The sequence below is a fragment of the Paenibacillus sp. FSL K6-0108 genome (assembly GCF_045040695.1).
GTDB lineage: Bacteria > Bacillota > Bacilli > Paenibacillales > Paenibacillaceae > Paenibacillus > Paenibacillus pabuli_B.
In genome coordinates this window covers 1,787,811-1,845,481 of sequence record NZ_CP150288.1, presented here as the reverse complement: position 1 = coordinate 1,845,481, position 57,671 = coordinate 1,787,811, and the positions used below count along the sequence as shown (strand labels likewise).

55 protein-coding genes and 1 riboswitch (1 of these 56 only partly in view) are annotated in these 57,671 nt (G+C 47.9%); of the genes, 14 read left to right on the top strand and 41 right to left on the bottom strand.

All coding sequences use genetic code 11. The features are described 5' to 3' along the window. The 4 genes from MHB49_RS08370 to MHB49_RS08355 form a co-directional block, all read right to left on the bottom strand. Positions 1–1,238: the 5' portion of an ammonium transporter gene (locus tag MHB49_RS08370; RefSeq protein WP_405155767.1), read on the bottom strand. Its footprint begins 52 nt before the window's first position; the window shows 1,238 of its 1,290 coding nt (coding positions 1–1,238); the start codon lies at positions 1,236–1,238; its stop codon lies beyond the left edge, outside the window. After that, entirely contained in the window at positions 1,235–1,654 is a 420-nt protein-coding gene (locus MHB49_RS08365; RefSeq protein WP_405155766.1) for a hypothetical protein, read from the bottom strand. The genes MHB49_RS08370 and MHB49_RS08365 overlap by 4 nt, the downstream gene beginning before the upstream one ends. A 220-nt stretch (positions 1,655–1,874) precedes the next feature. Beyond that, positions 1,875–2,378: a GNAT family N-acetyltransferase gene (locus MHB49_RS08360; protein WP_405155765.1), complete on the bottom strand. Its 504-nt coding sequence runs from the start codon at positions 2,376–2,378 to the stop codon at positions 1,875–1,877. A 171-nt stretch (positions 2,379–2,549) separates the two neighbouring features. After that, positions 2,550–3,713 carry a peptidoglycan DD-metalloendopeptidase family protein gene (locus MHB49_RS08355; RefSeq protein ID WP_405155764.1) on the bottom strand — a complete coding sequence of 388 codons (1,164 nt, stop codon included), beginning with the start codon at positions 3,711–3,713 and terminating at the stop codon, positions 2,550–2,552. A 215-nt stretch (positions 3,714–3,928) separates the two neighbouring features. Here MHB49_RS08355 and MHB49_RS08350 point away from each other — a divergent pair, with 215 nt between their 5' ends. From MHB49_RS08350 to thrS, 4 genes are all read left to right on the top strand, one after another. Further along, complete coding sequence (locus MHB49_RS08350) at positions 3,929–4,696, top strand: response regulator transcription factor (RefSeq protein WP_405155763.1); 768 nt, start codon at positions 3,929–3,931, stop codon at positions 4,694–4,696. Continuing rightward, the gene (locus tag MHB49_RS08345; protein ID WP_405155762.1) at positions 4,693–6,453 is read left to right on the top strand and encodes a sensor histidine kinase; all 1,761 of its coding nucleotides are present in this window, start codon (positions 4,693–4,695) and stop codon (positions 6,451–6,453) included. The genes MHB49_RS08350 and MHB49_RS08345 overlap by 4 nt, the downstream gene beginning before the upstream one ends. Before the next feature lie 105 nt (positions 6,454–6,558). Continuing rightward, positions 6,559–6,687 carry a hypothetical protein gene (locus MHB49_RS08340; protein ID WP_339850174.1) on the top strand — a complete coding sequence of 43 codons (129 nt, stop codon included), beginning with the start codon at positions 6,559–6,561 and terminating at the stop codon, positions 6,685–6,687. 244 nt (positions 6,688–6,931) lie between these two features. After that, positions 6,932–8,908: a threonine--tRNA ligase gene (gene thrS / locus MHB49_RS08335; RefSeq protein WP_405155761.1), complete on the top strand. Its 1,977-nt coding sequence runs from the start codon at positions 6,932–6,934 to the stop codon at positions 8,906–8,908. A 128-nt stretch (positions 8,909–9,036) separates the two neighbouring features. Here thrS and MHB49_RS08330 read toward each other — a convergent pair whose 3' ends face one another. Next, positions 9,037–9,900 carry an SDR family oxidoreductase gene (locus MHB49_RS08330; protein ID WP_405155760.1) on the bottom strand — a complete coding sequence of 288 codons (864 nt, stop codon included), beginning with the start codon at positions 9,898–9,900 and terminating at the stop codon, positions 9,037–9,039. 128 nt (positions 9,901–10,028) lie between these two features. On the opposite strand from MHB49_RS08330, the gene MHB49_RS08325 reads away from it, so the two are divergent. Both MHB49_RS08325 and MHB49_RS08320 read left to right on the top strand, forming a co-directional pair. Next, positions 10,029–10,574 carry a hypothetical protein gene (locus tag MHB49_RS08325; RefSeq protein WP_405155759.1) on the top strand — a complete coding sequence of 182 codons (546 nt, stop codon included), beginning with the start codon at positions 10,029–10,031 and terminating at the stop codon, positions 10,572–10,574. A gap of 78 nt (positions 10,575–10,652) precedes the next feature. Continuing rightward, complete coding sequence (locus tag MHB49_RS08320) at positions 10,653–11,384, top strand: MBL fold metallo-hydrolase (RefSeq protein WP_405155758.1); 732 nt, start codon at positions 10,653–10,655, stop codon at positions 11,382–11,384. A gap of 99 nt (positions 11,385–11,483) precedes the next feature. Here the strand turns inward: MHB49_RS08320 and MHB49_RS08315 are convergent, their stop codons facing one another. Then, entirely contained in the window at positions 11,484–12,698 is a 1,215-nt protein-coding gene (locus MHB49_RS08315; RefSeq protein ID WP_405155757.1) for a PQQ-dependent sugar dehydrogenase, read from the bottom strand. Positions 12,699–12,946: 248 nt separating this feature from the next. Between MHB49_RS08315 and MHB49_RS08310 the strand changes: the two genes are divergently transcribed. After that, on the top strand, positions 12,947–14,038 hold the full coding sequence (locus MHB49_RS08310) for a M24 family metallopeptidase (protein WP_405155756.1): 1,092 nt from the start codon (positions 12,947–12,949) through the stop codon (positions 14,036–14,038). A gap of 104 nt (positions 14,039–14,142) precedes the next feature. On the opposite strand, the gene MHB49_RS08305 is transcribed toward MHB49_RS08310, so the two are convergent. Both MHB49_RS08305 and MHB49_RS08300 read right to left on the bottom strand, forming a co-directional pair. After that, a complete protein-coding gene (locus MHB49_RS08305) occupies positions 14,143–14,826 on the bottom strand; it encodes a queuosine precursor transporter (RefSeq protein ID WP_090998920.1) in 684 nt (227 codons plus the stop codon). A gap of 259 nt (positions 14,827–15,085) precedes the next feature. Continuing rightward, positions 15,086–16,483: an L-cystine transporter gene (locus tag MHB49_RS08300; RefSeq protein ID WP_310852273.1), complete on the bottom strand. Its 1,398-nt coding sequence runs from the start codon at positions 16,481–16,483 to the stop codon at positions 15,086–15,088. A gap of 334 nt (positions 16,484–16,817) precedes the next feature. Here MHB49_RS08300 and MHB49_RS08295 point away from each other — a divergent pair, with 334 nt between their 5' ends. Further along, positions 16,818–18,518, top strand: coding sequence for a methyl-accepting chemotaxis protein (locus MHB49_RS08295; protein ID WP_405155755.1), 1,701 nt, complete (start codon positions 16,818–16,820; stop codon positions 18,516–18,518). Between the two features lie 128 nt (positions 18,519–18,646). Here the strand turns inward: MHB49_RS08295 and MHB49_RS08290 are convergent, their stop codons facing one another. The 11 genes from MHB49_RS08290 to cobD form a co-directional block, all read right to left on the bottom strand. Beyond that, positions 18,647–20,236 carry a cobyric acid synthase gene (locus tag MHB49_RS08290; protein ID WP_405155754.1) on the bottom strand — a complete coding sequence of 530 codons (1,590 nt, stop codon included), beginning with the start codon at positions 20,234–20,236 and terminating at the stop codon, positions 18,647–18,649. A 24-nt stretch (positions 20,237–20,260) separates the two neighbouring features. Further along, a complete protein-coding gene (gene cobS / locus MHB49_RS08285) occupies positions 20,261–21,151 on the bottom strand; it encodes an adenosylcobinamide-GDP ribazoletransferase (protein WP_405155753.1) in 891 nt (296 codons plus the stop codon). After that, on the bottom strand, positions 21,148–21,708 hold the full coding sequence (gene cobU / locus MHB49_RS08280; RefSeq protein ID WP_247901372.1) for a bifunctional adenosylcobinamide kinase/adenosylcobinamide-phosphate guanylyltransferase: 561 nt from the start codon (positions 21,706–21,708) through the stop codon (positions 21,148–21,150). Before cobU ends, cobS begins: the two co-directional genes overlap by 4 nt. Continuing rightward, on the bottom strand, positions 21,705–22,835 hold the full coding sequence (cobT, locus tag MHB49_RS08275) for a nicotinate-nucleotide--dimethylbenzimidazole phosphoribosyltransferase (protein ID WP_405155752.1): 1,131 nt from the start codon (positions 22,833–22,835) through the stop codon (positions 21,705–21,707). The genes cobU and cobT overlap by 4 nt, the downstream gene beginning before the upstream one ends. A 50-nt stretch (positions 22,836–22,885) precedes the next feature. Further along, positions 22,886–23,704: an ABC transporter ATP-binding protein gene (locus tag MHB49_RS08270; protein WP_405155751.1), complete on the bottom strand. Its 819-nt coding sequence runs from the start codon at positions 23,702–23,704 to the stop codon at positions 22,886–22,888. After that, complete coding sequence (locus MHB49_RS08265; protein ID WP_405155750.1) at positions 23,701–24,747, bottom strand: FecCD family ABC transporter permease; 1,047 nt, start codon at positions 24,745–24,747, stop codon at positions 23,701–23,703. The genes MHB49_RS08270 and MHB49_RS08265 overlap by 4 nt, the downstream gene beginning before the upstream one ends. Continuing rightward, a complete protein-coding gene (locus MHB49_RS08260; protein ID WP_405155749.1) occupies positions 24,744–25,748 on the bottom strand; it encodes an ABC transporter substrate-binding protein in 1,005 nt (334 codons plus the stop codon). Before MHB49_RS08260 ends, MHB49_RS08265 begins: the two co-directional genes overlap by 4 nt. A gap of 434 nt (positions 25,749–26,182) precedes the next feature. Further along, positions 26,183–26,331, bottom strand: a riboswitch (cobalamin riboswitch). 154 nt (positions 26,332–26,485) lie between these two features. Continuing rightward, positions 26,486–27,136: a histidine phosphatase family protein gene (locus MHB49_RS08255; RefSeq protein WP_405155748.1), complete on the bottom strand. Its 651-nt coding sequence runs from the start codon at positions 27,134–27,136 to the stop codon at positions 26,486–26,488. Next, complete coding sequence (gene cbiB / locus MHB49_RS08250; protein ID WP_405157080.1) at positions 27,127–28,107, bottom strand: adenosylcobinamide-phosphate synthase CbiB; 981 nt, start codon at positions 28,105–28,107, stop codon at positions 27,127–27,129. Before cbiB ends, MHB49_RS08255 begins: the two co-directional genes overlap by 10 nt. A gap of 44 nt (positions 28,108–28,151) precedes the next feature. Further along, the gene (locus MHB49_RS08245) at positions 28,152–28,979 is read right to left on the bottom strand and encodes an adenosylcobinamide amidohydrolase (protein ID WP_405155747.1); all 828 of its coding nucleotides are present in this window, start codon (positions 28,977–28,979) and stop codon (positions 28,152–28,154) included. Next, on the bottom strand, positions 28,960–30,108 hold the full coding sequence (cobD, locus tag MHB49_RS08240; protein ID WP_405155746.1) for a threonine-phosphate decarboxylase CobD: 1,149 nt from the start codon (positions 30,106–30,108) through the stop codon (positions 28,960–28,962). Before cobD ends, MHB49_RS08245 begins: the two co-directional genes overlap by 20 nt. 211 nt (positions 30,109–30,319) lie before the next feature. Here cobD and MHB49_RS08235 point away from each other — a divergent pair, with 211 nt between their 5' ends. Together MHB49_RS08235 and MHB49_RS08230 are read left to right on the top strand one after the other, a co-directional pair. After that, entirely contained in the window at positions 30,320–31,321 is a 1,002-nt protein-coding gene (locus MHB49_RS08235; RefSeq protein ID WP_405155745.1) for a lipoate--protein ligase, read from the top strand. A 282-nt stretch (positions 31,322–31,603) separates the two neighbouring features. Beyond that, the gene (locus MHB49_RS08230; protein ID WP_062326857.1) at positions 31,604–32,407 is read left to right on the top strand and encodes a Cof-type HAD-IIB family hydrolase; all 804 of its coding nucleotides are present in this window, start codon (positions 31,604–31,606) and stop codon (positions 32,405–32,407) included. Between the two features lie 270 nt (positions 32,408–32,677). Here the strand turns inward: MHB49_RS08230 and MHB49_RS08225 are convergent, their stop codons facing one another. Further along, entirely contained in the window at positions 32,678–32,839 is a 162-nt protein-coding gene (locus MHB49_RS08225) for a hypothetical protein (protein WP_405155744.1), read from the bottom strand. A gap of 20 nt (positions 32,840–32,859) precedes the next feature. Further along, the gene (locus MHB49_RS08220; protein WP_405155743.1) at positions 32,860–33,288 is read right to left on the bottom strand and encodes a MerR family transcriptional regulator; all 429 of its coding nucleotides are present in this window, start codon (positions 33,286–33,288) and stop codon (positions 32,860–32,862) included. Between the two features lie 169 nt (positions 33,289–33,457). Here MHB49_RS08220 and MHB49_RS08215 point away from each other — a divergent pair, with 169 nt between their 5' ends. Further along, on the top strand, positions 33,458–34,579 hold the full coding sequence (locus MHB49_RS08215; protein ID WP_405155742.1) for an NADH-dependent flavin oxidoreductase: 1,122 nt from the start codon (positions 33,458–33,460) through the stop codon (positions 34,577–34,579). Positions 34,580–34,861: 282 nt separating this feature from the next. Next, a complete protein-coding gene (locus MHB49_RS08210; protein WP_405155741.1) occupies positions 34,862–35,512 on the top strand; it encodes an FMN-dependent NADH-azoreductase in 651 nt (216 codons plus the stop codon). A gap of 387 nt (positions 35,513–35,899) precedes the next feature. Here the strand turns inward: MHB49_RS08210 and MHB49_RS08205 are convergent, their stop codons facing one another. Next, positions 35,900–36,838 carry a DMT family transporter gene (locus tag MHB49_RS08205; protein ID WP_405155740.1) on the bottom strand — a complete coding sequence of 313 codons (939 nt, stop codon included), beginning with the start codon at positions 36,836–36,838 and terminating at the stop codon, positions 35,900–35,902. 93 nt (positions 36,839–36,931) lie between these two features. Between MHB49_RS08205 and MHB49_RS08200 the strand changes: the two genes are divergently transcribed. Further along, a complete protein-coding gene (locus MHB49_RS08200; protein WP_405155739.1) occupies positions 36,932–38,380 on the top strand; it encodes a PLP-dependent aminotransferase family protein in 1,449 nt (482 codons plus the stop codon). A gap of 461 nt (positions 38,381–38,841) precedes the next feature. On the opposite strand, the gene MHB49_RS08195 is transcribed toward MHB49_RS08200, so the two are convergent. The 16 genes from MHB49_RS08195 to cysT form a co-directional block, all read right to left on the bottom strand. Further along, entirely contained in the window at positions 38,842–39,468 is a 627-nt protein-coding gene (locus MHB49_RS08195; RefSeq protein ID WP_405155738.1) for an ABC-2 transporter permease, read from the bottom strand. Beyond that, a complete protein-coding gene (locus MHB49_RS08190; protein ID WP_405155737.1) occupies positions 39,461–40,330 on the bottom strand; it encodes an ABC transporter ATP-binding protein in 870 nt (289 codons plus the stop codon). The genes MHB49_RS08195 and MHB49_RS08190 overlap by 8 nt, the downstream gene beginning before the upstream one ends. After that, complete coding sequence (locus MHB49_RS08185; RefSeq protein ID WP_405157079.1) at positions 40,327–40,707, bottom strand: GntR family transcriptional regulator; 381 nt, start codon at positions 40,705–40,707, stop codon at positions 40,327–40,329. Before MHB49_RS08185 ends, MHB49_RS08190 begins: the two co-directional genes overlap by 4 nt. 219 nt (positions 40,708–40,926) lie before the next feature. Beyond that, positions 40,927–41,508 carry an ATP-dependent Clp endopeptidase proteolytic subunit ClpP gene (clpP, locus tag MHB49_RS08180; protein ID WP_062326868.1) on the bottom strand — a complete coding sequence of 194 codons (582 nt, stop codon included), beginning with the start codon at positions 41,506–41,508 and terminating at the stop codon, positions 40,927–40,929. A gap of 18 nt (positions 41,509–41,526) precedes the next feature. Then, on the bottom strand, positions 41,527–42,393 hold the full coding sequence (locus MHB49_RS08175; RefSeq protein ID WP_405155736.1) for an RNA polymerase sigma factor: 867 nt from the start codon (positions 42,391–42,393) through the stop codon (positions 41,527–41,529). A 162-nt stretch (positions 42,394–42,555) separates the two neighbouring features. Beyond that, the gene (locus tag MHB49_RS08170; RefSeq protein ID WP_405155735.1) at positions 42,556–43,344 is read right to left on the bottom strand and encodes an MBL fold metallo-hydrolase; all 789 of its coding nucleotides are present in this window, start codon (positions 43,342–43,344) and stop codon (positions 42,556–42,558) included. A gap of 208 nt (positions 43,345–43,552) precedes the next feature. Further along, complete coding sequence (locus MHB49_RS08165; RefSeq protein WP_247901356.1) at positions 43,553–43,999, bottom strand: hypothetical protein; 447 nt, start codon at positions 43,997–43,999, stop codon at positions 43,553–43,555. A gap of 62 nt (positions 44,000–44,061) precedes the next feature. Next, the gene (locus tag MHB49_RS08160; protein WP_247901355.1) at positions 44,062–44,997 is read right to left on the bottom strand and encodes an ABC transporter ATP-binding protein; all 936 of its coding nucleotides are present in this window, start codon (positions 44,995–44,997) and stop codon (positions 44,062–44,064) included. Continuing rightward, positions 44,994–46,019: an ABC transporter ATP-binding protein gene (locus MHB49_RS08155; protein ID WP_405155734.1), complete on the bottom strand. Its 1,026-nt coding sequence runs from the start codon at positions 46,017–46,019 to the stop codon at positions 44,994–44,996. The genes MHB49_RS08160 and MHB49_RS08155 overlap by 4 nt, the downstream gene beginning before the upstream one ends. Positions 46,020–46,124: 105 nt before the next feature. Beyond that, positions 46,125–46,970: an ABC transporter permease gene (locus tag MHB49_RS08150; protein WP_113051907.1), complete on the bottom strand. Its 846-nt coding sequence runs from the start codon at positions 46,968–46,970 to the stop codon at positions 46,125–46,127. A 7-nt stretch (positions 46,971–46,977) separates the two neighbouring features. Beyond that, complete coding sequence (locus MHB49_RS08145; protein ID WP_062326882.1) at positions 46,978–47,928, bottom strand: ABC transporter permease; 951 nt, start codon at positions 47,926–47,928, stop codon at positions 46,978–46,980. 273 nt (positions 47,929–48,201) lie between these two features. Further along, entirely contained in the window at positions 48,202–49,809 is a 1,608-nt protein-coding gene (locus tag MHB49_RS08140; RefSeq protein ID WP_405155733.1) for an ABC transporter substrate-binding protein, read from the bottom strand. Between the two features lie 223 nt (positions 49,810–50,032). Then, positions 50,033–51,097 (bottom strand): sulfate ABC transporter substrate-binding protein, encoded by a 1,065-nt coding sequence (locus MHB49_RS08135; protein ID WP_405155732.1) that lies wholly within the window; start codon positions 51,095–51,097, stop codon positions 50,033–50,035. 54 nt (positions 51,098–51,151) lie between these two features. Further along, a complete protein-coding gene (locus MHB49_RS08130; RefSeq protein WP_405155731.1) occupies positions 51,152–52,216 on the bottom strand; it encodes a sulfate/molybdate ABC transporter ATP-binding protein in 1,065 nt (354 codons plus the stop codon). 1 nt (position 52,217) lies between these two features. Beyond that, positions 52,218–53,015 (bottom strand): sulfate ABC transporter permease subunit, encoded by a 798-nt coding sequence (locus MHB49_RS08125; RefSeq protein WP_405155730.1) that lies wholly within the window; start codon positions 53,013–53,015, stop codon positions 52,218–52,220. Beyond that, a complete protein-coding gene (gene cysT, locus MHB49_RS08120) occupies positions 53,012–53,827 on the bottom strand; it encodes a sulfate ABC transporter permease subunit CysT (RefSeq protein ID WP_247901350.1) in 816 nt (271 codons plus the stop codon). Before cysT ends, MHB49_RS08125 begins: the two co-directional genes overlap by 4 nt. A 495-nt stretch (positions 53,828–54,322) precedes the next feature. On the opposite strand from cysT, the gene MHB49_RS08115 reads away from it, so the two are divergent. Then, positions 54,323–54,724 (top strand): secondary thiamine-phosphate synthase enzyme YjbQ, encoded by a 402-nt coding sequence (locus MHB49_RS08115; protein ID WP_247901349.1) that lies wholly within the window; start codon positions 54,323–54,325, stop codon positions 54,722–54,724. 187 nt (positions 54,725–54,911) lie between these two features. Here MHB49_RS08115 and MHB49_RS08110 read toward each other — a convergent pair whose 3' ends face one another. The 3 genes from MHB49_RS08110 to MHB49_RS08100 all read right to left on the bottom strand — a co-directional run bounded on the left by MHB49_RS08110 (position 54,912) and on the right by MHB49_RS08100 (position 57,669). After that, a complete protein-coding gene (locus MHB49_RS08110; protein WP_063564400.1) occupies positions 54,912–55,514 on the bottom strand; it encodes a TetR/AcrR family transcriptional regulator in 603 nt (200 codons plus the stop codon). A gap of 5 nt (positions 55,515–55,519) precedes the next feature. Further along, positions 55,520–56,152, bottom strand: coding sequence for a YigZ family protein (locus MHB49_RS08105; protein ID WP_247901348.1), 633 nt, complete (start codon positions 56,150–56,152; stop codon positions 55,520–55,522). A gap of 161 nt (positions 56,153–56,313) precedes the next feature. Next, positions 56,314–57,669 carry a glucose-6-phosphate isomerase gene (locus tag MHB49_RS08100; protein ID WP_405155729.1) on the bottom strand — a complete coding sequence of 452 codons (1,356 nt, stop codon included), beginning with the start codon at positions 57,667–57,669 and terminating at the stop codon, positions 56,314–56,316. Positions 57,670–57,671 lie beyond the last annotated feature (2 nt).

The following is a 57,671-nucleotide window of genomic DNA, read 5'->3' as shown; positions in this document are numbered from 1 at the left end:
CCATCCAGGAATTCATGCGACTGGTGTGCAGCCATTACACCATGATAACTAATATCCAGGCCGAGCTCTTCCTCTTCTTCCGTGGAACGGACAGGAACAATCTTGCTAATCAGCTTCAGACCGATCCAGGTCATGACAAATCCCCAAACGACTAGAGCCGTGAGGCCGAGCGCCTGGACACCCAGCAGCCTCCAGCCGCCTCCCATGAACAAGCCACCATCGGTTGCAAACAGTCCCACGGCAATGGTTCCCCACATGCCGGATACTGCATGAACAGGGAACGCACCCACCGGATCATCGATCTGCCTGCGGTCCAGCCAATTCGTTGCAACCATCATGAGCAATCCGGATACCGCCCCGATGAATATCGCAGCCATATCACCAACAAAGGCACACCCCGCCGTAATACCAACCAAACCGGCAAGAGAGCCATTAATGACAGATGGTGCATCCGAACGGTTGAACCGGAACAAGGTGTAGAGCAGTGTAACCGCACCGCCTGAAGCAGCAGATAACATCGTAACGATAGCTATGTGACCGATCCTTACATCAGTCGCACTGAGTGTACTTCCTGCATTGAAGCCAAACCAGCCGAACCACAGCAGAAACGCACCTACAGATGCCAGCGGCAGATTGCTCGGAAGCGCAATGGCACTCACGCCAAGCGGCGTGTACTTGCCTTTACGCGGCCCAATAATGATCGCTGCGGCCAGTGCAGAGAAACCGCCCAACGCGTGAATGACAGCTGAACCGGCAAAATCCTGCATTCCCAGCTTGCTGAGCCAGCCGCCGCCCCACGCCCAGTGTCCACCAATCGGATAAATAATCGCCGTCATCAAGATGATGTACAGCAGATAGGCGCGAAAGTTAATTCGCTCGGCTACGGCACCCGATACGATGGAAATGACAGCAATGGTAAACGCGGCCTGAAAGAGCCAGAATGTTTCCAGTGATACCGGTACATCCAGGTGGGACAGGTCACCATTCAGGAAAAATCCGGTTATGCCTACCAAACCTCCGGCATCCGATCCATACATCAAGCCGAATCCGATGGCATAGAAAATCAATGTTCCAATCGTAATGTCAGCGAAAACCTTCATAATAATATTCACACTATTTTTATAACGTACAAATCCAGCCTCCAGCAGGGCGAATCCGCCCTCCATCAATAAAATCATGGCTGCACTCAGTACAACCCAGACCGTATCGATACCGGAGCTTAACGTCTCCAAAGTCATGCTTGAACATCCTCCGTTTCCCTAAGCTGCCTGATCTCCCGAATGGTTTCGGGCGTAAGTTCAATCTCGTCCCGCTCGATACTGTCCGGATGCTTGATTCGTTCGGCAATGCGATCCAATTCTCGTATCCGCCGCCGAATCTGCTCCATTTTGCGAAAACGTTCCTTCACCTGAACCATATATTCCACCGCTTGGTGATGGGATGCGGGTCGCCCTGCGAACCATTTGCGTACAGTCGACATTGATTGATATGCGACTTCTTCCGCACGTTTTTTTTGTTCGAATTGTTCAATTTTATGTTTGAGCGTTTCGATCTCATTTTCTTTTTTGACCTTGAGCTGTTGGATAAGGTACAATAAATCGGACGATGATATTTGCAATGCTGTATGATGATACAACTCGTCAATTACTAACATACCATGTCAGGACTCCTCACATATCAAGTTACTTGTTATCGATTATAGAGTCCAGCACTACTTAGCGTCAATCCTTTTTTGGCGATGGCATGATTGGATATGATCGGTTTAGAAAAAGCGACTTCATTCTCATGTTCATCACTTCAGCGTTATGTAAGCAAAAATAACCTCCAATCCACGCATTGTGGATCCGGAGGTTTTCATTTATTTTGAAACATGCTTATATTTTCTTGCCCAAAATCGCCAAATCCCGGTTGACGCCATCCAGTACAGCTACTTCAGGGTAATATCCCCACTGTTCAAAGCCATGCTTGCGCAGCAGCCCCAGACTCGGTTCATTATGTCCAAACACAAAGCCCAGAATCGTCTTGATTCCAAGTGCAGGACAAGCGGCAAAAATGGTATTCAGCAAACGTCCGCCAGCCCCAATTCCCCGGCACTGCTGATCCACATACACACTGACTTCCACCGTTCCATTGTACGCAGGACGTCCATAAAAGGAACTGAGACTCGCCCAGGCTACAACCTGTCCCTCATGCCTCATGACCCAGAGGGGGCGGTGATCCGGTGAATGTTCCTCAAACCACGGAATACGTTGTTCGACGGTCACCGGCTCCAAGTCCGCCGTCACCATTCGGCTCTCAATCGTGGAATTATAGATTTCCACAATTCTTGGCAAGTCCTCACGGGACGCATACTCAATCTGCACACTATCCAGCTCCATGTTTACTCCTCCATCATCCAGATCGAATCTATCTTATGACGGTATTATAACTGAGGTCAGAAGCCCGCGTCATCCCCCAAACGCTCTGATGGAATAAATGCTGACCTGGTGGCCCGAACCGACCTATCCTGTGCGCAGCCTGGTTTCGCTCGATCCTTTGGCACCTGATACTTATGACTCCGGCAATGCCTGAATGGTCTTTCCCCGGGTTAACTGCTGGCCTTGATCCGCCCAACGAATGTTGATAGAACGGGCTGTGAACAGATCAGGGCCGTCCGATACCTGGAAGTGCAGATGCGCTTCACTGGAGTTCCCCGAGTTGCCGAGTTCTCCAATGAGATCTCCCTGCTTGACTTTATCCCCCTTTTTGACTGCTACACTTCCCTTTTTTATGTGTGCTGTAATGCTATATTCGCCTTGTCCATGATCAATGACCACATAATTTCCAGCTGGCTCTTCCGGGTTCATAACGCCTGGTGTATTATCGGGAATGTCATTTTTGATTCCGACAACTGTTCCATCCGCAGCAGCATAGAGTGGTTCACCAAAAGCATAGTAGCTTGCATTCACCTTGGCATCTCCGTTGAAACTGAAACCATCTTTGGTTCGAACGATATCCAGCGCATAGCGCTGTGTTTCATGCTCGTAATGATAGTTCGACATCACATCATTGCCTCCCCAGAACACGTACCATTCACCCTTCATCGGAAATTGGAATGCGGTTTTCGTGAACTTTTGATCCGTATCTTCATGGGTTTCCAGCGGCTGGATCAACAAACCTTCTATCTGATTTTCTTTGGAAAAATAGGCTTGAATCCCTTTGGTCCCTGTTTGATCCTTCCATGAATACTCAGTTAAATTGTTCATTTGCGCATCCACTACTTGGCTAAAGGAAGTTGCGCCCTGCAGAAACTGGTCGGCAGACGTTTTGAACTGTTCAAATGTGATCGCTTCCTTCATTTCCGGGGAAAACTGGCTATAGATCGCATCCTTCGAACCATTCATTAATGTATCTATGAAATTGTCTGGGGTTACCATCGTGCTCACCTCTGAACCGGAAGTCTGTTCCTGCTCGGTATTCTTACCCGTTTCATTCGTATTGGACGTCTGTTCGGCCGACTGCTTTTCCCCCTGTTCGGATGTAATGGAGTTATCGTTGCCACAGGCAGACAATATCACGCAGGCACACAGGGCAATAGCAAGCACCTTCCAGTTTTTTCTGCTCTGTAAATTCTCAGATGCAACATAGTCGGATTCCAGCTGATCCTTCCCGCAATTCGAACGTTGATCCTGTATCTCTCTTGGCTCATGCAACCTATTCATACTCCACTTCATCCCCAACACCCCTTCTATTGATCGTTATACTTTCCAGTTAAGTGTACAGAATGAATCTTATCCTTTATCTAACCCTTCCTTACTTGTAGTTAAATTGTGACAGCTTCCGTTGGCTCATAATTAAGATTCCGTTAAGATATCTCACACGCCAAACTGTTCTTATGGATGGTATGATTGCACTATCACAAAGGAAGCCCAGGAGGTCATTACACATCATGGATCACGTCTCCATTCTGCTAGTAGATGATGAACAAGCTATTTTACATATGCTCAAAACCGTTTTGCTCAAAGAACAATTTGTTGACATTGACACCGTCACGACTGGAGAAGAAGCCATTACCGCCTGCGAAAATAAAACCTATCACTGCATTGTGCTGGACATTATGCTTCCTGGTAAAAGCGGACTGGAGATCTGTCCCTTTTTGCGGCAAGTGACCGATGCACCGATACTTTTTCTGACTGCCAAAACAACCGATTATGACAAGTTAAGCGGATTCGCCGTTGGCGGCGATGATTATGTCGTTAAACCTTTTAATCCTCTGGAAGTGGTCGCCCGGATCAAATCGCTGTTGAAACGCTATTTGCCTACCAAAATAGCGACCGCTACAACGGCGACTACGCTCTCTTCTAACGCAACTTCGTCATCTCCTGCCGTGCAGGAAGGGGTATATGACTTTGGCCGTTTTCAAGTATTTGAACAAGCTGGTGAGCTGCAGGTTGAGGGGCAGGCGGTAACCTGTCCGGCACTTGTCTATCAGTTGCTGCTCTTTTTCTGCAAGCATCCCAATCGTATTTTCACCAAATCGGAATTGTATGAGCGGGTATGGGGTTCGGAAGCCCTCAGCGATGATAATACCGTTATGGTTCATATTCACCGTATTCGTGAGCGGATTGAAGCTGACCCGTCTAACCCTGCGTTTCTCGTCAATGTCCGGGGGCTGGGGTACAAACTCATTCAGCCTAACCAAGTGTCACGCGCATGAGTATTCGTCGCAGGTTAATGACCCGGTTTATCGGTATGCTTGCTGGCGCAGTAGTTCTTATCATCCTATTGGGGTCCGCAGCCACCTATTGGGTCATTCAAAAGGTGAATGAAGTGAGTCTGGTGGATGACTTTGCTACCAACGGACTTGACCAGTTGATCAATACCGCAGAAATCATGCCCGATGGTAAGATCCGCTATGATACCAAGCTTCTTAAGCAGGTCGAGAAAAATCAGGGGTGGCTGCAAGTTCTGGATGAGAAAGGCTATGTCATTGATGATTTCAACACACCGGATGACGTTCCAAAGCAATACAAGCCCGGAGAGTTGATCGCATACTGGGAAGCCAAAAAGCCATTCCCCTACCAGATCGTCATGCTGATCCGGGAGAAAAACGGTGAGATGTTCACCTTGCTGTATGGGGAACGCAATCAGGCCAATTCCTTACTCGATCAGGCCCGTGAGGATAGTCATTACACGGACGGAGTGCTTGTCCTGAAGACCAAACAAGAGGAAGCTATTCGTTCCAAAAGTGCTTATCTGCAAATTTTGGACGATTATGGTCAAGAGCTGGCTTCTTACAATAAACCTGCCATGGGCGCCCCTAGTAGTTACAACATACAGGAACTCGTTTTGCGTATTCGTTATCCCAATCGATATGGGATGTCGACCGCAACCTTTTACGATGAACAGAATGGTACAACCTGGATGCTCAGTATACCTATCGATCCAACCGCTTCAGGAGATGAGAATCCCTATAATTTCATTTTGGCACCTGCGCTCATCGTTCTCCTCCTGTCCATTGTCATGCTGCTAATTCTGCTGGCACTATGGTACGCCAATCGTTTTGGTTCCCCCATGCTGCATATGCTTCAATGGCTCCAGCGACTGGAACAGGGACATTATGAAGAACCAAAAGGCATCGGCGGCGCACCTCGCAGCCAGCGACGAAATGGCAAATGGAAGCGAAAATACCACGTGTATGCTGAAGTGCTTCGTTCCATGCAGGCATTATCCGCTACACTGAAACAAGACGAAGAGCTCCGTAAACAGACCGAGTCTCTACGTGAGGAATGGATCGCGGGAATAACGCATGATCTCAAGACACCTCTGTCCTCCATTCAGGGATACGCCCATATGCTTGAAGCACAGAAATATAGCTGGTCCGCGGAAGAAGTGAGAGAATTTGCGGGCATCATGCTGGACAAATCGATGTATATGGACCGACTTGTGAATGACCTTGCCATGACGTACCGATTACGCAGCGGCGGATACCAGCCACCTGTGGAAGAAACTGACGTGAATACGCTACTGTATGATCTCGTCCAGCGTGCAGAACGCAACCCGTTATATGGTGAGGGGCGCATTGTATTCCGACCTGCGAAGGTTCCGGTATACGGCCATGTGCATATTCCTTCGTTTGAACGTATTGTGGATAATCTGACCGCTAACGCCCTTCTGCATAATCCAGCGGACTCAACTCTGACCGTTAGTGTGCATCCGGGTAAGCAGGCTGGTGCGTTCAGTGTTCATTTTGAAGATGACGGGCAAGGAATGGAACCGGAACTGGTCTGGAGGCTGTTTGAACGATATTACCGAGGGACGGATACAGGCACGTCCGATGTCGGATCAGGGCTTGGCATGGCAGTTACAAAAGGCTTAATTGAAGCGATGAAGGGCCGTATTGAAGTACAATCGACTTCTGGTGAGGGTACTGTCATTCGATTAATATGGGATGGACAATCAGAACAGGGGTAAAAAACATTCCGCTTGACCTTTTCATTTTCAATCTATATAATCGACACTCAATAACACCTGTTCCAATATATTGATATGGACTTCAACGATATTAAGATCAATTCAATGGATATCGATTTTGCATATTTGGCGATGACCAGAGACAAGATTCCGTTTGCGTGCTGCCCAGAGAGAGAGGGGATTGGTGAAACCTTCTTCAGCGAACGGACCGGAATTACCCCTCTGCAGCCGTGAACTCGAACCTCAGCTTTTCGGTCTTCTTCCTGAATTCCGGAACTAAGCTGTCAGTAGAGTTCACCGCCTGATCCCCGATAACGGATTCCAATGAGGGTTATGATGTTCTTGCTTGCGGCGGCTGGTCGTGTTCAGGAGCATTCATAACCAAATTAGGGTGGAACCACGAGCTGAGCGCACTCGTCCCTTTTCCGGGACGGGTGTTTTTTTGCGCTTCAAATTACAAAATTGGAGAGTGGTTCACATGAGTAATCCGAGTAATAACAGCCAATCCAGCAACCAATCGAATGACCAACAGCAACCCGGGCATCCGATTGAAATTCGTCTGCAAGGCGGAGCTATACGTTCCTACGACGCAGGCATCTCTGTAGGAGCGGTCGCCTCATCCATCAGCACAAGTCTGGGCAAACAAGCTATCGGCGGAATCGTAAATGGTAAGAATGTCGATCTCGACTGGGTGCTTGAGCAAGATTGCGAACTCGTCATCGTTACTTTGGACAGCGCGGAAGGTCTGTATCGTTACCGACACAGCACAGCTCATGTACTTGCACAAGCTCTCAAACGTATCTACGGTGCGGAACAAGTGAAGCTGGGCATCGGGCCTGTCATTGAAGATGGATTCTATTACGATGTCGATCTGGAACATGCTCTATCGATCAGTGATTTGGCTGCCATTGAGCAAGAAATGAACAAAATCATAAAAGAAAATGAAAAGATTAGCCGCCGGGTGGTTAGTCGGGAGGAAGCACTCCGTATCTTTGGAGAGATTCAGGACCCGTATAAGCTTGAACTGATTCAGGATTTGCCAGAGGACGCTGAGCTTTCAATTTATGATCAAGGAGAGTTTTTTGATCTCTGTCGCGGCCCACATCTTCCGTCCACTGGCCGGATCAAGGCATTCAAACTGCTGAATGTGGCTGGTGCATACTGGCGCGGCAGCTCGGATAATAAAATGCTGCAGCGCATCTATGGTACTGCTTTCCCGAGCAAAGCCCAATTGGATGAACATCTGCACATGCTCGAGGAAGCGAAGAAACGGGATCACCGCAAATTGGGTAAAGAGCTTGAACTGTTCATGTTCTCTGAAGAAGCACCCGGCATGCCCTTCTATCTGCCCAAAGGCATGACTGTCCGTACAGAACTGGAGCAATTCTCCCGTGAATTGCAGCTACAGGAAGGCTATCAGGAAGTTCGCACTCCGCTCATGATGAACAATCGTCTGTGGGAGCAATCCGGTCACTGGGACCACTATAAGGACAACATGTATTTCTCCGAAGTGGACGATGCCACTTTTGCACTGAAACCAATGAACTGCCCGGGACACATGTTGATTTTCAAAAATACACTCCATTCCTATCGCGAGCTGCCGATTCGCATGATGGAATTCGGTCAGGTCCACCGCCATGAATTCTCAGGCGCTCTGAATGGCATGATGCGGGTGCGGACTTTTTGTCAAGATGATGCCCATCTCTATGTGATGCCAGAACAGATTGAGGAAGAGATCAATCAGGCGATTTCCTTGATCGGACGCATGTACGACATCTTTGGTTTTGAATACAAAATTGAATTGTCCACTCGTCCGGATGATTCTATGGGATCGGAAGAGCTGTGGGATCAAGCAGAAAGAGCATTGCAAAATGTACTTGATCGGCGCGGTGTGAAATATCGCATTAACGAGGGCGATGGAGCCTTTTACGGTCCGAAAATTGACTTCCACATTCTCGACGCATTGAAGCGCAGCTGGCAGTGCGGAACAATACAGCTCGATTTCCAAATGCCCGAGAAGTTCGATCTCACTTATATTGGTGAGGATAGCCTGAAACATCGTCCAGTCGTGATCCACCGTGCCATCTATGGTTCAATCGATCGGTTCATCGGCATCCTGACTGAACACTATGCAGGTGCGTTTCCACTCTGGCTCGCTCCCGTGCAGGTGAAGCTGCTGCCTGTGTCGGATCATTACGCAGATTATGCCCTCCAGGTTCAGAGCCAGCTGCGGGCTGCCGGCATTCGGGTAGAAACAGACTTGCGCAGTGAGAAGCTCGGCTACAAAATCCGTGAAGCTCAGATGGAAAAAGTACCTTACTCGCTCGTACTCGGAGAACATGAGAAAAATGCCTCATCCGCATCTGTCCGTGCATACGGTCAGGGCGATCAAGGCATTCAGCGCATTGAAGCATTTATTGAGCTGATTCAGCAAGCTGTGAAGGCGAAATCTTAGCACACATTTCATCGAGAATTGGCTCGAACTTATGGTTGGAGGCAGACGGCTCAGGCTCATATGAAAAACGGCTTCTCTACTGCTGTCACCATTGGTAATAGCCACCCTTTCGGTTTGAACGTTGGCAGCTACACTTCCTCTTCCGGTCTGAGTCCGACCTGCTCTTCGCTCCATGTCCAGAAACGTTCAGCAGCTGCGGCATCCATGGCATGAGCTTTTAATTTCTGGTCCTTCCGTTGATAGAAGTAGCGCCCGGTTACCCCGGCGACTTCAGGACTTGTGGCGAGATAGATGGCCGTCTGGGCCCCTTCCTCTGGAGAAAGGAAAAACGGCAGCTTACCCACCAAAGCCATAATGCGTGTGCCAAACCCGGTATTGCGGTCTACGCCAATACTTGTACCCACTGCACCGGGATGAAGGCAGTTGACCGTGATTCGAGTATCCGCCAATTTGCGGGCGAGAACACGGGTGAACAACACGTTGGCCAGCTTGGATTGAGCATAACTTTTGATTGGATTGTATCCTTTGTGAAGATGAGGATCTTCGAAATGGATTTTGCCGGCTTTGTACGCACCAGACGAAACATTTACGATACGCCCCTGCTTCGCAGACTTCAACGGCTCAATCAGGAGTAAGGTAAGAAGGAAATGTCCAAGATGGTTAATACCGATGGCTTGTTCGAAACCGTCGGAGGTCTCTTGTCGCTTCAACATGACAACACCTGCATTATTAACGAGAACGTCAAGTGTGTCGTAACGCTCAAGAAATGATTGGGCAAAATGACGGATGCTCTCCAGTGACCCCAGGTCACATAGCATCAGTTCAATCGCCGTAGAGCCGGACTGTCGCAGCGCCTCCTCCAGCGCCTGCTGTCCGCGCTTCTCACTGCGGCACGCCATAATCACGCGATACCCTTGTCTTGCAAGTTCAACGGTGGTTGCCAGACCCATACCTGAGTTGGCTCCCGTAACAATGGCTGTTGGAATGGACATTAGGTACTTCCCTTCTGAACCAGAGGTTCTTCTTATTTTGAGCAATCGCCTTCTTGTTATTGAAGCGCGGATGACATCAATGTGAGATAATCGAAAGATCACATATTGGTCTTATAGGGAGGATACGCATGCTAACCAAAGAAGACTTCAAGAAACTGAAAAAAGAAGCGAAACATGAAATTGCACTAATCGAACAGGAGGCTCAACATCTCCAGCAAAAGATAGACTCATCCCTGTATGAAAAGGATAAACTGTGGAACGATGAAGAGATTGGCGAGCTTATCCAAAAACGAAAAGAGCGAAAATATAGTTCATGGACGATTGAATTATGCACGATTATGGAAGACCTGCTGAATCAACTATACCAGCGAACTCATCAAAAAAAGTTTAATTCGATCCAGTTGATGAAAATTCCTGCATACCGTTCATTATCCAATATCGAGATCCTTCAAGCTGAATTGAACAATCAGCACATTACCTTGAAATCGGGGATGGGAAACGTTGAAGATGATATCGCCAAAGTATTTCAACTCCGAAATAAACTTATTCACTCCAACTTTTTTTATACTTCTATCATTAGAGAAAATCACGATGCAAAACAAGAGTTTGAATCCATCCTGGATACGGTGAAGAAGTATAGAAAATACTTGAAATATAATCAGCCAGAGAGTTGACGAATTCATGATAAATGATAAGTACACCATGATCCTAACCTATAAAGGAGGTGCTCCGGACTCGATCCGGAAACCAATATGAACAATCCATCCATGGATATTACGGTTCTACATCTTCATATTGTTACACCTGCGGGTAAAAACCCGATCTACCCTGTTATGCTGCGCGATGAAGATGGTATTACGCTTGTGGATACAGGCATGATCGGTCAATTCGCCGAACTTCAGTCTGCACTGGAACATGAGGGCGTTCAGCTATCTGATATCAAACGCATTATTGTAACCCATTCCGATATAGACCACATTGGTAATCTTGGTGCTCTTGTAAATGCTGTTCCAGATGTGGAAATCTGGGCACATAGCGATGAGATTCCGTATATCACGGGCAAAGAGCCCATGATAAAATTCACAGAGGAACGCAAGGCGCTGCTTCCTGCACCTATTGCAGAACTGGCGGAACAATTGATTTCACAACGGACGGAGTTCAACATATCCAAAGTGCTGGAGGACGGTGACATGCTGCCTCTACAAGGCGGCATCCAGGTCATTCATACACCCGGACACACTCCAGGACATATCTGCCTGTACTTCCGGGAGGAACAGTTCCTGCTCGCTGCAGATGAATTGCGTGTGGTGGATGATGAATTGGTGGGTCCTGCTCCACCCGCAACACCGGACATGCCCGAAGCACTGCGCAGCTTGAAAAGACTGCTTGGCCTGAAGCTGGAGAAGGTGCTTTGTTACCATGGTGGAGAGTACACCGATGAGCCTAGTAAGCGCATTGCCGTACTTGCAGAGAGTGCCGACTGAGGGGTACTGAACCTAAACATTATTCACGATAATAATCAAGCAAAGGGGTGTCCCATACGTCATAAACATGGCGGGACAACCCCTTTTCTATTGTAAATGTTACGGGTTAGGCGTCAGAACGATTAATTGGTCATCTCCATCACGCGGAGTTCCCCTGCCATCCCGGTTGTTCGTCAGCACATATAACTTCCCGCCCTCCCCGGCAGTCACATTGCGAATACGTCCCCACTCGCCTTCAAAAATGGGCTCCACCTGTGTTACTTGTGTGCCATCCTCTGAGAGCGTAATTTTGAGCAGCTGCTCCCCCCGCAGATTGGCAGCAAGCAAAGACCCGGCCCACGGCCCTTCCTCTATGAAGGCTACACCCGATGGAGCCCACGTTTCATCACCTCCACTATGCGCAAGCGGAGCCTGATATGTGCCGTTGTCGTCATCGTCTCCCTCTACCTCTGGCCAGCCATAATTCTTACCGGATTCAATCCGGTTAATTTCATCATAATTCCGCTGACCATGCTCTGTCGCATACAGATATCCATTGTCCGGGTCCCAGGCCAGGCCCTGTGCGTTCCGATGCCCCATGCTGTACACAGGTGAATTAGGCCAAGGGTTATCTTCCGGGATCGATCCGTCGAGACCAATCCGCAATATTTTGCCACCCAAGCTATCTTCGTTCTGAGCCAACTCCGGTTCATATCGTTCACCCGTCGTAATATAGAGCAGATGGTCCGGGCCAATCTTGATCCGTCCCCCATTGTGATTCACCCCGCCAGGAATGTCACTAAGCAGTTCCTTATCTATAGTCGCCTTCCCGTCACTCACTTTCAAACGCAATACCCGATTGGCAATGTCATCGCCTTCCAGATAGGAGTGATATGCATACAGATAGCCGTTATTGTCAAATTCCGGATCCGCCGCAAGTCCGAGCAGACCGCCTTCCCCCTCTTCATTAAACGGAGCAGCAAATTCAATCAGGGGTTCAGATGCCAGCTCTCCGTTCTCGATGATCCGAATAGTACCTGGTCTTTCTGTTACAAACATCCTTCCATCAGGGACACTTACCAGCTCCCAAGGTACATTGAGTCCGTCAACCAGCACGGAAGCCTCGTAAGGAATGACAGCATTCTCATCTGTTTCCTCTTCCTTACCACTCGCAGCGTTATTGCCACCTTCTGCTGTCTGTCCCTGTCCCTGACCCGTACCCTGTTCTTGTGACGTCTGCGGTGATCCTGTCGTCGGGTCACTCGAAGCACAGGCTGTTAATAGCGCCATACTGAGTAACGAAGCATACAACGGAACGCTTAGTCGATTATTCATGAATATATCTCCCTTCTAATGTCGTTGTTATATCGTGTAATCCCAGTTTCAAGAACTGTCTAATCCATAGTAAGTAAGTAAGTAAGTAAGTAACCCTGCGCGGTTTCGCCCTGTATTACCCTTCCCTTCTACCACTTAAACGGGGAATTAACGCTAATTCCCGGTCATCATGCTGCTTCCATTTGGATTTCCACGATATTCTTCTATAATAGAAAGATAGAACGAACTGAAAGGTGGACACTACACTCATGAATCAAACTCCTTTATCCCGGCTGGAAGCTGGTCTATCTACGCAAGGATTGGACGCCATGCTGATTACAGATCCGAAACATATTTACTATTTAACAGGTTTTGCGAGCAATCCGCATGAGCGTTTCCTCGGGCTTGTTCTTGCACGCGGCGAAGATCCACTTTTGATTGTGCCAGCACTCGACGAGGAAGCTGCCACAGCCGCATCTTCGGTATCCAACATTGCCACGCATTCAGACACGGACAATCCTTACGCGTTATTTGAGCGTTATCAGGGACGTCTGGGCCGCGTAGGTCTCGAAAAAGAGTACGTAACTGTCGCACGTTATGAACAGTTGACCGCCGCGCTGGGCGTTGCCAACTTTGAAGATGTCGGCCCGCTGCTTCGCACCTTGCGTGTGAAAAAAACACCGGATGAAGTCGCTCGCATTCGCCAAGCCATTCATCTGATCGAAGAGACACTTCGCCAAGGACTGTCCCACGTTCGTACAGGTGTAACCGAAATCGAATTGGTTGCCGAAATGGAATACCAGATGAAGAAACTGGGTGCAGACGGTCCTTCCTTCGATACCATGGTGCTCACTGGACCCAAAACCGGCTTGCCACACGGCACACCGGGTGAGCGCAAATTGCAGCATGGCGATCTGTTGATGTTTGATATGGGTGTCTACGCTGGTGGGTATGCATCAGATATTACGCGCACATTTGCTTTTGGTGACATTTCGCCTGAACTCAAAACCATCTATAACGCGGTGCTCGCAGCAAACGAAGCTGCCATTCGTGCAGTGAAGCCAGGCGTCACCTGTGCGGATATTGACCGTGCAGCACGCCAGGTTACGGAAGAAGCCGGATATGGCGAACGCTTCCTGCACAGAGTTGGACATGGAATGGGCATTGACGTGCATGAGTATCCTTCCCTGCATGGTCAGAACATGGACATTCTGGAGGAAGGTACGGTATTCACCATTGAGCCAGGCATTTATGTAACCGGCGCAGGCGGTGTGCGGATCGAGGATGATGTACTTGTGACGGAAAATGGCGTTGAGGTGCTAACGTCCTATCCGAAAGAGCTGCAAATTCTGACGGACTAATCCTTTTTGGCCGTAACAAAAAATCCCGCGAAACCATGAATGCATGGCTTTGCGGGACTTTTGTGTTTGGATTCAGCATTCTGCGGACGAACTTAACGTTGAGTCTAGGCTTCATCCTTGAATTTAAAGCTTCGTGCAGCATATAGAAACGGCGTTCCTACCGCGGTCAATACAAATTTGATCACGTATGTCGTCAAGAAAATTTCAAGCCAGACGTCCCATGGATAAATGAAAGCAAACGCAATCGTACAGAACACCAGCGTATCCGCAAACGAACTGATGATCGAACTGCCGTTGGTACGTATCCACAGCTGATTTCGCCCTGGCGCAACCTTACGCAGCCACGTGTACAGTCGTACGTCCAGGAATTGACTGATGAAATAGGCTGTCAGACTTCCGAGAGCCAAACGTGGCAGCAGACCAAACAAGGTTTTCATCGAATCCTGTGCAAAGTCCGTCGATGCCGGTTCAAAGAACAATACCATCTGCATCAGCACGGTTGTCATAATCAATGTGAAGAACCCGAACCATACGGCTTTACGCGCCTCAGCTGGTCCATACTTCTCATTAAGCAGATCACTGGTCAGATACATACTGACATACATCGTATTGCCCAGCGTTAGAACGATACCCATGATATCTATCGTTTTGGTCACCTGAATGTTGGCTATAACCGTAGCCACACCAATCCAGGCATAAAGACCCTTTTTACCGAACAAACGGTAACACAAAAGGAAAAATCCATACGTTACGAGAACAAAAAGCGCTCCCCATCCTAAATTAAACACAATTCATACACTGCCTTCCTAGTTTTGATTACGCGGGATGGTTACGAACCGCGGTTTGGCTCCGGGCCAAAACATGAATACTCTATCACATTTCCCCAAGGTTGAACAGGACTAAATAACTCCAACTGGCTTCAGGTGATATTTACGGTATACCTAGGAGGATGCTAAGAGCAAAAAGCCGCCCTCCGGATTAACCCGAAGAACGGCTGCCTCGCTTGGCTTGTGGCTGTAACTGCCATCCGCCTATTATGAGTCCGAATTACACCTGAACAGCGGAATCCAGATCACGGCTTTGATCATTGAATGTATCCTGATCGTTTTCTTTCAAAATTTTGCTGGATACGAGACCTGCAGTCATCGAATCGTTCACGTTCAGCGCCGTACGACCCATGTCGATGAGCGGTTCAACCGAGATCAGCAATCCTGCCAAAGCTACCGGCAGGTTCATCGTGGACAACACGATCAGGGAAGCGAAGGTTGCCCCGCCGCCTACACCGGCTACGCCGAATGAACTGATTACGACTACCAGAATCAGAGTAATGATGAAATCCCAGCTCATCGGATCGATCCCGACCGTAGGAGCAATCATGACCGCCAGCATGGCCGGATAGATTCCGGCGCAGCCGTTTTGACCAATGGTCGCCCCGAAACTTGCCGATAAGTTCGCAATTCCGTCCGATACACCCAGTCTCTTCGTTTGTGTCTCCACGTTAAGCGGAATCGCTGCAGCACTTGAACGGGATGTGAAAGCAAAGATCAGTGTTGGCAGAACTTTTTTCACATACGTAATTGGATTGAATCCAAACAGTGAGATAATAATCAGGTGGATGATGAACATCACGATCAACGCCACATAGGAAGCAATGACGAATTTGATCAGCTTCAGAATCTCATCCGGGTTCGTTGTGGCGGTTACCTTCGTAATGAGTGCCAAAATCCCGTAAGGCGTCAGCCTGAGCACCAGTGTTACGATTCTCATAACCACCGCATATACCGCATTGACCATGCCGCGGAACGTTTCCGCCTGCTGTGGTTTTTTGCGATCCAATCCGAGTACTGCCACACCGATAAAGGCCGAGAAAATAACAACAGCCAGTGTGGAAGTACGACGCTCTCCGGTCATGTCCGCGAATGGATTCGACGGAATGAACTCCAGTACTTGCTGTGGAATCGTCTGGTCCTTCACGTCAACGAGACGTTCCTCCATTTTCTGCCCCTGTGCAAGCTCTCTGTCTCCACCTTCGATCTCAATGGAAGTCAGGTTGAAGCTCAAGCTCGTCACAATACTCACACTCGCGGCAATCGCCGTTGTGATGAGCAGGATGGCGATAATCGAAAGGCTCATTTTACCGAGATTCTGCTTGCCTTTCAGATTCATGATGGCCGAAATAATGGAAACCATAATCAATGGAATCACGACCATTTGTAACAAACGAACATATCCTGAACCGGCCAGATTAAACCAATCGACCGACTTGGTAATAATTTCAGAATCAGACGTGTAAATCAATTGCAAAATGACGCCATATACAACCCCAATGCCCAAACCCGCAAATACACGCTTCGTAAAGGAAACATGTTTCTTCTGCATCCAGAACAGGACACCCAGAAGAGCGAGCATAACCACGACGTTCAAAATGATTAAAAAGGTATTCATTTGTATAAATCCTCCTCAGTGTGAGTAACCGGATATCCCGGTTTTCTACTCGCTCAAAAGCGATATTCAACAATATATCACATAACAAACTATTCTGGTAGGTATTAATTGATATTATGTAATATGCGTGTAATAAATTCATCTATTTCTGAAAAAAATACACTGAATCGTGAAAATTATTGTATTCAACCTCCGGTTAATTTTGTAATATAGGTATATCCGCTTATTCCCAAGTTTTCTCAACGTGAAAATTAGGCCTTTCTTCGTTGGTATTTAGTCTTACAATAACGGAAAAGCGACAATGTTAATGAACATGACGTGAAAGGATGATTATATGTTTCGAAATCGCACCGTTGCTGGTAAAATCAGGGGCACATTGTTCCTCGTATTGCTGGTTGCTTCCCTGTTGTTTAGTATCAGTTTCTATGCCGTCTCCATGAATATTATGCAAAGCTACGTACTTCCGCAGTTCGACAAGGTCCTTAATACGTCCATTCAGGATATATACAAAAACACATCCGCATCCAAAATTTTGCAGGTGCAAAGTGGCGGCGCAGGTTCCGAGGGTGCAGCGCTGACCGTCGAATCCTATTTGGCTGGTAAGGCCAAAGAGCATAATCTAGACGCAGCCTACGTCGTGGCCATACAAGATGGTAAAGCTAACGTTGTGATTGCAAATACCTCCTCGGGCATGAAAGCCGGAGATGAGATCAACGTAGTCTCAGCAATGAATACAGCCACTGAAAAGAAAGAAATGGAAATCAGCGAGGTTTATGCCGATTCCTTCGGTGTACATAAAGCAGCCTTTATTCCAATCGCAGGAAGCAACATGATCATGGCTGTCAGCATGGATGCCCAATTCATTCAGGACAAAATTGCACAGATCTTCTGGTTGTGCCTCGGTATCACGGCATTGGTCTTTGTGCTCGGATGGCTCATCTCGACAAGCATGATTAAACGTGTAACCAAGCCAATCATCAAGCTCGTTCAACATAGCAAACAGATTTCACAAGGAGATCTGACTGCTGAGCTTCAGATTAAAGGCAAGGATGAGATTGCACAGCTTGCTTCAAGCTTCCAGACGATGACTCATAATCTAAAAGAAATGATCAGCCGCGCCCTCTCTACATCCAATGAAGTTGTGGAAGGCTCCAACGATTTGCTCAAGCGGGTTGAATCCATGTCGGGTATGGTAAAAGACTCCAGCCGTTCTGCCGAAAGCGCCGAGAAAGGCAGTGTAAGTATTGCTTCCAGCGCAGCTGAAAATGCAAGAGCCATGGAAGAAATTACGCAAGGCATTATGCATATTGCCTCTTCTTCTGCCGAAGTATCCGAGCAAATCGGAGATGCTGCTAACGAAGCGGTTAACGGTAACCGTCTGGCTCAGGATGCTGTTCAACAGATGGAGCGTGTGGGTCAAACTGCAAGTGAATCTCTGCGTTATGTTGAAACCATGAATGAGCGCTCGATCGCCATAGGCACCATTGTTGAATCTATTTTTGAGATTACCAGACAGATTAACATGCTTTCCCTCAATGCTTCCATTGAAGCAGCACGTGCCGGAGAACATGGACGCGGGTTCGCAGTCGTTGCCGGTGAAGTCCGCAAACTGGCGGAACAATCCAAGACAGCAACGGAGGAAATCTCCGATTACCTGGGTACCATTCGTGAGGATGCCGAACGTTCCGTTGAAGCCATGAATCGCGTAACCCAAGAGATTGGATCAGGTACTCATGTGGTTCAACAGGCAGGTTCAGCATTCCAGCAGCTTAACGAATTAATCCAGAACGTCAATCTGACGATTCAGACGGTATCTGCTTCTACCCAGCAAGTATCTGCTGGAGCTGAAGAAGTCAGTGCTTCTGTGGAAGAAACAGCTCAGATCACGTCCAGGTCCCGTCAAAGCATGCAAGAGATTGCTTCTACAGCGGATCTTCAATTGAATGAGATGGACTCCCATTCCAATACCGTACGCCATCTGCATGAACAAGCGGTAGAACTGCAAGCCGCCATGAAGAACTTCAAAATAAACTAACAGGTATACCTTTAACCCATTGTTTCCATTTTCGAATCAAACTTTAACATTAGGCACACAAATACCCCCATGCCCGCTTCGTTCGAGGTTCAAGGGAACGTTGCCACGCATGGGGGTATTCTTTTGCTTTATTCAGGTGCCTGAAGGCCCATAATCTCGTATACACGCTGCATATCCAATGAAGAACGTAATGATTCAGCTACACGGTCAAACTCCATTTCCTTTCGTTCACGTGCGCTGTACGTCTCCAGCAGCGGAGCAAGACCTTTTCCTTCACGCAGACCGTTAAGCCATGAACGCCTGAACAGATCGCTTTCAAATAAACCATGCAGGTACGTTCCCCACACTTTACCGTCGTTCGTTCCCCAGCCTTCATTGAAGGATTGGCCTCCCGGATGCGCAATTTTGAACAAAGGGGTTAAACGTTCAGGATCATGACACTTGGTAACACCCATATGAATCTCGTAACCTTCAATAGGCAACGAGCTTGCTGCATCGTCTTCCCCGTGTATACGAATCGGATGATGCTCTTGTACATGACCGGAGGCTCTTACCGTTTGTTTGTTCTGTAGAAAGGTCGTCGATAATGGCAACCATCCCAAGCCCTTGGCTTCCTGAATCTGGTTGGCTTCCACCGCATATGGATCGTTGAGATGCTGACCAAGCATCTGATATCCACCACATATCCCGACAAGCTGAACATGTTCACGCTCCGTCTGGCTCGCAATCGCTTGCTCCAGTCCCGACTCTCGCAGAAATGCCAGATCTCCAATCGTATCCTTCGTACCCGGAAGCAGAATAGCGTCAGGATGTCCCAGTTCATCGGGAGAAGTCACGTATCGCACATTTACATCCGGCTCACGGGAAAGGGCATCAAAGTCTGTAAAGTTGGAAATACGCGGATAACGAATCACCGCCAGGTCCAGCTCCTGCTGACCGGATTTTCCATTTCGCATGGAGTCCAGTACCACGGAGTCTTCCGCTTCAATCTGGATATCGGTTATGTAAGGCAATACGCCCAATACAGGTATGCCTGTCCGTTCTTCAAGCCAGTCCAAGCCAGGCTGCAGCAAGGACAGGTCTCCACGAAACTTGTTGATGATAAATCCTTTTACACGCTGAACCTCATGTGGCTCAAGCAGCTCTAATGTGCCTACAATGGAGGCGAAGACACCGCCCCGATCAATATCCGAGATCAGAATAACCGGAGCATCTGCCCAGCCCGCCAGATTCATGTTAACGATATCCCGATCCTTCAGATTAATCTCCGCAGGACTGCCCGCACCTTCCATCAGCACGATATCATACGTCGCGCGCAACCGATTCAGTGCATCCATGACCGTTTGTTTGGCTTCGGGCAGGAAATGCTGTCGATAATCCCACGCACTCATCTGTTTAAAGGGCACACCATGTACTACAATCTGGGAATGCATATCCTTAACCGGCTTGATCAGGATCGGATTCATATCCGTCGTCGCTTCTATACCGCACGCCTCGGCTTGCGCCCCCTGGGCTCTTCCGATTTCCTTGCCATCTTCCGTCACGTAAGAATTCAGCGCCATATTCTGTGATTTGAACGGTGCCGGCCTGAAGCCATCCTGTTTGAATATTCGGCATAAGGCCGTCGTAATTACGCTTTTCCCCACATCCGATGCCGTCCCTTGCAGCATTAATACCGCCGCCGTTTGTTCGGACGTTTGTACAAACGTATCTTCCATGTTCCCTCACCTCCACGCTCAGCGTTATATCAAAAAGAATCCCTGTAACAGACTAAGTACCGTTAGCAGTGCGGCCTCAAGCAGCTCATTCATGGCTCCATATGTGTCCCCTGTAAGTCCACCCAGCCTTTCGCTGATCCGCCCGGCAACGAATCTTCCAATCACATAACCAGCCAATGGCACCGCAATGATCGCTGTAAGAGGGTATAGCCACCATGGTAACGTCCCCAAACCATTCTCCATCGCCTGTACCTGAAACATGACTGTATCCGGCTGGAAGATCCATACCGCTGCCAACGTGATAACTCCTGCCAGAATGGTTAGCCCGATGGCAGAGCTGCGTGCACGCTGGACCTCTCTCCGCTCTCCCAATCCCTTGAACAGGACAGCCAGTCCATCGTCCTTACGGGCATTCGGCCAATTCGCCATGGCATATACCATGAACCATCGGCTCCAGATCATCGGCAGGATGAGCAGAGCGCCGTAAGCCCAGTTGCCACGTGCGATAAAGTCAGCAATTAATGACGCTTTCATCATCAACAGCAGGACACAAGCGATCACGCCCATGGCCCCCACACGACTGTCTTTCATAATCTCCAGCATTCGCTCACGGGTGCGATAACTGAGCAGACCATCTGCCGTATCCATCCAACCATCCAGATGAAGACCTCCGGTTAGCCATACCCATAACGTCAAGGTTAATACCGCCGCCGGAAACGACGGAAGAAGCGCACCTGTCACGGCTCCGCCCAACCAGACGCACAATCCGATGACCGCACCAACCAGCGGGTAATACACCACACTCTCCCGCAGTAATGGCGGAACGAAATCAAGCTGCATTTTTACCGGGAACCGGGACAGAAATTGAAAAGCGGCCGCAGCCGCATGTTTTTGTTCCAAATCGCCTTTACTCATAAACGATACTCCCTGCTTTTCAGTTCAATGGCAATGCCCACTGTCACCAGAAACACTTCGCGGCAAATCGCAGCAATCCGCTGATTGAGAATACCCGCCAAATCCCGATATCTTCTACCCAAGGCATACTCCGGCACAATTCCGTCCCCTACTTCATTGGTGACAAGCACGAGCAGACCCGGATACGACTGGATAGCTGCTACCAGCGCGTCCATATGATCGTTCAGCACCTGCACCGGCTCATGTTCATGCGCTAACAGTACATTGCTGAGCCAAAGTGTCAGACAATCTACCAATATGGTGGGTGCAGACGTACCTGTATGGGACTCTCCCATTCGTGTAATTAATTCAGGCAATGCCAGCGGTTCCTCCACCGTGTGCCACAGATATCCTGCTTCATCCCGCTGGCTCTGATGCAGACGTATCCGCTCGCGCATCTCGTCATCATAAGCCTGCGCCGTAGCGACATACCAAGCCTCAGAGGATCGCTGCATACAGAGACGCTCGGCAAACGAACTTTTGCCACTTCGCGCCCCGCCCGTCACAAGTACACTCATGGGGATACCTCTCCTTGTACCGATGAATCAGCAGAAGCTGATATAGACTCCGTAGGTTGAATCTCCGTTGTGCCATCAGACACGCCAGCACTTGCAAATGTCGCCATCTCGTTCAGAATGCGGCATGACGCATCAATCAAATGAAGACTAAGCACGCCTCCTGTGCCTTCACCCAGTCGCATGTCCAAATCCAGCATGGGCTTCAGACCAAGCTCACGCAGTAACGCTGCATGTCCACTTTCATGCGATGTGTGGGAGGCAATCATGTATTCAGTACTGAGCGGAGCAAGCTGACTTGCAATCAACGCGGCAGCAGTGGAGATAAATCCATCCACAACAACAGGACATCCGTTTGCAGCAGCAGCGAGAATCACGCCTGTCAGTCCGGCAATCTCCAGTCCGCCCACTTTGCACAGCACATCGAGTGCATCGTCTGCATCCGGAGCATTTACGCTGAGGGCTTGGCTGACCACTGCGGCTTTACGCTGCAAACCGACATCATCCACGCCAGTTCCCCGACCAACCGCTGAAGCGGGTGCTGTTCCGGTTAATGCACACATCACCGCCGCACTTGCGGTTGTATTGCCGATCCCCATCTCTCCAGTCACAAACAACTGCGTTCCCTTCGCTACCTCGGTGGAGACCACTTCAGCTCCTGCAAGAATGGCCTGAATCGCTTCGCCCCGGGTCATTGCAGCACCTTTCACCATGTTGGCTGTACCTTTTCGCACTTTGCGGGAGACCAGGTCCGGATGCTCTAAATCGGCATTCACGCCGATATCCACACAAATCACATGAGCTCCAGCGTGACGCGCAAGCACATTAACAGCCGCTCCCCCTGCTAGAAAATTCAGGACCATTTGCGGCGTTACCTCAGCTGGAAAAGCGCTGATCCCTTCTTCAACCACCCCATGATCCGCAGCCATAACGATGACAGCTCTTCGATCAAAGCAAGGTCGAGCCTCACCAGTGATCCCCGCCAGACGAATAACCAGCTGTTCAAGCTTGCCCAGACTGCCGGGTGGCTTCGTCAATGCATCCACATGTGCGGAAGCTTCCGCCGCAACTTCCTCATGTAGACCTTCGATCCGACCAATTAACTGTTCCAACACCTGTTCATTATTCATACAGCCAGCACTTCCTTTATCAAAATATGGGGGGCGCCCCACTTCATTCATTATTTCTCTCGTCTTAGCAACAGCTGGGGCAATCCATTGTCGGGATGATTCACCATGGCCGGGCTCACCCGGAAGATCTCCCGAATGTTCTCTTCCGTCATCAACGAATGAGGTGTGCCACTGCCCACACAAGTCCCTTCACGCAGTGCCAGAATGTGATCGCAAAATTGCGCGGCCAGGTTCAGATCATGCAGCACCGCCACAATCGTAATATGATTTTTTTGACGCCACGTCGATAATAACTCCATGAATTGCAATTGATATTTGATATCGAGAAAAGTGGTTGGCTCGTCCAGCAATAATAGCCTGGGTTCCTGAGCCATGACTTTGGCAAGCGCCACCCGCTGCCGTTGTCCGCCACTAAGTGCATCCAAAGGCCGTTCGGCCATGTCACTCAAACCCAGCTCCTCCAGGACCCGGTCCACTACCGCTGCTCCATTCGACGTTTCTTTTCCAAGCCAGTTCTGGTAAGGGTAACGCCCCATCTCGACAACATCCCTTACGGGATAAGAGATGGCCGGCAAACCATCCTGCTGCAAAACCGCAATCATACGCGACAGATCTTTACGGGTGTATGAGGAAATGTCGCGTCCATCAATCTGTATGCTGCCTGCGTTCGGCTGTTCGGTTCCGGCAAGCAGCTGAAGCAGCGTCGATTTTCCACTGCCGTTTGGACCAACAACGCCCCACCATTCACCCGCTGTGACTTGCCAGTCCACCGCATGCAGAGCACGATGGTTACCATACATTTTACCTGCTCCCGTGACCGTAATCATAGGCCTGATCTCCGTAAGGTCTGTTTTCATGAATGTATTCATGGCATCATCCCCTTCCGCAGCTTTTTGTTCCGGTGCAGCAGATACGCAAAGAATGGCGCTCCAACAAAAGCCGTAACCACACCAAGCGGAATTTCGGTTGGAGCCAGCAATGAGCGTGCAATCGTATCTGCCCAGACCATGAAGATGGCTCCCCCAATCGCCGACAAAGGCACCAGCAAGCGATAATCAGGTCCGACGATGAGCCGTAGAATATGCGGAATAACCAATCCGACAAAGCCAATCACACCGGATACGGAGACAGCTCCTGCCGTAAGCAGCGTACCCACAGCTAACACTGACAGCTTCAATCCATCCACCTGAACCCCGATATGCGCGGCCTGTCGCTCCCCCAAGGCGAGCACATTCAACGAACGCGCACGGCTCCAGAGAAAAACCAGTCCCAGCACAAAATACGGGAAAAGGATGGCCGTATACGACCACCCACGCAGTGCCAGACTTCCCATCGTCCAGTATATAATTTCATTGATTGTCTGCTTCGACATGGTCGACAGGAAGGAGACTACGGCCCCCAGGAAACTTTGCATGACCACGCCAGCCAGAATCAGGCTGTGTGTCGGTATTTTACGTCCCTCACGAGCGAGGGCAAGCACAAACCACAATGTGACTACTCCCGTCAGAAACGCGACCAGTGGCAGAGTCCAGATTCCAATCAGCGCATACTGCAATCCGAAAAAAATCAGAAAAGCCGCACCTACCGATGCACCGGACGATACGCCCAGGGTAAACGGATCAGCCAGAGGGTTACGAAGAACCCCCTGGAATCCAGTTCCGGCAATCGCCAGCGATGCACCTACAAGCACGGCAAGCAGTACACGTGGGAATCTGACCTTCCATATGATCTGTTCTGCTGCTGTATTCCAGTCAGGAATAATCCAATCGCCCAGCCAGGGAATGCGATGAAGCAGGATGCGCGCAATGTCCCGGACAGGCAGGGCAACCGAACCGATGCCCGTGCAGATAAGCACGGTTAATACAAGCAGCACAATTCCGGCCGTTCCGTACACTGCCAGCTTTTTACTCATTTGAACAGATCAGGGTAGATCGCTTTGGCTACTTCTTTCAGACCTTGGGTTACCCGTGGTCCCGGACGGCTCAACAGGTTGGCATCCAGACCGATGACTGCATCGTTTTTCACAGCCGTGATTTGATCCCAGCCGCTGCGTGCTTTGATGATTTGATCCAATGTTTTGGAATTTTCATCAATGACATCGTTCGCATACAGAATGACGTCCGGATTGGAAGCGATAATGTTCTCTTCATTAATCTGGTTCCAGCCAGTCAAGTCGGAAGCTACGTTGTTACCTCCGGCCAGTGTAATCAATTCATCCATGAATTCGCCTTTACCCACAGTCCAGCCTGGGGAGAACTCAACGTATACTTTTTTCTTCTCTTCCGGTTTAACTGCCTTCACTGCTTCAGTTACATCAGCCACATCCTGTTTCATTTGGGTGATGATCTCCTGTGCTTTTTCCTGATGATCCGTGATTTTACCAAATGTTTCAATGTTGTTCATCACATCATCCACTGATTTCGGATCTGTTTTGAAAATGGTAATGCCCAGATCGCGCAGTTTCTTCACCGACTCTTCGCTCATTGAGATACCAGTAAATACGATATCTGCTTCAGCTGCAATGATAGACTCTTCATTAGGCTTTGTTATGCCGCCCATTTTTGGTTTCTTTGTTGCTGCTTCCGGATAATCGTCATAGTCGGATACCCCAACGATCTGCTCGTCCAATCCGAGTGCAAACAGGGATTCCGTTTCAGCCGGAGATACGGATACGATTTTGGCTGGTGCTTTGTCAAACGTAAACGATTCACCCGTAGCATCTGTAACCGTGAGTGGATATTGTGTTTTGAGATCGGTCTGCGCCTGTTCCTGGGATTGCTCCTGTGCAGATTGTGAGGTTCCTGTACCCTCGTTCGTTGTTGTTGTACCACATCCGGCCAACGTCAGTGCCAGCATCGCTGCGCTCAGCAGTGACGCTACGCCTTTCCATGTCTTGAAATTCATTGTGTTCATTCTCCCCTTCTCTATCCATTCTAGTGAGTAGTGCTCCTGTCCCAATTCCGCTTGAATTTGTGTTCCTATATAAGTTGAACCAATAAAACTTTACACTAGGCCACTACGATTGCAGTACCATCTTCCGATCGCTGTTATCCCCAGATTTTTTTGATCCCCTTTTTTGAAAAGGGAAAAATCCGGTTATAAGCGTATGCTTCCGATGCAGCTTTCTTTCAGAAAGCTTTTAGGCGAACACTTCGTTTCTTCAGATTGGTTCTGCACTCTTCGTTCTCGTGTAATATTCGGTTCATCTTATATGAAAAAATAAAATCCCCAATCCTTGGGTAAGGATCAGGGATGACGTCTCGCATGTGGCGATCTGTGCATGGTCAGCTTGAAGCTATACACGCACAGAGAACTGCCCGAAACGCTGTCCTTTCCTCGAAGGAACACCGGTTTAAAACGTCCAGGGCAGGTAACCTGACTTACAGGAATTCATCCTGATTTACAGTGGCGGGACCGTGCCGGATTTACACCGGCTTCCCTATTTCACCCGTTTGCCGTTCATGGCCTCATATGAACCCATGGAACATTGCTGCATGCACGCGGGACCCTTGGTCGCTAATATTGTTTAACCATTCAAGTGAGCATCCTGCATCCTCGGTAGAGCTTATTGGCCTCCATCCAAAGATGCGCTTGCTAAGTCACACTTCTGTTGTGATTATAGGTTATATTGTACATCCTTACAACCCGATTTACGGAAAAGTCAATCTGCTTCCCACCCAGCTCTTCCCATCGCCATCCAAGCGAATCTTTATCGCTTGTCCTGGTACCACCTGTGTATCCCAGAATCCCTGATTCGGAATGAGACGTGACACCATATAACGGATAACACCGCCATGCGTAATCACAGCTACCTTTGGCACGTTTATGCTGGGAAAGTGCAATATTGGTGAAAAGGACATCAGGTTCTCTTCCATAAATGAATCAACCCGCTCGGCAAATGCCTTCCAAGGCTCGCCCTTTGGCGGTGTTACCTCCTGCGGCGCATCGATCCATTCTCGGTACTGCGGATTGTCCTTGAGCTGATCGTAGGTCAACCCCTCCCACTGACCAAAATCGATCTCCCTGAGTCGGGGATCAAACTTGGCCTGTCCCATTCGGGACGGCGCAATGTGTGTGAGTGTTTGCTGACAACGCAGCAGATCACTGCAGTACAGGACTTCACATGTTATATTACTGAATTGCTCACGCAGCGAAGACAGCTCCTGCTTTGCTTCAGGCAGCAGTCCGATGTCCGTATGCCCAAGATATCTTTTTTCCAAGTTCCACGCAGTAGTACCATGACGTATCAACATAATCTCGCGGCTTTGCATGCAGCCAACATGTCCAGCATCTATCTCCATAGTAGTGCCCCTCCAGCAGTCCATATCCCTAAGGTGACCAACCCACATAATAAAACAAAAGAACCTGCCGACCAAAACATAAGTCTTGTTGTTCGCACGATATCTTCTGCCTGCATGGGACGTGTCGGCTCGCCCATATAAGCGCGAAATGAAGCTACGCCGTGATACACGTTATGTCCGCCAAGTCTTATACCCAGCGCTCCGGCCACCGCCGACTCGGGAAAGCCGCTATTGGGGCTTGGGTGAAGTCGTGCATCCCGGGACACCATGCGTGCTGCTCCCCTGGCATCCAGCTTCATGAACCAGGCTCCCATAATCAACAGCAAGGCGGTAAGCCGTGCGGGAATCCAGTTGGCCCAATCATCCAGACGGGCAGACGCCCAGCCGAGATGAAGGTATTTTTCATTTTTATAACCCACCATGGAATCCAGTGTATTCACGGCCCGATAGGCCATGGCAAGTGGTGCACCGCCAATCAGGGCATAGAACAGTGGAGAGACGATGGCATCCACGATATTCTCCGCCACAGTCTCCACCGTTCCTCTCACAATCTCCGGTTCATCCAGATGAGCCGTATCGCGTCCTACAATCATACCCAGTGAACGTCTTGCCGCAGGCCAGTCCTGTCGACTCAGATGGCGATAAACTTCCATGCCTGCATCCTTCAAACCTTTCGAGGCTATGGTGGTTGCGATCAGCACCACTTCTGCCACAACCGCAACAGCCGGATGAATAAGACCCAGCACATAGATTAATCCCCAAGTCAGTGCAAAAGAACCCCCCGCAATCAAAAGGGGAAATAAAACGCCTGCCCTTTTGAGAGCCTGGTTCGAGTCCACCCGCGGCCTTATCGCCCGCTCGAGTGCAGAGATGGCCTTTCCCATGCCAATCACCGGATGAGGAATCCAGCGTGGATCTCCGATGCAGCGATCCAGTATGTATGCCCCTATAATAATCCAAGCTCCGGCCATTCCCGTCCAGATTGGCCAGGAGACCCATTGATTCAGCAGAGATGTCATTGCTTGTGAGTCCTCTCTTTCCACTCCTGCGCGGCTTGCAGGCTTTCCGTTATCGTGTCATACACCAGCCTGCCGATCGCTGCACCCATGACCGTAGCCGTTCCGGCGTAACTGATGAGCGGTTTATTTTCTTCAGTCTGACTTACAGCGAGAACGATAGCATCCGTTGTTGTTCCAGTTGCAGTCAGACCATTTTCCGAATCCAGCACACCGAAATCAGCTAACGCAGCGGCCTTCGCTTCTACCGCAGTCTGAATGGCGTTCACCATCGCTCCAGCGGTCATATGCCCGTTCATCCACAACATGATATTGATCGTACCGGGAGTATAGATTGAAGGAGAATCCTGCCCGATTTTCTGGAACACCGCCCCATTGCTCATCTTATTCCCCGCAGCATCGAACACGGTTCTTGCAGAACCTGCACGCGCAGCATTGGATACCCCTGCTGTTGTACAACAGAGTAATCCGAACTCATCGCTTTTGTATTCCTGGATGGCTGTGTGCTCCAATCGAACCGCAGTCAAAAGCCCCGCGCATTGATCTTCTTGCTCCTGCCATTCACTCAACAGGTCAGCAATATCACGGGGTGGATCGTCACAACGATAATGTCTGTCCACATAGATGTTGAATATGCGATCCAGTTCAATCTTGCCTCCCCCATACACGGCGCTGGAAAGTGCTGTTACAAGGTAGGGGCTGGATGCTTTAATATGCCGTTCATGTGCGGAGATCCTTAACCCCGGCCACACAGAAGAGTAATAATCGTTATGTTCTATTTGTACATCGGCGCATTGTTTATAAGCGTTATAGAATGGCAGTGCCATCGTTCTGTCCCCCTGCCTCTAATCCATTTGTCGGGTCAGGCTCAATTACATTTTTCATTGTCTCTAGCAAACGACCGTTAGCCTCCGCATCCTTGACCGCAAAACGTACATGTCGTTCCCCGAGTCCGGGATACATCGCGCAGCTTCGGATCAGTATACCTCGTTCACCGAGAGCAGCCTGCATGGATGTCGCAGTCCACGGCTCTGGCAGAGCTGCCAATATAAAGTTCGCTTCCCCTCGCGTCACCTTACATCCCATAACCTCCAGCCCTGCCTTTAATCTCTCCCGCTCGTAGGACACCAGTGCCAATGTCTCCTGTTCAAAATTTTCCCCACTGCGCAGACAGGCTTCTCCTGCAATCAGCGCCAGCCCATTCACACTCCAAGTAACCTGTTTCTCTGTCATGGCACGAATCAGTTCGGGACGACCCATGGCATAACCCAGACGCAGGCCTGGAATCGCATAAAACTTGGTCATCGAGCGAATGATGATCACCTGCGGATACTCTTTCAATCTGGGCGCAAGCGATTGGCGCTGTGATTCAGGAATAAAATCGATAAATGCCTCATCGACTACCAATATCGTGCCTGTTTTCTCTGCTTTAAGCGCAAGCCGTTGCAGAACGTCCATCGGATACTGAACCCCATTGGGGTTGTTGGGCTGTCCAAGGAAAAGCAGGTCCACCTGCTCCATCAGCTTCTCAATATCTTCCGGTTCTGCTCGCCAGTCCAGCTCTTCCCGTCCTTGAACATGGTGGACTTCTGCTCCAAATTGTCTGGATAATGCACTGTACTCTGAAAAACCGGGTTCTACCGTACCTACTCTACGCGGCGCGAGACCAAGTAAGATTAGAGCCATGCTTTCCGCTGCCCCGTTGCCCACAGATATGTAATTCGGGGTTAAACCCAGTCGGTCACTAAGCAGCATTTTGAACGCCCGATGGCCCGGATCAGGGTAACGAAGTACCGTATGCAACCCTTGCTCCAGAGCCTCCAGCACTTCCCGCGGGGGACCCAGAGGATTAATGTTTGCGCTAAAATCGAGGAAATCCGCTGGATTCCCTCCAAAACGAGCCGCGGCAGTCTCCACGTCACCGCCATGTCCGAAAACTTCAATTAATCCGGTCATCCTGTCCGTCATCCTTTCTGCATGTCCCTTTTATTATGGATGTCGTGGCAGGCAGGGGTCAATCCTGTTTTGGCTATTCAAGCCCTTTGCGGTTTCAATTCCTTTGTGTCCTTTCGACAATTCGTTTACAATAGAGAAGGAATTTCGATTCCGTAAAGCATCACTACATAAGGGATATACATCCCTCACATACATTAATGGAGGAATGACCATGCTGTTTGTTGATAACCAGGGCATTACAGATCCTTCTGTAAACCTCGCCATTGAGGAATACATTCTGAAACATCTGCCGATGGATGACAGTTATTTGCTGTTTTACATCAACCGCCCGTCCATTATTATTGGAAAACATCAAAATACCATTGAAGAGATCAACATTGAGTATGTTCAGGATAACGGTGTTCAAGTCGTACGTCGTCTTTCGGGGGGCGGAGCCGTTTATCACGATCTGGGCAACCTCAATTTCAGCTTTATTACCAAGGATGACGGACAATCCTTCCATAACTTCCGCAAATTCACGCAGCCTGTGGTGGAAGCCTTGCAAGAGCTTGGGGTTAATGCCGAACTGACGGGACGGAACGATCTGCAAGTCGGAGAGAAGAAAATTTCGGGCAACGCCCAATTCTCTACGCGCGGCCGCATGTTCAGTCACGGCACATTGATGTTTAACCTGAACCTCGACCACGTCCAGGCTTCACTCAATGTTAATCCGGAGAAGTTCAAGTCCAAGAGCACCAAATCCGTGCGCAGCCGTGTTGCGAATATTCGTGATCTGATTGACAGCAATCTGACCATTGAACAATTCCGGGACGAGCTGCTCCGTCACATTTTCCGCATGGAGCCGCAAGACGTTCCTCAATATGAACTCACAGAGAAAGACTGGGACAAGATCAACGAGATCTCTGCCGAGCGTTATAACAATTGGGACTGGAACTACGGGCTTTCACCGGAAAGCAATGTGAAGCATACACGTAAATTCCCTGTCGGGATCATTGATCTGCGCATGAATATCAAAGATGGACGCATTGAAGATATCAAAATCTTTGGTGACTTCTTCGGCGTAGGCGATGTAGCGGATATCGAAGACATGCTGCGTGGCAAGCGTTATGAGGAAGCTGAGGTGCGTACTGCACTTGAGGGTCTGGATGTAAAACATTACTTCGGCAATTTGGAGCTGGAGGACTTTATTGGCCTCATTTTCCTTGAAGAATAAAATTTAGATGTGAGTATAATTTTAGAACGAATTCCAGAATTACACGTTAACGGAGAAGGCAGAATCAATCTGAAGAAGCGAAGCGTTCGCCTAAAAGCTTTCTGCAAGAAAGCTGCATCGGAAGCATATGCTATCCCCGGATTTCCCCCTATGGGGAATGAATTCAAAAAAATCCGGGGATAACAGCGATCGAAAGATGAATCTGCAGTCGGAGTGGTCTCGTGTAATGCTTATCTATTCGTTCGTTGTTATAGATACAGATAAAAAAGGAGAGAAACACAGATGACCTACAAATTAATCGCAATCGACATTGATGATACCCTAATCAACGATAACAAGGAAGTAACGCCTGCAACACAGACTGCCCTGGAACAAGCGGTAGCTCATGGTGTGGTCGTAACACTGGCAACTGGACGTGCTTATGCTTCTGCCCAAGCACTCGCTCGCCAAACGAAGCTGAACGTACCCATCATTACGTATCAAGGCGCTTTGGTAAAAAACTTGCTGGACGAAAAGGTACTTTACGAGCGCTACGTTCCACAGGACGCTTCCCGTAAATTGTACGACTACTGCCTGGAGCATAATCTGCACCTGCAAACGTACATTGACGACAAGCTGTATGCTCGTGAAGAAAACGACAAGCTGCGTGACTACGCCAAACTGAATGGTACTCAGTACCATATCGAACCGGATTTCATCAAAGTGATTGAGCAAAAAACACCGAAGCTGCTCATCATTGATGAGCCGGATTACCTCGACGAGGTTGCGGTTGCTCTGCGCGAACTGCTCGGACCTGAAGTACACATTACCAAGTCCAAGCCATACTTCCTTGAGATTATGCACCGCGAGGGAACGAAAGGCCATGCATTAACCTTCCTGGCTGATCACTTCGGTCACCAATTAAGCGAGTGCATTGCCATCGGGGATTCCTGGAATGACCATGAGATGCTGGAAGTTGCTGGTCTTGGTGTAGCGATGGGAAATGCGATCCCTGCTCTGAAAGAGCTGGCAGATTACATTACCGCGAGCAATAACGAAGACGGCGTGAAGCAGGTTATTGAGAAGTTTGTGCTGAACGCGGAGTAAGAATTTCAGCAAATCATTTTACTTTTATACATGTATTATGGACAATACAAACAAACAGCCCTGTCAGCGATAGCTCGCTGTGCAGGGCTGTTCTTCTAGCTTTGACTATGTGCGTTCCTCCGCATACAGCTTACTTTTTTGTTCTTACCGGCATACATCCGGAATCGACAAACGTTCCTTCCTGGGCTACAAACGCTGGAAAGAGGCACTGTGTTCTGCCCCACCGTTGGTTTCCGAACTGCCAACACTCCAAGAAAAACGAGTGGCTCGCTATTCTATCGACCATCCAATGAAGGCTTTCCGATTTTCTTTGGCGATAAGTCCAAACTCCAAGATTTTCGCCTTCTTTTCTGCGATTTGCAGATCGAATTTGGCCATTAGCTTGATTAATGCCTCATAGAATCGATCTGCACAACCTAAGCTTGGTCGCACCGAAAGTTGAGTTAAGTACATTAATTCACCGTCTTAATCTCCAGGCCGTGACCGTGACATTTAAAGTTATAGTTGGGGTTTTTCATAACTTCTTCTTTCTGAAGTTCATACATGGCTAGTTTATAGTTTATTTCTTCCAAATGTCTTTGACTTTCCTCAATTTTCTTCTGAACTTCCAATTTATGCTGCATCAACATTTCTTCTCTTTGCAAATAGGTGCTATTTCCCAATTCATAAAATTCCTTGTAATCCTTGATTTTTGAAAGAGGCATTCCTGTCTCTTTGAGACAACGAATAAAAGAAATCCAATCTATTTGTTGTTGGTTATACACTCTACGACCTTTTTCGTCACGAGATATATTCGGTAATATCCCCTGCTCTTCATAAAATCGAAGTGTCTTTGCAGATACATTTAAATTCTCCACTACATATGTCATTGAATACAACATCTATTTGTCCCACCTTTAGTTACAGTTACTGTAACTAAATATATATCATAAAGAGAATGACAACACAACAATTCTGTATATAATCATATAAAAATAAGTCCTTGACTTAACGTAACAGTAACCAATTACACTGAAATAGAAAAGAAAATATGATAGCGAGGTTAAAGAAATGAATCAAAAATATAGTAGGTTATTTGAATCCTTCACATTCAGAAGTGGAATAACAATGAAGAATAGAATTGTTATGGCACCTATGACAACCTGGTCAAGTAATGACGATCTTACCATTTCGGATGACGAAGTAAAGTATTACAAACAAAGAGTGAATGGAGTAGGACTCGTCATTACAGGGTGTACTCATGTTACACCGAATGGACAGGGTTTTACGAATGAATTCGCCGGATACAATGATGAATTTACTCCAAGTTTACGAAAATTAGCTGAAGCAGCGAAAAGTGGAGGCTCTCCTGCGATCCTACAGATTTTTCATGCTGGCAATAAAGCTTTGCCCGAATTGGATGCAGTTAGTGCGAGTGCATTGCAACCCGAAATTACTAATTTAGGTTCAACTCCAGAAACAAGAGAACTATCACATGAGGAGATTTTGTCGATTGTACGTGCTTTTGGAGATACAACAAGACGAGCGATTGAAGCCGGATTTGATGGCGTCGAAATTCATGGGGCACATGGATTTTTAATTCAGAATTTTTGGTCGCCAGCGACAAATCAACGGACGGACCAATGGGGAGGATCACTTGAAAATCGCTTGCGTTTTCCATTGGCGATTATTAACGAAATCAAAAATGTCATTGAAAAACATGCTGCAAAACCATTTATGATTGGTTACCGCCTTTCCCCTGAAGAATCCCACAAAGTGGACGGATTACGTATGAAAGACACGTATGAATTAATTGATTTCCTTGTTGAACAGGATTTAGATTATATTCATGCTTCATTAGATAATGTGTCTTCAAAACCAGTAGATAGTCAAGATGAAAAAACACGGCTTGAATTAATTATTGAAAGAGCGAACGGTAAGGTACCTGTGATGGCTGCTGGTTCAATACTAACACCGGATGATGCTCTTCAAGCTGCGGAATTAGGATTGCAGCTAGTCGCCATTGGGCATGCGTTAATTATGGATCCTAACTGGGTTGAAAAGGTCGCAAATGGACGTGAAGCCGAGATAGATTCTGAATTGAACGTTTCGAAATCCGACCAGCTTAATATTCCAGAAAAACTTTGGAATGTAGTTCAAGCAATGCCAGGTTGGTTTAATATTAGTAAATAAAGAGTAGTCCTAAAGGCTACTCAGATTGATCAGAAACCCAAGTCTTGAATGAGACTTCGGGTTTCTGATCCTTTATGAGGTTGTCCTTAAGCTCTTTTGCGTTCGTGAAACTCTTTCATTCGAGTGTTGCGAGATCGGCTGAATGATGTATTAAAGATTCTAATATTCAGCAAATCAGGTTAAACGTTTATTTTATTTTGTTGTCTGTGTCGCGTATGAATCAAAACGCTTGGTCACTAGCATCGTCATTTAATACTATCAAAATCAAGGAGTGGATCTTTTATGGCAACTGTACTGTACATTACTGCACATCCTATGAAAGAGGATACCTACAGTTTATCGGTCGGCAAACAATTTATTGAGACCTACCAGGCGCTTAACTCTGGGGATGAAGTAATACATTTGGATCTATACCGCATGGATCTTCCAAGAATTGATGCTGATATTCTAAGCCATTGGGGACAACCACTAAGTGGACCAACTTTTGAAGCATTAAACGAAGAGACCAAACAAAAAGCAGTACGGCTGCGTGAGATACTGAAACAGTTCATGGATGCGGATAAAATTATTATAGTAAACCCTGTATGGAATTATTCTTTTCCTTCTGTGCTGAAAGACTACATCGATGCAGTTACGATTATAGGTGGAACTATTAAGCGAGCAGACAATGGGCTTCGCGGTTTGTCCGGACTGATTGGAACTCAGCAAGGGAAAAAAGTAATGCACATTCAAGCTTCAGGAACAGTTCTTTCACACGGAAAGTTTGAAAATGTTGAATACAGTCACAGTTATATCCATTCTGTTATGAAATTACAGGGGATTGATGACGTTCAGGCTATTTTTATTGAAGGGATCAGTGAGGGGCCAGATCAAGCAAAAAGAATTAAGGAGCAAGCAATCCGCAAAGCAATATTGGCAGCAGGAACATTTTAATTCTACAGTTAAAAAAGTGAAATATGATTTTGATTCAACCTTTGCGAAAGTTGCTGCCCGCTGGGACGCTGAGCGCCTATTTACTTCAAATGCATTGGCATACAAAATAATATCGGATGTTATTACATCCATTGTACCTATACTGCTATCTTCGCAGTATAATATTTGAGTTCATTTTCTTTAATACCTATCTCATTCACACTCTACTTTACCTAGCCTGAACGAAAAAATCCCAGATTACGACATCTTGCGATGACGTAGCCCGAGATATTTAATTTCTTACATTAATGTATTTCTCATCATACTCCTGCAAACAGTAAAGTTGGCCCAAGTCTCTGCCTGTTCAGAATGGTTCTTCGCCTATTCCTGTGCTGAATTACGCTTCACCTACTTTACCACAGTTTTGGAGGCCTGGACCAATGGACCGGTACGTTTTCTTTTTCTCAACCAGCCCATCACTTTCTCATTCATCGCCAGCAAACCTGAAACAATCAGCACAACGCCGACCCACGTAACCCAGCTTACATGCTCATTGTAGAGAACAGCCCCAAGACCGACTGCAATCGGTGGCGAAATGTACAGCCATGTCGCCGGGAACAAAGGGCTAGTACGAGACATAATCCAATAAAACAAGCTGTGTCCTACCATCGATCCGATCACGGTCAAATAGATCAGGGACGAGATGGCTGGGGCCCAATCCAGTCCAGTAGTATTCCATGATTCCGTCACCGCCGAAAGCCCGGATAAAAGCAATCCTCCGTACATCATTTGCACCGCGTTGATCGCTACAGGATTAGCCTCCTTAAACTGGTTAATGACCTTTTTGGAGTACAACGCTCCTGCAGAGTAACAGACTTCACCCACCAATACGGCAATACAGCCCCATAGCCACAGGGAATTACCACCAATCGATACACCCGGCAATACAACGAGGATAACCCCGGCAAAACCGATCAGGCATCCCGCAATCATGCGTGCAGACGTTTTTTGACGCAACAGCGCTGTCTGCATCACCATAATCATCAGTGGCCCTGTTGCGGACAGAATCGCACCAACACCCGAGCTCACATATTGCTCAGCCCAATATAAGGTCGCAAAGGTCCCGAACGTCAATCCGGCCCCCGTCAAGAGCATCTCTTTCCGCCATAGTAAAGACAGGTTCACTTTCCCTTTCATCCACATCCATGCAAACATTAGAGCACCTGCAATGATAAAACGTAGTCCGGCCGACAGAAAAGGCGGCATGCCTGCCTCCACGCCAATTTTAATCACTAGAAACGTTGTTCCAAAAATAAGACACATTACGGTAAATGCTAATGCAACCATGCTAGCCCCTCCTTCATCTGTTCTCCATCATATAGCATTGTCTACAGAACAGAATGAATAAAACAGAACAGTTAGTTCCCGTTTACTGTTACAATGGAGTTCAAAAGGAGCGTGAGCCGGGTGGGCAAAGCCATTATGATGACAGATAACAGCCTTAAACTATATGAGCAAGTGGTACATTATCTGGTTGTACGGATCGAAGCCGGAGAGTGGAAAGAGCATGAGAAGCTGCCGTCTGTGCGGAGCCTGTCTGAGCTGCTCGGTGTACATCGTCTTACCGTTTTCAAGGCTTACCAGGAATTAAAGGATCGCGGGAACGTTTACGTCAAGGATAAGTCCGGTTATTTTGTCAGTCCTGCCGCCCCTTCTCCTGTGACGGATCAGGCCGATGACCCGGCAGTGTCTGCCTGGTTGCACTGGGATTCACTTGCCCGCGTGCACTCCCTGGAGGCGGAGTACCAATTTTCCAAATCATTAATCGACCCTGCCTTGCTGCCAAACCGTTATTGGGGAGAACTGATGCGGGATTTGCTGGATATATACCCCCGTCTGCTCGGTACATATTCCACGATTCAAGGAGATCTGGAGCTGCGGAGTGCCTTGGCAAGTCATCTCACGACCAAGGAACGCTTCTATATCTCGGCCGATGAAGTTCTTATCACTTCTGGTGCACAGCAGGCCATTGATGTCATCTCACGAAGTCTCGTCAGACCCGGTGACCGTGTGCTCATGGAGCGGCCAACGTACGGGCCTGCGATGGAAATTTTCCGCAAACAGGGCGCAAGGTTGATTTTTACCGATGTTCACCCGGAGGGTTATGATCTGGAACAGATTGAACGCCTGATGAAGCAGGAAAAGCCAAGAGTATTTTATATGACGCCGACCTTCCATAACCCTACAGGTATCAACATCCCGACCGAGCAGCGCAAACAATTACCTGAGCTGGCGGAACAGTACGGATGTTTTCTGGTGGAAGACGACAGCACCTATGATATCTATTTCAAGGAGAAGCCTCCTGCGCCGATCTTCACATACGATACTACAGGGCATACACTCTATATTCGCAGCTATAGCAAATATGTCGTACCGGGTCTACGGATTGCCGCAATCATGTGCCGTCCCCGGTTCATGCCGGGATTACAGGCCGTCAAAGCACTGACAGATAACGGATCACCTCTGCTGAATCAGAAGCTTTTTCTCCGTTATTTTCAGTCCCCACGCATGCATCAGCACCTGTCCAAGCTGCGCACTGCCATTCAGCTGCGGATGGAAGTGATGGAACAATGCCTTCAGGAAACAGAGTGGGCATGGACCCGTCCCAAGGGTGGACTTAACATCTGGGTGGAGCTTCCGGAGGGAGTCGACACAGGGCGCCTGCTTCACCGATGCATGGAGCATTCCGTCGCTTTTGTGCCGGGAACAGTGTTCGATCCTTCCGATGCGGCCGCCAGTCGCAAGCTGCGCCTCTCCTTCTCCTATGCGCATGAGCAGCAGATCCGGGAAGGTATGAGCAGGCTGATTGCATTGGCTGAAAATACGTGATGACACGTTGCAAATTCTGCAAATGCAAATTAACGTATAGCTTTGTCTGGCAGGTTGAGAGGATGATGCATCTTGTGCAAACATAAAAGAGGATGTCCCATAAGTCATGAATATGACGGGGGACATCCTCTTTTAGTGTTATTTTGTTTTAATGAACCTGATACACGCTATTCGCTCCCATTTGCCAAGATCTGAGATCTAACGAATCACAGAGACGTTATTTCGTCCATTCATTGATTTTTTAGGTTTTGAAGCCCTTTTATGACGAAATAGCGTTACTGAGGTTCGTTAAATTTTGCAACCGTTGATGATCTAGCTTTTAAGGTGTGGTAGGTTCGTTAGCGCTTGGATCGAGGCGTATTCCTTTTGAGACAGCCCCTTTTGAGCTCTGTCATCTCGAATGCCAGACTAAACAGAAAGCTGATGTTTTTATTTTTTATTAAAATTCTACTCCATTCATCCTATAGATCCTTCCTTGCAAACAGACGGACTGTTACAAAATAGGAGGCAATAAACAACAGAACAACGCAAACTGAAACAAAAATATAAACCGAAGCACGACCCATTCCGTTCTCGCCTGCCATACTCATGAGCGAGGCAACAGGTTGCGCTAAAATAATAAGAACGAACATGAATACCGTATTAATGATTCCAGCTCCCTTTTTACTAAGGGCGTAAAAAAGAGGCATATAGATCGAAATTAAAACGAGCACCATTCCAACCGAAATCAGGATGTCCAGTACCGAAAAGTTGGGCTTGTTCAGTTCGGGGAAAAGGAAGTTAACAAGCCAGTGAGCGCCAGACGAAGCGAAAACGCCAAAAAGCGTATAGAGAACGGCAGACAGATATTTCGCTTGCACAATGTTTCTACGGCTAAGCGGAAGCGTGACAAGAAATTTATGATTATGGTTTTTGATATCAATCATGGTTGCAAGCATGATCGAACCGAAAGCGGTATAGATCCCTACAAAATACATCGACATTTCGACTGTCGGGATAAATGCGACACTGAATACAACAAAATAAAAAATAATCATCCATAATGAACTTTTTAAAGCGATATAATCTTTGCGAAGCAAGTTAAGCATGATGCCGTTCCCCCTTGGCCGTAAAATAGATGAGGTCTTCGAGAGAGGGTCTGTGTAAAAGAGCGTGACTACCAAATAACTGCTCTACCTCCGCCCTGTTATCTGCCAAGCCTTCAAAACCGACCGCTGTCTCACGGATTCCGACGAATTGTCTTCGGGTGTCCGCATCAAGCAGCTTCATGTCCCCTTTTACGATCGTGTACTTTTCAAGCACATCATCCTTTGCTTCATTAAACACAATTCTTCCTTTATTGATGAACGTAATATAGTCTGCTATACGCTCCAAATCGGTTGTAATATGAGTCGAGAAAATAATGGATTTGGTTTCGTCCTGTATCATATCTGAAAGCAGGTCAAGCAGTTCTCTTCGAAACACAGGATCAAGTCCGGATGTCGGCTCATCCATAATAAGCAGCTCTGCATTGTGAGATAAAGCGACAGCCAGTGAAAATTTGATTTTCATCCCTTTGGACAGTTCCTGAATCTTCTTTTTGGGAGACAATTCGAATTGCTCCAGATAGCTGTTAAATTGCCTTTCATCCCATTTCTTATAAAAGGGAGCAATCATGCTTTTCATTTCACGTATCGTAAGGTGCTCATAATAGAAACACTCATCTGAAACAATACCAATGCGCTCCTTAACGTTAACTTCCTGAGCAGGCACCGCGTTTCCCAACGTTCTGATGCTCCCGGAGTCCGGACGAATCAATCCGGTGATCAGGCTGATCAGTGTACTTTTCCCCGCCCCGTTCGGTCCGATAAGTCCGGTAATATACCCTTGTTTTACATCCAAAGATATCTGATCCAGTTTGAATAAGGGGTACGTTTTCGATAGGTTGCGCAATTCAATTGCGTTCGTCATGTGTGTTCCTCCTCCACTAACAACGTAAAATGCTTAACTACTTCCTGAGCACTCATGCCCAGTTCCTTGCTCTCACGAAGGATATCGAGCATTTTCTCTTCCATTCGCTTCAGCCGCTGTTCCCGAATAAAATCCTGATTGGCCCCGGAGACAAAACTGCCTTTGCCTACGACAGAATCAATCAGCTTCTCTTTCTCCAGCTCCTCATAGACACGTTTGGTTGTAATTACGCTGACCTGCAGATCCTTCGCAAGTTGACGGATTGAGGGGAGACTCTCCCCTGCAACCAGTTCCCCGCTTAAAATGCTCTGTCTAATCTGGGTCAGAATCTGTATGTAGATCGGATCGCTTGAAGCGTTTGATATTAGTATTTTAATGTTCTCTCACCTCACTCGTTTCAACAATCCAATCCATGTATGGTGTATATATATAATATACACACTATACATGGATTTAGTCAATATTCGTAGATTCTTTTTCCAATCCAGACAAGACAGCAAAGTAGCCCGAAAAGTCGAATGACCTCTCGGGCTACTTTGCTGTTCATTTTTCTTGCTTTTTTTAGTCGTGTTTCTTAGCACGTATTGTTACTTTACTTACGTACTGGATATCACCTTATCCACTAGTCCATACTCGACGGCTTCCGCAGCGGTCAGGAAGTAATCTCTGTCGGTATCCTTCTCAATCCGCTCCATCGGCTGTCCCGTATGATCAGCAAGCAGCTTGTTGAGGCGCTGACGGTGCTGGATAATCCGGTTGGCGTGAATCAGCATATCCGAGGCCTGCCCCCGTGTTCCGCCAAGCGGCTGGTGAATCATGATTTCGCTGTTTGGCAATGCCAGCCGTTTCCCTTTTGTTCCACCAACCAGCAGGATCGTGCCGAAGCTGGCCGCCATGCCTGTGCATATCGTAGAGATGTCAGGTTTCACGAATTGCATCGTGTCATAGATGGAGAATCCGGCAGTCACGGAACCCCCCGGACTGTTGATATACATCTGGATATCCTTCTCCGGGTCCTCTGCGGTCAGAAACAGCAACTGGGCCACGATCGCATTGGCCATCTGATCCTCAATTTCCCCGGATACCATAATGATCCGATCTTTCAGCAAACGGGAATAAATATCATAGCTCCGCTCTCCGCGGGCTGTCTGTTCAACAACATAAGGTACCACGTTCATGCATTTTGCCTCCCCGGTTTACGCAACCATGCTGACCGTATATCCTCCCCCATACGACATGAAATTCGTACCGGAGCTTGAATAACTGTACATCACTGGCTGCATCGATTGAGACGGCAGAGTCTGCTGCAAAATCGTTCCCGCCACAGCTATCGGATCATCGGTCTGATTCAGGCATAAATCAATTAAACGGGCTGTATCACCACTGCGAAACGCCAGCAAATAACTGCGCAGTTCATCCCGGTTTTGCTGATGTTCTTCCAATTGATTCGTCTGATCAGCATCCGTTTCGTTCAGACTGTGCCTCACTTTCGCCAGGGCAGAACGGGCACGACTAAGGGCGGCTTTGACCGCACCTTCAGTCGTGTCCAACAGTTCAGCAGTCTCTACCGTCGTGTATCCCATCAAATCACGTAACATATATATCGCTCGCTGCCACGGTGGCAGTTCATCCACAAGGATTTGAACAGCTGACTCGACTTCCTCGAATCGCTCTTCTTCCTCAAATTCCTGCATAAATGGCTTCATGCTTTCCAATTTGCTTGCCAAGTTCTCACGCTTCCGTATGGCGTCAATCCAGGTGTTGCGTGCAACACGGATGAGATAGGCTTCCCAGTTCATGTCCGCTGTCATTCCCGTTCTTCGGGCAGCTGAAGAGGATAATGCTTTAACACATGTATCCTGAACCAGATCCTCCGTCTCCCAGACTGAACCAGTTAATGACATACAGTAGGCGTACAACGAGCCCAGCAGGCTCGGAAGCGCAGCTTCAATCGTTTGCTCTAACGTATACCCGGATTGAACACCGGAATGGTTATAGGGTTCAATCGGTTTATCATCATGTGGTCTGTTGATTCTGCAATCCACGGACTTCACAAAGGCCATGTTTTGGGCCCCCCTTTGTTGGTTCCTGATTGATCTTGCTTCAATTCACTTGCTGTAATGGTCTTACACTATGTAAACGAAGAACATCCGGCAAAGGATACGCTCTTCTGAATTTATTTTTTTGTTTACTTGTCACTCTTTCGTTATCGTGTGAATCCTACTTCATATTATATGTTTCTCAAGAGGTATCGTCAGACCGGTAAGTGCCAGCGCAATCCCTTGATCCAAATCATAATTCTGGCGTATATCCACGTCGTGAGACATATGTGTAAAATAGGTCTGACCCGGCTTCAAATCCTGCAACAGCTCCTGCGCCTCAACCATATCGTACACTGAGCGGGTGGAGAATTCCGCAAGTTCATGAACAAAGCTCGTTCCAAGGACCAGCAGATCCAGCCCGTACAACGGCTGCTTCTCCGAAGCCTTCAGATCAATGGCATCCGAGCAATATGCCCAGCTGTACCCTTCACGTTCCAGTCGATACGCATACGAATAGCCATTACGACCGTGGCATACTTTCCAGGAGTGCACCTTCCATCCACTGAGCTCGATATCCGCATCCGTTTCCAGAAAATCCATATGGCGACCGAGCCATGGAAATTGACTTTGGATGGTCGCAATCACCTCCCGTGGTGCATACAACTGCCCTTTTACACCCAACCAGCGACACGCATCTGCCCATTCAGGCAGGCCTCCAATATGATCAAAATGCGCATGTGTGATCAGCAGCGTCTGCACCATCCGCATCCCTTGGTCTTCCATCTGTGACCTCCAGTCCGGTCCGCAGTCAATCATGAATGGTTCGTACTCGCCATCACTATGGATCAAAACAGCAGCACGTTTGCGGCGATTGATCCCCGTAAGGCGGGCTTCTGTGCAGACGTCACAATTACAATACACCCGCGGAACACCCATCGCATCCCCGGTTCCCAGAAATGTTAGCTGATTCATTATGAAAAGTCCCCTCTCTACCCCGGAAGCAATGCATCCCAAATTCATGTTCCATCCAATTAATGATATGGATATGTAGATTGTAATCTCCCACCTCTGTATTTGCAAAAAAAAAGACCATCCCGCCGCAGTTATTCACTGCAAACGGGACAGTCTCCGTTGTCTGACATGTAGCAGTCCAACTTCATATCCTTTGTTACGCTATCAGCTAAACCAAAGCCCGCAGCTTCAACGTCAATTCCTGACCCTCAGGCACTTCCTTTGACTCGGTAATGACCCAGTTTGATGCAAGGCGTTTGGCCAGCACATCTGCCTGCTCCGGTTTTAATTTCAATCCGGTTACGATGCCTTCACCAACAGTGAAGTCTTGCTCCGGCTGTAATCCAAAGGACTTTTGCAAGTAGATGCCCAGCCCACCACGAGTGTTAAAGGTAATCCGGTAGCCGTCTTTAACCGCACCTTCCAGATTCTCACCATGCTCGTCTGCATAGGAGAAAAGATCATCATATCTGTAGTGCTCCTCAGATACGGCATCAAAAGCAGACACATCTTTAGCCTGTATAGCCTTCAGAATTTCGGCATCGGACATGCCTTTGCCACGAGCCTGTTCCAACCGAATAGCTGTATTTTGCGACAACTTAAACTCAGCGCTCATCCAACTCACACCTTCCTGTCACTGTATATCATGATTCCATTGATATTGATATTTCTAATCCATTATATCCTGTCCCGATAGCCGGATACAAAGTGTCCAGGCGAAACTTCCATCCACTCCGGTTCTTCATCCCGTTTCCGAGCGGATGGGTCGGTATCGCCACTGTAGATTGGCGGCATCACGTTACGGACGCTTGGATCAGGTACAGGAATTGCCGCCAGCAAAGCCTGAGTATACGGATGTACCGGATTACGATACAGTTCTTCTGTGGGTGCAACTTCCACCAGCTTACCGCGATACATCACACCGATTCGGTTGGAGATATGACGTACCATCGACAGATCATGGGCAATGAACAAATAGGTCAGTCCGAGCTCTGCCTGCAAATCTTCAAGCATGTTGACTACCTGTGCCTGTACGGACACATCCAGGGCGGACAACGGCTCATCACACAAAATGAACTCCGGGTTCACCGACAATGCACGGGCAATACTGATCCGCTGACGCTGCCCCCCACTGAATTCATGTGGATAACGCTCTGCGTGCTCTGGTTTCAGGCCTACACGGTTCATTAGGTCAAGCGCTCGCCCCTTCATCTCTGCCTTGGAAGCGTAATTATGAATTTCCATCGGTTCACTTATAATCTGCAGGACATTCATACCCGGATTAAGTGAAGAATAGGGGTCCTGAAAAATCGTCTGCATCCGTTTGCGAAATGGCTTCAACTGGCGTTCATTCATCTTCGCAACGTCCTGTCCGCCAAACATAATGCTTCCGTCCGTCACATCATAGAGTCTTACGATGCTGCGTCCAGTCGTTGATTTGCCACAGCCGGATTCACCGACCAGTCCAAATGTTTCTCCCTTGTGAATATGAAAACTGACGTTATCCACAGCTTTCACGACGTCTTTGCCTTTGCCAGCACCGCGTACCGGAAAATATTTTTTCAGGCCACGCACGTCCAGCAGCACTTCGCGCTGATCGGTTCCTGTACTCATTGGTCCACCTCCCCTGACGTTGCTCCTGCTTGTACTTGATGTTGTTCCCGACCTTGATCGTCCAGCAACCAGCATAATGCTCGATGACCGGGTGCCGTCTCGGTATACGCAGGCATCTGTTTGCATACTTCCATGGCATGTGGGCAACGTTCCATAAACGGACATCCCGTTGGTGGATGAAGCAGATTGGGCGGTGTACCTTCAATGGTTGCCAGCCGCTGGCGTTCACCTTCGGCGCCGTGCTTCGGAATGGAGCGCAGTAATCCCTGAGTATACGGATGCTGCGGGTGAGCGAAAATACGCTCCACTGGTCCCTCTTCCATAATGAGTCCCCCGTACATCACAATCACTCGGGTGCAGACCTGAGCAACGACACCAAGATCATGCGTAATCATCAGAATGGACGTCTGCGTAGAATCTTTCAGTTCCTGCATTAGCTGCAAAATCTGTGCCTGAATAGTCACATCCAACGCTGTCGTTGGTTCATCGGCAATCAATAACTCCGGCTTGCAGGACAAGGCCATGGCGATCATTACCCGCTGTCTCATGCCTCCGCTGAACTCGTGTGGATATTGGTCAATTCGTTCTTCCGGGGAAGGAATGCCCACTTGCCGCAGCAACTCAATCGCTTCCTTGCGTGCAGCCGACTTGTCCATTTTCCGGTGACGACGAATGACCTCTGTCATCTGTTTGCCTACACGAACTACTGGATTAAGTGATGTCATCGGGTCCTGAAAAATCATCGAGATGCGGTTGCCCCGGATCTTGCGCAGCTCATTGTCCGACTTGGTCAGCAGATCCTCTCCACGGAACAGAATCTGACCATCCGTAATCCGGCCCGGCGGCTGAATCAGCCGAATCAGCGAACGGGCAGTTACACTTTTGCCACTGCCGGACTCGCCGACCAGTCCAACCACTTCGCCTTCTTTTAACGTAAAACTCACACCCCGGACGGACTGTACCTCACCTTCCCGAGTTGCAAAGGACGTTTTCAGTTGTTTGACCGATAATAAATCTGTCATTGTTGTATTCACCCCGCTGTTTACATAATATGGGCTGTCCATTATATAAGTTAAAAAAATTATTTTCACACTAGAACACTACTTGATCAACTCAACTTCAATCATTTATCGCTTGTTCGCTTTGGGCTCGAAGGCTACGCGGAACACATCCCCCAGGAAGTTAAACGACAGCACCGTCAGCAAAATAAACAGTCCCGGGAAGATCGCCATATACGGCGCTTCACTAATAAAGCCCTGCGCATCATTCAACATGCTGCCCCAGGAAGAATTAGGTTGTTTAACACCCAGTCCGAGGAAGCTTAGCGACGATTCCATCAGAATCGCACTCGCGATGTTGATGGTTGCTGCAACAATAATGGTTGGAATAATGTTGGGAATAATGTGCTTCATGATGATCCGGCCGGGCTTTTGACCCGATACACGTGCATACAGTACGTATTCCCGCTGCTTAACCGACATCGCTTCAGCCCTGACAATCCGGGCAATATTCATCCAGCTCAGCACCCCGATAATGACAATAATCGTACCGATCCCCGGCTTCAGATATGCGTTCAGGATCAGCATCAGGAAGAAGGATGGAATCGACATGAGCACATCAACAATACGCATCAACGTATTATCCACCCAGCCGCCAAAATAACCACTAACCGTACCTACAAGTGTTCCCACAATAACGGCGATTGCCATGGACAGGAAACCTACGGCTAGAGATACCCGTCCTCCGTACAACGCCCGGGCCAAATAATCCCGTCCGTAATCATCCGTACCAAACCAGTGATCTGCACTTGGTTGTTGAAGCCGCTCCATGACTACAATTTCATTAGGATCATGCGGAGACAGAAACGCAAACAGGGATGCGAGCACAAAGATGCCCAATATGATGACAGCCGCAAGGCCCAGTTTCTGCTGTCGGAACTGCGTCCGTAAATTACGCCAGCGCATTGAATTCATGTTTGTCTCACCCCGTTGTCTTGATTCGTGGATCTACCACGCCATATAAAATATCAGCTACCAGGTTTCCGACAACCAGCAGCACAGAGGACATCATCGTAATGCCCATAATAATCGGATAATCCAAGCCGTGAACGGCTGAAATCCCCAGAGATCCCATTCCCGGCCATGAGAAAACAGACTCTGTAATAAACGCTCCAGCAATCAGCTCCGGCAAAGACATACCGAGAATGGTGATTACAGGCAGCAGTACATTTTTGAGCACATGGCGAAGCAGTACGGTTCCTTTCGTTGCACCATAGGCATACTGGATCTGAACATAGTCCTCTTCCAGTTGACTAATGGTATTCGAACGAATATAGCGCATGTACACGGACACGTTCATGAAGGTCAATACTGTACATGGCAAAATGCCGTGTTTAATAATGTCCCATGCAGAGTCCATGCCCACCGTTCTCATACCCATGCTTGGTAACCAGTGCAGCTCCACTGCAAAGAAATAGATCAGCATCATGCCGAACCAGAAGCTTGGAATTGATATCCCGATATACGAGATTAGACTGAGTCCACGATCAAACAAACTGTTTTGACGCGAACCTGCAATCATGCTCAGCGGAATGGAAATCAGTAAAGACAATAATAGCGATGCCCCCATTAATCCAAACGTAGCAGGCAAGCGTTCAATAATCATTTCGGCTACCGGGCGATGGTTCACCAGTGAATAACCAAGGTCGCCAGATAGTACATTTTTGAGCCATACAACATACTGAACGTACATCGGCTGGTCGAGTCCAAGGTTCTGCCGAATACGTTCCACATCTTCTGCCCCCATATTCGGGGTAACAAAGGAAAGCACCGGATCGCCCGGCGCCAGCTTGATCAAGGTGAACGATACGATGGAGATTACAAAAAGAAGAGGGATCGCTTGTGCGATCCTTCGGACAATATAGTTGTTCACATGGGCACCTCCGAATCAACGCCGGCCTCGCGGCCGGCGTTATTGGCTTGTTATATAGAATGAACGCATATGGATTGAACCAAGGATTCACATCGGCCACTCCGATGACGGAACAATCTTACGATCGCTGTTATCACCAGATTTCTTTGATTCCTTTATAAAAAGGGGAAATCTGGGGATAAAGGCGAACACTTCGTTTCTCCAGATTTTTTCTGCCCTCTACGTTCTTTGTGTACTCCATAGGTTTCAAACAATACGTTTCATTCTATATAATTATTTTTTATAGATTTTTGACAGATCTTCAAGCATAACAACTGGTTTTGGATTTGCATCCTCCACGCCGCCGTATGTGTTATCCACTGCTACTACTGCTTTTGTATAGGCGATTGGATATACCGTCATTTCGTTTGCTACCGTTTGTTGGATTTGTTTGTACAAATCGCCGCGTTTCGTTTCATCGATTTGAACGGCTGCTTCATTCCACAGCTTGTCGAAATCGGCATTTTTGTAATGGGAGTAGTTGTATGCCGCATCACTCAGGAAGAGAGATTTATAAGCATCTGGCTCATAACCCATGATGTATCCACCAAAGGACAATTCAAAGTCTGTATTGTTCATGTCCAATGTACGGTTACCGTAAGCCGTTCCATCCATCGGCAGCAATTCCACTTCAATACCCACGTCTTTCAGCTTTTGCTGAATATACAGCGCTTGGCTTGTTTGCGGTTTGTTGGTGTTTGTGTAAGCAAGACGCAATTTCAGGTTGCTTACGCCTGCATCAGCCAGCAATTGTTTTGCTTTTTCCACGTTGTAGTCGTATTTCTCAACATCATCCGTTTGGTACAGCGTGTCCGGTGTCAGAATCGACGAAGCCGGTTCAGCAAAATCAGCTGAGGAATACGAAGCAGTGATCAGTTCATTTTTATCCAAAGCATAAGCGATGGCTTGACGAACTTCTTTCTTTTGCATCGAAGGCACGTTCAGGTTGAACACCATGTATTGCAAGCGGCCTTCCGGGTAAGTCAGCATGTTGAATTTGCCTGTGTCGTTCAATTTGTTGTAATCCTGTGTGTCGACCATACGCATTTGAATCTCGCCGTTTTGCAAAGCCAGGTTCGCTGCATTTGGATCTTTCGCTACACGATACGTCACGCTATCCAGATGAGCTTTGCCTGCAAAGTAGTCATCAAAACGTTCCAGTGTTACGTATTCGCCCGGACGATATTCCTTGAACTTGAACGGCCCGGAACCGATCGGATTGTTGTTTTTGTCGCTTTTCTCAATATCCGCTTCGCCTTCGAAAATGTGTTTAGGGATTGGAGAGAAAGAAACCAATGCTCCTTCAAAAGCAGCAGATACTTCCGGCAATTTGAATTCCACCGTCAGGTCATCCACCTTGGTAACTTTAACCGGTTTGCCATCAAAAATATACTGACTACGGGAAGAGCTGTGCTGTTTCTCATCAAGGATGCTATCCATGGTGAACACAATATCATCCGCTGTCAGAGGTTGTCCGTCATGCCATTTCAGGCCGTCTTTGAGCTTCAATGTATACGTCAGGTGATCATCAGAGAAGCTGTCGCTCTCTGCGAGCACATACGTTTTTTTGCCATCATTCACATTGAACAGTGGAGCATATAAAGATTGATCAATCGTCAACGTTACACGGTCACCCGCATAGATCGGATTCATCACTTTAGGATCATCCTGAACAGCAATGATGATGCTTCCGCCATCCTTCGGTTGGCCATCATCGGTTGTCGCTGTATTTTCCGCGGTATTAGACGAAGAACTTGTTCCATCACCGCTGCTTCCGCATGCACTCATGATTGCCACAACCAGAACCAGCATCAATGACAGCCACATTTTTTTTGATTTCATTATGATATTTCCCCTCGCTGTAATTTAACGTTCTGTTAGCTAGTATAGGCAAGGATTCGACAAATTGCAACGATTTTTTCCAACTTAACCTATCGGGTTTAAATGAAATAACATTAATGCCTAGCAATGCAAAAAACCTCCATATCACTTTTTATCGTGAAATGAAGGTTCGAATCGCCATTGATCTTCTGAAATTCAATAACAGGACGATGCTCGTACGGGCTTACAACCCGGCTAACACCTGGTACCACACGCCTCGTTTGGAATACAGTGTGCTGCGTACCTTGTCCCATCCGCCCAAGTAGTTAATATCGAACAGACCTTCAGGCGTTGGGAACGAGGACTTCGTCTCTGCAAACACCTCAGGGTCTACCGAACGGAAACCGTGCTTGGCAAAAATGCGCTGTGCTTCCGGTGTTCGCAGATAGGCTATAAACGCCTCCGCCAATTCACGATTGCCATGCTTATCCGCATATTTGTCCACAACAACCGCCGGATTCTCAATCAGGATTGTGTTTTTGGGAACTACGATATCATAATTGACACCCTTGGCAATCCGGGCAAGCAATTCATTTTCATACGTAACGATAACGTCACCCACGCCATACTCAAAAGCCGCCATGGAGGATCGACCACTCTTATCCAGTGACTCGACATTTTCATGTACTTTTTCCAGAAAAGCTTTCGCCACGGCAGGATCTTTCTTCCCTTGCTCCTCCTCAGATAACTTCAACCCTGCACCGTAGATGGCATTAATGTCCCACTGTGCTCCGCCTGACGTCTTGGGATTAGGATACAGCACCTTAACCCCCGGCTTGGTCAAATCTTCAAAATCACGGATACCCAGCGGGTTGCCTGCTCTTGTACCCAGAACAACGATCGAGCGGGTGATCATGCCATCATTCGGTGCCTGTTTCCAGTTGGAACTGACCAGATCGGCTTTGACCAGCTTATCGATATCACTTTCCATCGCCAGAAGCGCAACATCAGCTTCGAATCCACCAACAATGGCTCTTGCTTGTGTGCCGGAGGCTTCATAAGATTCTTGAAAATGAACCGTCTGTCCAGTCTTGGCTTTCCATTTTGCCTGGAACTTGGGCAATAATTCTCCGACGGCATCTTTGGCTACACTGTAAGCACCGATAACCAATGTATTGAATTGGTCGTCTGTCGAGGTTCCGCTCTGTCCGCTTGCATCCTCCTGCTTGCTACATCCAACGGTCATGCAGACGAGCAGAAGCATGAGGACAACGTATAAAGGGTTGATTTTCTTCTTCATCGTCTGCATGGGCAGCACCTCTCTCCAAAATTCTAGAACAATTCTGAACCAAGTGATCTTCGATTAGATGATGACCGGCATTGGATCTTCCTTCAATCGGTTCTCAACAACCCAGCTATGGGTATCATTGAACAGATATGCCCGATGAACGAGCACCCGGATCTGTTGGCCGACTTGCAGCGTTGTTTTTTCGAGGGAACGATACGTTATGAGTTTATGACCCTCGACTTCAACTTCCACCATCCATTCACTTCCACGGAAATGAAGGTGTCTGACGATCCCCTTTTCAGTAGCGGACAGCATGCTAAACTCGTTCTTCAAACCGATCTCGATATACTCAGGCCGGATTAACGCACGTGTGCGCTCCCCTTCCACTGCATGTTCAAAGCCCTTAAGCTGTGAAGCGTCCTCCACGACAGTGGATTCCCCGATAAATGTGGCAACAAAAGGAGTCTCCGGGTTTTTATAAATATCCCATGGGGTACCCTTTTGCTCCAAACGGCCTTGGCTGATAATCATGATTTCGTCTGCCACTTCAATCGCTTCATCCTGGTCATGAGTTACAAAAATTGAAGTGATGCCTACCCGCTCAATCAGCTCTCTCAGCCATGAACGCAGTTCCTGACGGATCTTGGCATCAATGGCGGCAAACGGCTCATCCAGCAGCAGCAGCTGTGGCTCAGGGGCCAATGCTCTGGCAAAAGCGACACGCTGCCGCTGTCCACCAGACAACTGATGTGGATAACGCTGTTCGAAACCTTTCAGCCCCGTCAATTCCACCAGCTCCATGACCCGATCACGGATCTGGGCCTTGGGTGTCTTTTTGACCTTGAGTCCAAAGGCGATATTATCAAATACCGTCATATGTTTGAACAAGGCATAGTTCTGAAATACAAATCCGATTCCCCGCTCCTGCGGAGGCAGATGGTTTACGACCTTTCCGTGAAAACGAATCTCTCCGGAACCCGGGTTCTCCAGCCCTGCAAGCATACGCAGAATGGAAGTTTTCCCACCTCCGCTGGGTCCCAGCAAACCGATCAGATGGCCTTTGGCAATATCGAACGAGACATCTTTTACCGCATGAAAATCACCGAAATGTTTGTTCAGATCACGGACTTCCACATGCATCTCAATGCACTTCCTTTCGCTTCTTGGCCCATTCCATCATAAGCAGCAGCCCGACGGAGAAGGTAACCAGTACCAATGCCACACCATTTGCGGCAGCAACGTTAAAATTCTCAACATCCTGATATACTAGCGTTGTTGCCGTCTGCGTTTTGTTCATAATGTTACCCGATACAACCAGCACTGCACCGAATTCCCCAAGCGAGCGTGCAACCGTCAACACAAGACCATACACAACTGCCCAGCGAATCGATGGCCAAGTCACACTCCAGAACGTTCTCCAGCCGTATGCACCGAGCGTCGACGCAGCCTCTTCCTGCTGAGATCCAAGCTCCTGCAAGACAGGCATCACCTCTCGAACCATCAGTGGAAAAGTGACAAACAACGTTGCAATGACCATGCCCGGAAAGGCATAGACCACATTAAATCCAATGCCTTCAAAAAAAGCGCCCATAATGCTGTTGGGACCCAACAGTAGTACAATCATCAATCCGCCAATGACTGGCGATACGGCATAGGGCAGGTCCACAATGCTGTTCAGCAGCCCTTTCACCCGGTCACTCAGCCATCCGGCGCGAACCAGATAGATAGCCATCATAACGCCAAACAATGTATTTAACAGCGTGACAACAAGTACAACAAGTCCTGTCATCATCAAGGCATGTAGCGCCTCAGGGCGCAACAGCCCATCCAGGAATCCTCCTGCCCCGTCTTCAAATGCACCAATAAAAATACGTCCAAGCGGGATGATCAGCAGTATAATGAACACCGCAAACGTCAGTCCGATTAATAGTCTCCTCATCGTCTTCTCCCCCGCATCTGCACCAGATTAATGAGCCAGAGGATCAGAAAGGAGAGTGTTAAGAGCAGTACGGAAACGGCCGCGGCACCGGTTGGATTGTCACTTTCGATCTCGCCGTAAATAAATACGGAAGCCGTCAATGTTCTTCCCGGAATATTGCCTGCCACCAGCACAACAGCCCCAAATTCGGCCAGTGCTCTGGAGAAGGCGAGCATTCCCCCACTAATCATGCCCGGAGCCATGGATGGAAGAATGACCTGCCTGAATGTGCGGGCCTTTGATGCTCCCATCGTGTAGGATGCTTCTTCCTCCGAAGGATCAATCTCCTCAAGCAAAGGCTGCACCGCACGGATGACAAATGGAAACGTAACAAAGGTCATCGCAATCACAATCGCAGGCTGGTGAAATACAATTTCAAACCCCATGGACTCTGCCAGTTTGCCAATGGCACTGACCGGACCCAAGAGCAGCATAATCATCAGTCCACCAACGGCTGTTGGCAGAGCAAAAGGAAGATCTACCAGACTGTTAAGAAACGACCTCCCCAAAAAGCGATAACGTGTCAGCACCCAGGCAATCATGGTTCCCAGTATGACGTTAATCACCGTCGCTATTACTGCCAATCGGATCGTTAACAGCACGGCTTTCCATGCGATGGGGTCCATAATGCTTTGGATAAAGTTGCTCCATCCTTCAGAGAAGGAATTGACGTACACACCGATGATTGGAAGTACAATGAGTACGATAAAATATAACAATACGGTACTGCGGAATCCCCAAGTCCATCCCTTGTGACGAAGAACGGTATTCATTGCTGCATTCCCTCCCAGCCTCCGGTTCTATGTCCGGTCGGCAGTCTTCCTGTTTGGTACAACGATTTTCCTAAGTTGGATTTAATTACTTTATTATTATTCCCATTAGTCTACTTGGTTTTTTGCTTATCTGATACTTTACCAGTTTGCAGTGCTAATCGTCAATGCTTTTATTGAATAAAATCGTGGCGTACATTAAGATGATTTCATAAAAATTACACTTGCCACTACGCGGCCAGAACAACCTTCCGATCGCTGTTATCTCCAGATTTCTTTGATTCCCTTTTCTAAAGGGAGAAAACCGTCGATAAAGGCGAAGCGTATGCTTCCGATGCAGCTTTCTTTCAGAAAGCTTTTAGCTTCGCTTCTTCAGGTTATTTCTGCCCTCTCCGTTATCGTGTAATTGTTATAACATCGTAATACGTGGTTTGTTTGATATGTAATGGTTAAGGTACAATCTAGAGGACAAATTTATATCAAAAGGAGTGAAGTAATATGTTATATACGAAGAATCTATCGACATCCAGACGGGATGAGATGAAAGATATTACGCGGGAAGTGGAACAGGTTGTCCGCGATAGCGGTGTGCAGAATGGAACGGTTTTGATTTACTGTCCACATACGACAGCAGGCATAGCAATTAACGAAAATGCTGACCCGGACGTCAAACATGACGTACTGCTTCGCCTGAACGAAGTGTATCCCTGGGAGCATCCCGAATATCGGCATGCGGAGGGAAATACGGCTTCTCACTTGAAATCAATCACTACCGGACCATCACAAACGGTGATTATACATGAGGGCAGATTATTGCTTGGCAGATGGCAGGGCATCTATTTTTGCGAATTTGATGGTCCTCGTCAGCGGGAATATGTCCTTAAAATCATGAAAGGCTAGCCTCATCACACCCCATTTCTAGTGAATCGCATCAATCGAAATAAAAAAACAGGCGGCCCACCCTATTTTAGGGATATCATCCGCCTGTCATGGTATTCTTCGCAGAAACTTTCGCGAGACAACGTTATAAAGAATTAATGTTATGACAATTCACCGCCCTGAAGTGTAGGAGTGCGACAAAAGCGCCTTATTGGACGCCAGGCTGGTGTTGGAGATTTCGGCAGAGTACTTTGACATGAGACAACGCAGCCGATTCAATCTCTGCAAAGGTCAAACGGTCCTGAATATAATACGATATGAATCCGTGCATGGATAAAAACAGCGTACGTGGTACACATTGAATATCCTCTTCCGTACATCCCTCTTCATTCATGTATTGCCGAATAATGGAGGCAAACAATTCAAAGCATCTTCCTTGCTCCGTACGACAATACGATAACAATTCCTCATCTCGAATCATGAACATGATCTCGTACTGATACGGGTTTTCCAAACCAAAACGAATAAACTCCATCATGATATGTTCCACCTTGCTCACGCCACCCATGACTGGCCTGACCATGGCTTGCAGCAGCAAATGCCCCAGATGATTAAAGTCTTCAACCACGATGGCATAAAACAGCTCTGCCTTTTCCTTAAAATGATAATACAGCGACCCATGACTATAGCCCAGATGCTGGCCGATGCTTCGCATCGAAATGGCGCGGTATCCTTTGGTAATAAAAAGATGCCTCGCCGCCTCCAGTATCCGCTCCCTCGACAACTCCTGTTCGACTGCTCTTCTAGCCATATATTTTATTCCCCTTCAATAAAATAAAGCCGCTGTCCCTCCGTGATCCGGGATTGCCCTTGCGTCAAATCTGTGATCCAGGCCACAAATGCCTCGGTTTCACTATCCGGCGGAAGACAAGTCAACGTAACCTTATCGGTGAATCCAGTTTCACCTGTACGGACTTCCCGGCTCCTTAATTCATTTTCCACTTTGCCCAGCCATGTGTAATCCAGTTCAACCAACACTTCACGATGGAGCACTTTGGTAATCGCTTCCCCCGCTTCAATGGCTGCAACTGCTCCATCCGTATAAGCGCGAATTAACCCACCTGCTCCAAGCATAATTCCCCCAAAATAACGTGTAACAACAATAGCCACATTTTTCAATTGCTGATTTTTGATCACTTCAAGAATGGGTTTCCCCGCGGTTCCGCTTGGTTCGCCATCATCGGATTGCTTCTGGATCTCATCACGCTCACCAATCATATATGCCGAGCAGTTATGAGTAGCATTCCAATGTTTTTTCTTGATTTCATCAATAAAAGCATTGGCTTCTTCTTCCGTCGTGACCGGCATAATATGACCGATAAATCGCGACTTTTTGATTACAATTTCCAGATTGCCCGGTCCCCGAACCGTGCGATAACGTTCAATCATCCCTATCCAACTTTCCAATTTGATCCATTTTACAAGAAAGCAGTTCTCCGCGCGGACGCGGACGAACTGCCTTGGTTTAACATTCGGGGAACCATTGCTTCACAACGACTACCCGAATGTAATTACATTACCTTAATTAACTATATGAGCAAACCGATGAATTATTCGGAAAGTCTCGCTTCAAGCGCTGCTTTCTCTTCTTCAAAGCCTGGTTTGCCCAGCAAAGCGAACATATTTTTCTTGTAAGCTTCCACGCCTGGTTGGTCAAATGGATTGACTCCCAGCAGGTAACCACTAATGCCGCATGCTTTTTCAAAGAAGTATACCAGATATCCGAAAGAATATGGAGACATATCTGGAATGTTCACAATCAAGTTTGGTACTTGACCATCTGTATGTGCAAGCAGTGTTCCTTGGAACGCTTTTTTGTTAACAAAGTCCATCGTTTTTCCTTCAAGGAAATTCAGACCATCCAGATCATCCGGGTCCGCTTCGATGGAGATGTGCTCCGATACTTCAGCAACCTGAATCACAGTTTCGAAGATGTTCCGGCTACCTTCTTGAATGAATTGACCCATGGAGTGCAAGTCAGTCGAGAAATCAACGGATGCAGGATAGATTCCTTTATAGTCTTTACCTTCACTCTCTCCGTACAGTTGTTTCCACCATTCGGATACAAAGTGCAGAGATGGCTCGTAGTTTACGAGAATCTCTGTTCCTTTACCTTTACGATACAGTGCGTTACGAACAGCTGCATATTGATATGCTTCGTTCTCCGCTACGTTCGGGTTGCTGTATTCTTTGGAAGCGTCAGCCGCACCTTGCATCATTTCTTCGATGTTGATGCCAGCTGCTGCGATTGGCAGCAAACCTACAGCTGTCAGAACGGAGTAACGTCCACCTACATCATCCGGGATAATAAAGGATTCATAGCCTTCTTCATTCGCCAGTTTTTTCAGTGCGCCGCGCTCTTTATCCGTTGTTGCATAGATACGTTTGCGAGCTTCTTCTTTACCGTATTTTTTCTCCAGTGCTGCACGGAAGATACGGAAAGCAATCGCTGGCTCTGTTGTAGTACCGGATTTGGAGATGACGTTAACGGAGAAGTCTTTGCCTTCAACCAGATCCAGCAAATGAGTTACATATGTGGAGCTGATGTTGTTTCCTGCGAAATAGATTTCAGGCGTTTTACGTTTTTCTTTAGGCAGGTTGTTGTAGAAAGAATGCGTAAGCATCTCAATCGCTGCACGTGCACCAAGGTATGATCCACCGATACCGATAACGATCAGTACTTCAGAATCGTTTTGGATTTTAGCAGCCGCTTTTTGAATACGAGAAAACTCTTCTTTGTCATAAGCGGTAGGCAGGTCGATCCAGCCCAGATAATCCGATCCTGTACCTGTTCCGTTGTGGAGCTGCTCGTGAGCCAAACGAATCGGTTCAGCGAAATAGTCCACTTCATGCTGATTGACAAATTGCAGGGCAGTGCTGTAGTCAAACTTCACTTTTTTTGCCATGA

Bases quoted from the DNA above. Each gene is read 5' to 3' on its own strand.
- MHB49_RS08195 (WP_405155738.1), bottom strand. From the start codon at position 39,468: ATGCTTAACTTGCTTCGCAAAGATTATATCGCTTTAAAAAGTTCATTA.
- cobS (WP_405155753.1), bottom strand. From the start codon at position 21,151: ATGAGTAAAGGCGATTTGGAACAAAAACATGCGGCTGCGGCCGCTTTT.
- thrS (WP_405155761.1), top strand. From the start codon at position 6,932: ATGAGTAATCCGAGTAATAACAGCCAATCCAGCAACCAATCGAATGAC.
- MHB49_RS08115 (WP_247901349.1), top strand. From the start codon at position 54,323: ATGTTATATACGAAGAATCTATCGACATCCAGACGGGATGAGATGAAA.
- MHB49_RS08230 (WP_062326857.1), top strand. From the start codon at position 31,604: ATGACCTACAAATTAATCGCAATCGACATTGATGATACCCTAATCAAC.
- MHB49_RS08255 (WP_405155748.1), bottom strand. From the start codon at position 27,136: ATGGAGATAGATGCTGGACATGTTGGCTGCATGCAAAGCCGCGAGATT.
- MHB49_RS08170 (WP_405155735.1), bottom strand. From the start codon at position 43,344: ATGAATCAGCTAACATTTCTGGGAACCGGGGATGCGATGGGTGTTCCG.
- MHB49_RS08300 (WP_310852273.1), bottom strand. From the start codon at position 16,483: ATGAATACCTTTTTAATCATTTTGAACGTCGTGGTTATGCTCGCTCTT.
- MHB49_RS08360 (WP_405155765.1), bottom strand. From the start codon at position 2,378: ATGGAGCTGGATAGTGTGCAGATTGAGTATGCGTCCCGTGAGGACTTG.
- MHB49_RS08345 (WP_405155762.1), top strand. From the start codon at position 4,693: ATGAGTATTCGTCGCAGGTTAATGACCCGGTTTATCGGTATGCTTGCT.
- MHB49_RS08260 (WP_405155749.1), bottom strand. From the start codon at position 25,748: ATGAACACAATGAATTTCAAGACATGGAAAGGCGTAGCGTCACTGCTG.
- cobD (WP_405155746.1), bottom strand. From the start codon at position 30,108: ATGACCGGATTAATTGAAGTTTTCGGACATGGCGGTGACGTGGAGACT.
- MHB49_RS08295 (WP_405155755.1), top strand. From the start codon at position 16,818: ATGTTTCGAAATCGCACCGTTGCTGGTAAAATCAGGGGCACATTGTTC.
- MHB49_RS08215 (WP_405155742.1), top strand. From the start codon at position 33,458: ATGAATCAAAAATATAGTAGGTTATTTGAATCCTTCACATTCAGAAGT.
- MHB49_RS08245 (WP_405155747.1), bottom strand. From the start codon at position 28,979: ATGGCACTGCCATTCTATAACGCTTATAAACAATGCGCCGATGTACAA.
- MHB49_RS08270 (WP_405155751.1), bottom strand. From the start codon at position 23,704: ATGAATACATTCATGAAAACAGACCTTACGGAGATCAGGCCTATGATT.
- cobT (WP_405155752.1), bottom strand. From the start codon at position 22,835: ATGAATAATGAACAGGTGTTGGAACAGTTAATTGGTCGGATCGAAGGT.
- MHB49_RS08365 (WP_405155766.1), bottom strand. From the start codon at position 1,654: ATGTTAGTAATTGACGAGTTGTATCATCATACAGCATTGCAAATATCA.
- MHB49_RS08130 (WP_405155731.1), bottom strand. From the start codon at position 52,216: ATGCATGTGGAAGTCCGTGATCTGAACAAACATTTCGGTGATTTTCAT.
- MHB49_RS08110 (WP_063564400.1), bottom strand. From the start codon at position 55,514: ATGGCTAGAAGAGCAGTCGAACAGGAGTTGTCGAGGGAGCGGATACTG.
- MHB49_RS08350 (WP_405155763.1), top strand. From the start codon at position 3,929: ATGGATCACGTCTCCATTCTGCTAGTAGATGATGAACAAGCTATTTTA.
- cbiB (WP_405157080.1), bottom strand. From the start codon at position 28,107: ATGGCCGGAGCTTGGATTATTATAGGGGCATACATACTGGATCGCTGC.
- MHB49_RS08150 (WP_113051907.1), bottom strand. From the start codon at position 46,970: ATGAATTCAATGCGCTGGCGTAATTTACGGACGCAGTTCCGACAGCAG.
- MHB49_RS08135 (WP_405155732.1), bottom strand. From the start codon at position 51,097: ATGCAGACGATGAAGAAGAAAATCAACCCTTTATACGTTGTCCTCATG.
- MHB49_RS08355 (WP_405155764.1), bottom strand. From the start codon at position 3,713: ATGAAGTGGAGTATGAATAGGTTGCATGAGCCAAGAGAGATACAGGAT.
- MHB49_RS08100 (WP_405155729.1), bottom strand. From the start codon at position 57,669: ATGGCAAAAAAAGTGAAGTTTGACTACAGCACTGCCCTGCAATTTGTC.
- MHB49_RS08200 (WP_405155739.1), top strand. From the start codon at position 36,932: ATGGAGTTCAAAAGGAGCGTGAGCCGGGTGGGCAAAGCCATTATGATG.
- MHB49_RS08330 (WP_405155760.1), bottom strand. From the start codon at position 9,900: ATGTCCATTCCAACAGCCATTGTTACGGGAGCCAACTCAGGTATGGGT.
- MHB49_RS08205 (WP_405155740.1), bottom strand. From the start codon at position 36,838: ATGGTTGCATTAGCATTTACCGTAATGTGTCTTATTTTTGGAACAACG.
- MHB49_RS08265 (WP_405155750.1), bottom strand. From the start codon at position 24,747: ATGAGTAAAAAGCTGGCAGTGTACGGAACGGCCGGAATTGTGCTGCTT.
- MHB49_RS08125 (WP_405155730.1), bottom strand. From the start codon at position 53,015: ATGAGGAGACTATTAATCGGACTGACGTTTGCGGTGTTCATTATACTG.
- clpP (WP_062326868.1), bottom strand. From the start codon at position 41,508: ATGAACGTGGTACCTTATGTTGTTGAACAGACAGCCCGCGGAGAGCGG.
- MHB49_RS08220 (WP_405155743.1), bottom strand. From the start codon at position 33,288: ATGTTGTATTCAATGACATATGTAGTGGAGAATTTAAATGTATCTGCA.
- MHB49_RS08165 (WP_247901356.1), bottom strand. From the start codon at position 43,999: ATGAGCGCTGAGTTTAAGTTGTCGCAAAATACAGCTATTCGGTTGGAA.
- MHB49_RS08310 (WP_405155756.1), top strand. From the start codon at position 12,947: ATGAATCAAACTCCTTTATCCCGGCTGGAAGCTGGTCTATCTACGCAA.
- MHB49_RS08160 (WP_247901355.1), bottom strand. From the start codon at position 44,997: ATGAGTACAGGAACCGATCAGCGCGAAGTGCTGCTGGACGTGCGTGGC.
- cysT (WP_247901350.1), bottom strand. From the start codon at position 53,827: ATGAATACCGTTCTTCGTCACAAGGGATGGACTTGGGGATTCCGCAGT.
- cobU (WP_247901372.1), bottom strand. From the start codon at position 21,708: ATGAGTGTACTTGTGACGGGCGGGGCGCGAAGTGGCAAAAGTTCGTTT.
- MHB49_RS08290 (WP_405155754.1), bottom strand. From the start codon at position 20,236: ATGGAAGATACGTTTGTACAAACGTCCGAACAAACGGCGGCGGTATTA.
- MHB49_RS08325 (WP_405155759.1), top strand. From the start codon at position 10,029: ATGCTAACCAAAGAAGACTTCAAGAAACTGAAAAAAGAAGCGAAACAT.
- MHB49_RS08175 (WP_405155736.1), bottom strand. From the start codon at position 42,393: ATGGCCTTTGTGAAGTCCGTGGATTGCAGAATCAACAGACCACATGAT.
- MHB49_RS08320 (WP_405155758.1), top strand. From the start codon at position 10,653: ATGAACAATCCATCCATGGATATTACGGTTCTACATCTTCATATTGTT.
- MHB49_RS08105 (WP_247901348.1), bottom strand. From the start codon at position 56,152: ATGATTGAACGTTATCGCACGGTTCGGGGACCGGGCAATCTGGAAATT.
- MHB49_RS08190 (WP_405155737.1), bottom strand. From the start codon at position 40,330: ATGACGAACGCAATTGAATTGCGCAACCTATCGAAAACGTACCCCTTA.
- MHB49_RS08155 (WP_405155734.1), bottom strand. From the start codon at position 46,019: ATGACAGATTTATTATCGGTCAAACAACTGAAAACGTCCTTTGCAACT.
- MHB49_RS08340 (WP_339850174.1), top strand. From the start codon at position 6,559: ATGGATATCGATTTTGCATATTTGGCGATGACCAGAGACAAGATTCCG.
- MHB49_RS08315 (WP_405155757.1), bottom strand. From the start codon at position 12,698: ATGAATAATCGACTAAGCGTTCCGTTGTATGCTTCGTTACTCAGTATG.
- MHB49_RS08140 (WP_405155733.1), bottom strand. From the start codon at position 49,809: ATGAAATCAAAAAAAATGTGGCTGTCATTGATGCTGGTTCTGGTTGTG.
- MHB49_RS08235 (WP_405155745.1), top strand. From the start codon at position 30,320: ATGCTGTTTGTTGATAACCAGGGCATTACAGATCCTTCTGTAAACCTC.
- MHB49_RS08210 (WP_405155741.1), top strand. From the start codon at position 34,862: ATGGCAACTGTACTGTACATTACTGCACATCCTATGAAAGAGGATACC.